56 protein-coding genes, 1 rRNA gene and 1 riboswitch (1 of these 58 running past the window's edge) are annotated in these 57,671 nt (G+C 41.7%); of the genes, 34 read left to right on the top strand and 23 right to left on the bottom strand.

The annotated features are described in order from the left end of the window. Window positions 1–663: the 5' portion of a class I SAM-dependent methyltransferase gene (locus QT711_RS15755; RefSeq protein WP_317945846.1), read on the bottom strand. The gene continues 30 nt to the left of window position 1, outside the view; only the first 663 of its 693 coding nucleotides appear in the window; the start codon lies at window positions 661–663; its stop codon lies off the left edge, out of view. A 181-nt stretch (window positions 664–844) separates the two neighbouring features. Here QT711_RS15755 and QT711_RS15750 point away from each other — a divergent pair, with 181 nt between their 5' ends. The 4 genes from QT711_RS15750 to QT711_RS15735 all read left to right on the top strand — a co-directional run bounded on the left by QT711_RS15750 (window position 845) and on the right by QT711_RS15735 (window position 3,251). After that, the gene (locus QT711_RS15750; RefSeq protein ID WP_317945824.1) at window positions 845–1,537 is read left to right on the top strand and encodes an HAD family hydrolase; all 693 of its coding nucleotides are present in this window, start codon (window positions 845–847) and stop codon (window positions 1,535–1,537) included. A 39-nt stretch (window positions 1,538–1,576) separates the two neighbouring features. After that, window positions 1,577–2,104 carry a dihydrofolate reductase family protein gene (locus QT711_RS15745; protein WP_317945823.1) on the top strand — a complete coding sequence of 176 codons (528 nt, stop codon included), beginning with the start codon at window positions 1,577–1,579 and terminating at the stop codon, window positions 2,102–2,104. A gap of 81 nt (window positions 2,105–2,185) precedes the next feature. Continuing rightward, window positions 2,186–2,707, top strand: coding sequence for a MepB family protein (locus tag QT711_RS15740; protein ID WP_317945821.1), 522 nt, complete (start codon window positions 2,186–2,188; stop codon window positions 2,705–2,707). Window positions 2,708–2,756: 49 nt separating this feature from the next. Next, complete coding sequence (locus tag QT711_RS15735; protein WP_317945819.1) at window positions 2,757–3,251, top strand: NUDIX domain-containing protein; 495 nt, start codon at window positions 2,757–2,759, stop codon at window positions 3,249–3,251. 152 nt (window positions 3,252–3,403) lie between these two features. Here the strand turns inward: QT711_RS15735 and QT711_RS15730 are convergent, their stop codons facing one another. Then, window positions 3,404–7,738: a S8 family serine peptidase gene (locus QT711_RS15730; protein WP_317945845.1), complete on the bottom strand. Its 4,335-nt coding sequence runs from the start codon at window positions 7,736–7,738 to the stop codon at window positions 3,404–3,406. Between the two features lie 562 nt (window positions 7,739–8,300). After that, complete coding sequence (locus QT711_RS15725) at window positions 8,301–8,504, bottom strand: hypothetical protein (RefSeq protein WP_317945817.1); 204 nt, start codon at window positions 8,502–8,504, stop codon at window positions 8,301–8,303. 463 nt (window positions 8,505–8,967) lie between these two features. Between QT711_RS15725 and QT711_RS15720 the strand changes: the two genes are divergently transcribed. Beyond that, a complete protein-coding gene (locus tag QT711_RS15720; protein WP_317945816.1) occupies window positions 8,968–9,765 on the top strand; it encodes a 3D domain-containing protein in 798 nt (265 codons plus the stop codon). A 104-nt stretch (window positions 9,766–9,869) separates the two neighbouring features. Further along, complete coding sequence (locus tag QT711_RS15715; RefSeq protein ID WP_317945815.1) at window positions 9,870–10,706, top strand: STAS domain-containing protein; 837 nt, start codon at window positions 9,870–9,872, stop codon at window positions 10,704–10,706. Window positions 10,707–10,745: 39 nt separating this feature from the next. Here QT711_RS15715 and QT711_RS15710 read toward each other — a convergent pair whose 3' ends face one another. Further along, window positions 10,746–11,987, bottom strand: a complete 1,242-nt coding sequence (locus QT711_RS15710) for a metal-dependent hydrolase family protein (RefSeq protein WP_317945813.1) — start codon at window positions 11,985–11,987, stop codon at window positions 10,746–10,748. A 13-nt stretch (window positions 11,988–12,000) separates the two neighbouring features. After that, complete coding sequence (locus QT711_RS15705; protein ID WP_317945811.1) at window positions 12,001–13,170, bottom strand: hypothetical protein; 1,170 nt, start codon at window positions 13,168–13,170, stop codon at window positions 12,001–12,003. Window positions 13,171–13,567: 397 nt separating this feature from the next. Here QT711_RS15705 and QT711_RS15700 point away from each other — a divergent pair, with 397 nt between their 5' ends. The 5 genes from QT711_RS15700 (at window position 13,568) to QT711_RS15680 (ending at window position 18,804) form a co-directional block, all read left to right on the top strand. Next, the gene (locus QT711_RS15700; protein ID WP_317945809.1) at window positions 13,568–14,401 is read left to right on the top strand and encodes a glycerophosphodiester phosphodiesterase; all 834 of its coding nucleotides are present in this window, start codon (window positions 13,568–13,570) and stop codon (window positions 14,399–14,401) included. A 121-nt stretch (window positions 14,402–14,522) separates the two neighbouring features. Further along, window positions 14,523–15,737 carry a carboxylate--amine ligase gene (locus QT711_RS15695; RefSeq protein WP_317945807.1) on the top strand — a complete coding sequence of 405 codons (1,215 nt, stop codon included), beginning with the start codon at window positions 14,523–14,525 and terminating at the stop codon, window positions 15,735–15,737. Between the two features lie 187 nt (window positions 15,738–15,924). After that, window positions 15,925–16,104 (top strand): Fur-regulated basic protein FbpA, encoded by a 180-nt coding sequence (locus QT711_RS15690; RefSeq protein WP_317945805.1) that lies wholly within the window; start codon window positions 15,925–15,927, stop codon window positions 16,102–16,104. Next, window positions 16,101–17,552, top strand: coding sequence for an amidase family protein (locus QT711_RS15685; protein ID WP_317945804.1), 1,452 nt, complete (start codon window positions 16,101–16,103; stop codon window positions 17,550–17,552). The genes QT711_RS15690 and QT711_RS15685 overlap by 4 nt, the downstream gene beginning before the upstream one ends. Before the next feature lie 70 nt (window positions 17,553–17,622). Further along, window positions 17,623–18,804: a DEAD/DEAH box helicase gene (locus tag QT711_RS15680; protein ID WP_317945802.1), complete on the top strand. Its 1,182-nt coding sequence runs from the start codon at window positions 17,623–17,625 to the stop codon at window positions 18,802–18,804. A gap of 372 nt (window positions 18,805–19,176) precedes the next feature. Here the strand turns inward: QT711_RS15680 and map are convergent, their stop codons facing one another. Both map and QT711_RS15670 read right to left on the bottom strand, forming a co-directional pair. Next, complete coding sequence (map, locus tag QT711_RS15675) at window positions 19,177–19,923, bottom strand: type I methionyl aminopeptidase (protein ID WP_317945800.1); 747 nt, start codon at window positions 19,921–19,923, stop codon at window positions 19,177–19,179. Between the two features lie 96 nt (window positions 19,924–20,019). After that, a complete protein-coding gene (locus QT711_RS15670; RefSeq protein WP_317945798.1) occupies window positions 20,020–20,361 on the bottom strand; it encodes a DUF4870 domain-containing protein in 342 nt (113 codons plus the stop codon). 88 nt (window positions 20,362–20,449) lie between these two features. Then, a riboswitch (TPP riboswitch) is annotated at window positions 20,450–20,550 on the top strand. A gap of 169 nt (window positions 20,551–20,719) precedes the next feature. On the opposite strand from QT711_RS15670, the gene thiT reads away from it, so the two are divergent. Next, the gene (gene thiT / locus QT711_RS15665; RefSeq protein ID WP_317945796.1) at window positions 20,720–21,277 is read left to right on the top strand and encodes an energy-coupled thiamine transporter ThiT; all 558 of its coding nucleotides are present in this window, start codon (window positions 20,720–20,722) and stop codon (window positions 21,275–21,277) included. Window positions 21,278–21,310: 33 nt separating this feature from the next. Here the strand turns inward: thiT and QT711_RS15660 are convergent, their stop codons facing one another. After that, entirely contained in the window at window positions 21,311–22,045 is a 735-nt protein-coding gene (locus tag QT711_RS15660) for a tryptophan-rich sensory protein (RefSeq protein ID WP_317945794.1), read from the bottom strand. Between the two features lie 159 nt (window positions 22,046–22,204). On the opposite strand from QT711_RS15660, the gene QT711_RS15655 reads away from it, so the two are divergent. Then, on the top strand, window positions 22,205–24,007 hold the full coding sequence (locus QT711_RS15655) for a M3 family oligoendopeptidase (RefSeq protein ID WP_317945792.1): 1,803 nt from the start codon (window positions 22,205–22,207) through the stop codon (window positions 24,005–24,007). Between the two features lie 7 nt (window positions 24,008–24,014). Then, window positions 24,015–24,560: a GNAT family N-acetyltransferase gene (locus tag QT711_RS15650; RefSeq protein ID WP_317945790.1), complete on the top strand. Its 546-nt coding sequence runs from the start codon at window positions 24,015–24,017 to the stop codon at window positions 24,558–24,560. A 98-nt stretch (window positions 24,561–24,658) separates the two neighbouring features. Here the strand turns inward: QT711_RS15650 and QT711_RS15645 are convergent, their stop codons facing one another. From QT711_RS15645 to QT711_RS15635, 3 genes are all read right to left on the bottom strand, one after another. Beyond that, window positions 24,659–25,234 carry a beta-class carbonic anhydrase gene (locus QT711_RS15645; protein WP_317945788.1) on the bottom strand — a complete coding sequence of 192 codons (576 nt, stop codon included), beginning with the start codon at window positions 25,232–25,234 and terminating at the stop codon, window positions 24,659–24,661. Window positions 25,235–25,325: 91 nt separating this feature from the next. Next, on the bottom strand, window positions 25,326–25,463 hold the full coding sequence (locus QT711_RS15640) for a hypothetical protein (protein WP_317945786.1): 138 nt from the start codon (window positions 25,461–25,463) through the stop codon (window positions 25,326–25,328). Between the two features lie 105 nt (window positions 25,464–25,568). After that, window positions 25,569–26,801: an aminopeptidase gene (locus tag QT711_RS15635; RefSeq protein WP_317945785.1), complete on the bottom strand. Its 1,233-nt coding sequence runs from the start codon at window positions 26,799–26,801 to the stop codon at window positions 25,569–25,571. A 175-nt stretch (window positions 26,802–26,976) separates the two neighbouring features. On the opposite strand from QT711_RS15635, the gene motA reads away from it, so the two are divergent. After that, window positions 26,977–27,795: a flagellar motor stator protein MotA gene (motA, locus tag QT711_RS15630; protein WP_317945783.1), complete on the top strand. Its 819-nt coding sequence runs from the start codon at window positions 26,977–26,979 to the stop codon at window positions 27,793–27,795. Continuing rightward, the gene (gene motB / locus QT711_RS15625; protein ID WP_317945781.1) at window positions 27,779–28,540 is read left to right on the top strand and encodes a flagellar motor protein MotB; all 762 of its coding nucleotides are present in this window, start codon (window positions 27,779–27,781) and stop codon (window positions 28,538–28,540) included. Before motA ends, motB begins: the two co-directional genes overlap by 17 nt. Window positions 28,541–28,634: 94 nt before the next feature. Here the strand turns inward: motB and QT711_RS15620 are convergent, their stop codons facing one another. Next, window positions 28,635–28,856, bottom strand: a complete 222-nt coding sequence (locus QT711_RS15620; protein ID WP_317945779.1) for a DUF1128 domain-containing protein — start codon at window positions 28,854–28,856, stop codon at window positions 28,635–28,637. Between the two features lie 41 nt (window positions 28,857–28,897). Then, window positions 28,898–30,286, bottom strand: a complete 1,389-nt coding sequence (locus QT711_RS15615) for an alanine/glycine:cation symporter family protein (protein ID WP_317945777.1) — start codon at window positions 30,284–30,286, stop codon at window positions 28,898–28,900. A 244-nt stretch (window positions 30,287–30,530) separates the two neighbouring features. Here QT711_RS15615 and QT711_RS15610 point away from each other — a divergent pair, with 244 nt between their 5' ends. Both QT711_RS15610 and QT711_RS15605 read left to right on the top strand, forming a co-directional pair. After that, window positions 30,531–30,908, top strand: coding sequence for a YtxH domain-containing protein (locus tag QT711_RS15610; protein ID WP_317945776.1), 378 nt, complete (start codon window positions 30,531–30,533; stop codon window positions 30,906–30,908). 23 nt (window positions 30,909–30,931) lie between these two features. Then, window positions 30,932–31,918 (top strand): YihY/virulence factor BrkB family protein, encoded by a 987-nt coding sequence (locus tag QT711_RS15605; RefSeq protein ID WP_317945774.1) that lies wholly within the window; start codon window positions 30,932–30,934, stop codon window positions 31,916–31,918. A 312-nt stretch (window positions 31,919–32,230) separates the two neighbouring features. On the opposite strand, the gene QT711_RS15600 is transcribed toward QT711_RS15605, so the two are convergent. The 6 genes from QT711_RS15600 to QT711_RS15575 all read right to left on the bottom strand — a co-directional run bounded on the left by QT711_RS15600 (window position 32,231) and on the right by QT711_RS15575 (window position 38,775). After that, a complete protein-coding gene (locus QT711_RS15600) occupies window positions 32,231–34,135 on the bottom strand; it encodes a heavy metal translocating P-type ATPase (RefSeq protein ID WP_317945772.1) in 1,905 nt (634 codons plus the stop codon). 369 nt (window positions 34,136–34,504) lie between these two features. Beyond that, a complete protein-coding gene (locus tag QT711_RS15595) occupies window positions 34,505–36,040 on the bottom strand; it encodes a fumarate hydratase (protein ID WP_317945770.1) in 1,536 nt (511 codons plus the stop codon). 20 nt (window positions 36,041–36,060) lie between these two features. Beyond that, window positions 36,061–36,234, bottom strand: a complete 174-nt coding sequence (locus QT711_RS15590; protein ID WP_317945769.1) for an SE1561 family protein — start codon at window positions 36,232–36,234, stop codon at window positions 36,061–36,063. Window positions 36,235–36,559: 325 nt separating this feature from the next. Next, window positions 36,560–36,946 carry an OsmC family protein gene (locus QT711_RS15585; protein WP_317945767.1) on the bottom strand — a complete coding sequence of 129 codons (387 nt, stop codon included), beginning with the start codon at window positions 36,944–36,946 and terminating at the stop codon, window positions 36,560–36,562. Window positions 36,947–37,019: 73 nt separating this feature from the next. Continuing rightward, window positions 37,020–37,823 (bottom strand): polysaccharide deacetylase family protein, encoded by an 804-nt coding sequence (locus QT711_RS15580; protein WP_317945765.1) that lies wholly within the window; start codon window positions 37,821–37,823, stop codon window positions 37,020–37,022. Between the two features lie 52 nt (window positions 37,824–37,875). After that, complete coding sequence (locus tag QT711_RS15575) at window positions 37,876–38,775, bottom strand: TIGR01777 family oxidoreductase (protein ID WP_317945763.1); 900 nt, start codon at window positions 38,773–38,775, stop codon at window positions 37,876–37,878. 89 nt (window positions 38,776–38,864) lie between these two features. Between QT711_RS15575 and recX the strand changes: the two genes are divergently transcribed. Then, window positions 38,865–39,677 (top strand): recombination regulator RecX, encoded by an 813-nt coding sequence (recX, locus tag QT711_RS15570; protein ID WP_317945762.1) that lies wholly within the window; start codon window positions 38,865–38,867, stop codon window positions 39,675–39,677. Continuing rightward, on the top strand, window positions 39,667–39,999 hold the full coding sequence (locus QT711_RS15565; protein ID WP_317945760.1) for a YfhH family protein: 333 nt from the start codon (window positions 39,667–39,669) through the stop codon (window positions 39,997–39,999). Before recX ends, QT711_RS15565 begins: the two co-directional genes overlap by 11 nt. Before the next feature lie 43 nt (window positions 40,000–40,042). Here the strand turns inward: QT711_RS15565 and QT711_RS15560 are convergent, their stop codons facing one another. After that, window positions 40,043–41,026: a metal-dependent hydrolase gene (locus tag QT711_RS15560; protein WP_317945844.1), complete on the bottom strand. Its 984-nt coding sequence runs from the start codon at window positions 41,024–41,026 to the stop codon at window positions 40,043–40,045. A gap of 130 nt (window positions 41,027–41,156) precedes the next feature. Between QT711_RS15560 and mutY the strand changes: the two genes are divergently transcribed. The 9 genes from mutY to nikC all read left to right on the top strand — a co-directional run bounded on the left by mutY (window position 41,157) and on the right by nikC (window position 50,908). Next, a complete protein-coding gene (gene mutY / locus QT711_RS15555; protein WP_317945758.1) occupies window positions 41,157–42,218 on the top strand; it encodes an A/G-specific adenine glycosylase in 1,062 nt (353 codons plus the stop codon). A 52-nt stretch (window positions 42,219–42,270) separates the two neighbouring features. Next, complete coding sequence (locus QT711_RS15550) at window positions 42,271–42,459, top strand: gamma-type small acid-soluble spore protein (protein WP_317945756.1); 189 nt, start codon at window positions 42,271–42,273, stop codon at window positions 42,457–42,459. A gap of 177 nt (window positions 42,460–42,636) precedes the next feature. Continuing rightward, the gene (ntdP, locus tag QT711_RS15545) at window positions 42,637–43,185 is read left to right on the top strand and encodes a nucleoside tri-diphosphate phosphatase (protein ID WP_317945755.1); all 549 of its coding nucleotides are present in this window, start codon (window positions 42,637–42,639) and stop codon (window positions 43,183–43,185) included. Between the two features lie 62 nt (window positions 43,186–43,247). Then, window positions 43,248–44,993 (top strand): ABC transporter ATP-binding protein, encoded by a 1,746-nt coding sequence (locus QT711_RS15540; RefSeq protein WP_317945753.1) that lies wholly within the window; start codon window positions 43,248–43,250, stop codon window positions 44,991–44,993. A 285-nt stretch (window positions 44,994–45,278) separates the two neighbouring features. Beyond that, on the top strand, window positions 45,279–46,301 hold the full coding sequence (locus QT711_RS15535; protein WP_317945751.1) for an ABC transporter ATP-binding protein: 1,023 nt from the start codon (window positions 45,279–45,281) through the stop codon (window positions 46,299–46,301). Beyond that, on the top strand, window positions 46,249–47,286 hold the full coding sequence (locus QT711_RS15530) for an ABC transporter ATP-binding protein (protein WP_317945749.1): 1,038 nt from the start codon (window positions 46,249–46,251) through the stop codon (window positions 47,284–47,286). Before QT711_RS15535 ends, QT711_RS15530 begins: the two co-directional genes overlap by 53 nt. Next, window positions 47,283–48,875, top strand: a complete 1,593-nt coding sequence (locus QT711_RS15525) for an ABC transporter substrate-binding protein (RefSeq protein WP_317945748.1) — start codon at window positions 47,283–47,285, stop codon at window positions 48,873–48,875. The genes QT711_RS15530 and QT711_RS15525 overlap by 4 nt, the downstream gene beginning before the upstream one ends. 113 nt (window positions 48,876–48,988) lie before the next feature. Beyond that, entirely contained in the window at window positions 48,989–49,993 is a 1,005-nt protein-coding gene (locus QT711_RS15520; RefSeq protein ID WP_317945747.1) for an ABC transporter permease, read from the top strand. Window positions 49,994–50,011: 18 nt separating this feature from the next. Beyond that, entirely contained in the window at window positions 50,012–50,908 is an 897-nt protein-coding gene (nikC, locus tag QT711_RS15515; RefSeq protein ID WP_317945745.1) for a nickel transporter permease, read from the top strand. 91 nt (window positions 50,909–50,999) lie between these two features. On the opposite strand, the gene QT711_RS15510 is transcribed toward nikC, so the two are convergent. Both QT711_RS15510 and QT711_RS15505 read right to left on the bottom strand, forming a co-directional pair. Continuing rightward, window positions 51,000–52,082 carry an FUSC family protein gene (locus QT711_RS15510; protein WP_317945744.1) on the bottom strand — a complete coding sequence of 361 codons (1,083 nt, stop codon included), beginning with the start codon at window positions 52,080–52,082 and terminating at the stop codon, window positions 51,000–51,002. An 81-nt stretch (window positions 52,083–52,163) separates the two neighbouring features. Next, entirely contained in the window at window positions 52,164–53,468 is a 1,305-nt protein-coding gene (locus tag QT711_RS15505) for a glutamate-1-semialdehyde 2,1-aminomutase (protein ID WP_317945742.1), read from the bottom strand. A gap of 125 nt (window positions 53,469–53,593) precedes the next feature. Here QT711_RS15505 and bcp point away from each other — a divergent pair, with 125 nt between their 5' ends. The 3 genes from bcp to perR all read left to right on the top strand — a co-directional run bounded on the left by bcp (window position 53,594) and on the right by perR (window position 55,586). After that, window positions 53,594–54,070 (top strand): thioredoxin-dependent thiol peroxidase, encoded by a 477-nt coding sequence (gene bcp, locus QT711_RS15500; RefSeq protein ID WP_317945740.1) that lies wholly within the window; start codon window positions 53,594–53,596, stop codon window positions 54,068–54,070. A 14-nt stretch (window positions 54,071–54,084) separates the two neighbouring features. After that, window positions 54,085–55,029: a D-2-hydroxyacid dehydrogenase gene (locus tag QT711_RS15495; RefSeq protein WP_317945738.1), complete on the top strand. Its 945-nt coding sequence runs from the start codon at window positions 54,085–54,087 to the stop codon at window positions 55,027–55,029. Between the two features lie 113 nt (window positions 55,030–55,142). After that, complete coding sequence (gene perR / locus QT711_RS15490; protein ID WP_317945736.1) at window positions 55,143–55,586, top strand: peroxide-responsive transcriptional repressor PerR; 444 nt, start codon at window positions 55,143–55,145, stop codon at window positions 55,584–55,586. 39 nt (window positions 55,587–55,625) lie between these two features. On the opposite strand, the gene QT711_RS15485 is transcribed toward perR, so the two are convergent. Next, window positions 55,626–55,997 (bottom strand): YgzB family protein, encoded by a 372-nt coding sequence (locus tag QT711_RS15485; protein ID WP_317945734.1) that lies wholly within the window; start codon window positions 55,995–55,997, stop codon window positions 55,626–55,628. A 185-nt stretch (window positions 55,998–56,182) separates the two neighbouring features. Between QT711_RS15485 and QT711_RS15480 the strand changes: the two genes are divergently transcribed. Further along, window positions 56,183–57,046: a nucleotidyltransferase-like protein gene (locus QT711_RS15480; RefSeq protein ID WP_317945732.1), complete on the top strand. Its 864-nt coding sequence runs from the start codon at window positions 56,183–56,185 to the stop codon at window positions 57,044–57,046. Between the two features lie 503 nt (window positions 57,047–57,549). Continuing rightward, window positions 57,550–57,671: ribosomal RNA gene (locus QT711_RS15475) — 16S ribosomal RNA — on the top strand; the annotation flags it as partial.

The raw sequence follows: 57,671 nt of genomic DNA, 5'->3' as shown, positions 1-57,671 counted from the left end.
ACATTCATTGAGTGAAACGAGTGAAGAATAGTTCCATTCATCGTAATCCATTGCGCCACCAGGGAAAATTGCAACGATCTTCAAGCCAGCCTTTTGGCATAGCTTGCTAATTTCTTCTACAGTATAACAACGAAGTGACTGTGTGACAGCGTCTTCGGGGTGATCGTTATGCCACCACGTATCAAGCATGCGTTCATTCTCTTCATCATATCCATATTTTCGAAACGCTTCATCAATCTGCATTTCTTGGCCGTTCACTTTACGCCAATAGGAAGGTTGGTATATATCAATCAATGCACAACCGTCTTCCTTCATCCACCCTGCTATTCTTTTTAGTAAGAAGAGTTGTTCCTCATCAGTTCCTACACCGAAACCGTCCATGTAACTGACAACATCAAATTGCTGCTGCAATTGTATTGTGTAAAAATCCCCGCAATGTATGGTAATGGAATCAGGAGAGCATGATTTAGCATATTCAACGAGTTCAGGCACCAACTCTACAGTTGTCATTTCGGTTCCGTTTTTGGCCATAGCTCGTGCTAATATGCCGCTACCTGCACCGATATCCAACATCGTAGTAAAAGGTTTACCAACTTGTTCGTGAATTTGCGTTACTTGAAGAACTAAGTCGTCTTCCATTCTGAATTCTATTTGCGGATCCATTAGTTTAAATTGCTTCTTATAAAAGGAAAGTACCCAAGATTGTTTTGTCAAATTAATTCCTCCTGTATTTGTTTTATCAAATAAGTGTCGGAATTAGATAGAGTAATGTCAAAGCATCCACCACCTTCTATCTCATTATAGCGTATAATTAGATAATTAAGTAGATGATGGAGGGATTATTATGATAAAGGCAGTGATCTTTGATTTGGACGGTACTTTATTGAATCGTGATGCCTCAGTGATTAGTTTTGGATCGAATCAGTATGATCGATATCGAGATGTTTTTGGTCACATTCCAAAACAGCAATACATGTCGAAGTTCATTGAATACGATTGTCGAGGATATGTATGGAAGGATAAAGTCTATCAGCAACTCGTTAAAGAATATCAAATTCAAGTGCCATGGGAAACATTGCTTCAAGATTACATGGAGAACTTTAAACGCCACTGTGTACCGTTTCCGCATCTTGAGAGTATGTTGGAGACTTTAAAGAATAGGTCTTTGAAGTTAGGTATCATATCAAACGGCAGAGAACCGTTTCAATCCAAAAATATATCAGCTCTTGAAATTGACCATTTGTTTGATACGATTCTTATTTCAGAGTCAGAGGGAATTAAAAAACCTGACCCACTTATTTTTCAACGGGCATTGGAGAGACTGAACGTTCAAGCATCCGAAAGTATGTATGTCGGAGATCATCCGGTAAACGATGTTAAAGCAGCTCGTTCCCTAGGGATGCTCAGTGTTTGGAAAAAGGACAATCATTGGGAAGATGTGAATGCTGATTATTGTATAGATGATTTGAGTGAACTGTCGGCGATAGTTGAGGAACTGACATCTTGTAAAAATAAACAGCTACTGGATTGTGAATGAATGAATTTCATGTAGGCTCAAAATAAAAGGAGGATGAACGTGAGTAAAAAACGTAAAGTAGTATTGTTCATTGCTTCAAGTTTGGATGGATATATTGCTACAAAAGATGAATCTCTTGAGTGGTTATTCAAAGTTGAAGGCGAAGGCGATAACGGTTTTGCAGAGTTTTATGAAACGATTGATACAGTGTTGATGGGCAAAAGAACATATGATTGGGTAATGAATCAAGAGATAACGGAGTTCCCTTACAAAAATAAAGATTGTTATGTGTTTACGAGATCATCTGTTGAAGATACTGAAAATGTTAGGTTTATCAATGAGGATGTAACAGATTTTGTGCAAACATTAAAAGCAGAGGAAGGAAAGAACATTTGGATTGTTGGAGGAGGAGAATTGTTACACGCTTTTGTACAAAGAAAGTTAGTGGATGAATTTATTATCACAGTTGCTCCAACGATAATCGGTAAAGGAATACCGTTGTTCAGGGAAGGCGATTATCAATTGGACCTTACATTAAAAGGAGTAAGAAACTTTAATCAGTTTGTAGAATTACATTATAAACAGTGAAGAATTGTTTGCTTGAGAAATTACATGACGTTGTCTACAATAGGACGAGTTTACGATCTAACCTTTTCAACATAGTTATGAATGCGTGATCTGAGGAGTGATTTTTATTCTGCAATAGCTTATGTAGATAACCTGATTTACAAGTCGAATCACATACGTGTAAAGTCGATTAAAGAAGAAAAGCAGAATGCTAAATACGGTGCTGGTATCTTTCAATTATCTTCTAGAACTGTTCGTTTTCGAGTTGCAAAAATAACTCCAAATAAAGTAGGGCAGTTTGTTGTATGTTGGGAAAAAGATGAGAATAATAAAAACCAACCTTATTCATATGACGAAGCACCTGATTTATTCGTTATTACTACTTTTAGAAATGACAGCGAGTTTGGACAGTTTATTTTTCCGAAAGATGTTCTACTAAAACAGAATATTCTTAGGTCAAGTTCGACGAAAGGGAAGATGGGAATAAGGGTTTATCCTAGTTGGGATAATCCGACAAATAAGCAAGCGATAAAAACTCAAATAGAGCAGTTGCCTTATTTTGTTCATATGAGTAACGCTAATGAATTACCAATGGACAAGATACTAGAACTGTATTCGTTGTAATTATTGCGGAAGCTTGGCGCACACATCGTACATAACCGGGGGGACTTGAATGATACACGTAAATGTTAGAGGGATAATTGAAAGAAATGGTCCTAATGGAACTGAAATTGTTATTCAAAAAAGGGTTAAAGCGAATGAGAAAAATACACCTTATGAGTTGCCGGGGGGAAGGCTGGAGGAATTCGAGTCATTTTTTGAAGGATTAAAAAGAGAAGTGCATGAAGAGACAGGACTTCACATTACAAAGATTTTTGGGGAAGAAACCAAAATTGAAACGCATGATAAAAATTCGAATGTTGAAGCTGTGAGGCCTTTTGCGATTTATCAAACGACAAATGGTCCTGTTGATTCATTAGGTGCTTATTTTCGATGTCAGGCTAATGGGGTTCTAAATGATAAAGGGGATGATACTGAAGATATAAAGTGGATTTCAGTAGATGATTTACGTCAATTAATTGAAGATCAATTAATTGAATTTAGTTGGGTAGATAAGTCGGGCATACTGTATTATTTGAAATGGCATTATACACAGAAGGTACATTGAGTTGATACATACATAGGGTCGAGCTGTCCTTACTTATAGTTGAATAAAAAGCAAAAAGGCTGTCACAGAAAGTCGGTTTTCACGGACTTTCTGGACAGTCTTTATTTGCTTAGCGAGACTTTCTGCTAGCGAGTTTTACGTCACCTTACTCATTAATTAGATTCAACATTAATGAATAGCTTTCCATCTGCTACTTTTCTAGCTTCATTTCCGAAGTTATCGACTACTTTTACTTCAATTCTTGCGCCATCAGCTGTAACGCCTAATGGTGCAGTCCAGTAGCCGACATATTTACCAGGTGCTACTTCGCTTACTGGCAATTCGGTAGCATTTGTCACTTCGTTGCGTCCACCGACATTTGTCAATGGCATATGAATCATGAAGCTTCCTTTTAGTCCTTCATCACTTGTAAATTCGATTTTTACGGACTTACCAGTGACTAAATGAACATCTTCAGCAGGTGTTAGGTTTGAAATTTCTGGTGCGTTGTAGTGCGCTGTAATGGAGACTTTTTGCGTCTTTTTATTACCAGCTGCGTCTTTTGCTACGACTTTGATGTCATTAATCCCTTGTTCAAGGAGAATTCGTTTTGAATACGTGCCGTTGGAAACAGTAGCCTTTTGTCCGTTAACTGTGACGGATTCAAGATTTGCGTCCGATACTTTTCCGGTGACTGTCACTGTTTCGCGATTTGTTTTTTCGCCATTTGCAGGACTGTCGATTGTCAATTCAGGTTTCAGTGTGTCCAGAAGGACTGTAACCGGACTTGAAGTACCTGTGACGCGACCGTCTAATGAAGAAACAGCTGTGAATTCATTTTCACCTTCAGTAAGTGTTGTGTTAAATGAAAACTTGCCGTCATCACCAACGACAACTGAATCGACTTCGGTGCCATTGTTTTGCAAAGTGATTGTAGTTGTTGGAGTTGCCTTGCCGTCAATCGTGATTGCTTGTTTGTTTGTCACTGTTCCGGACTGAGGGGAAGTGATAACTGGTTCGAACACTTCGTAGTTGACGCGTGCTCGAATCATGTAATTCCCTTCATTCGTCGGAGCTGGAGCCCATGCACCGCCGACGTACTGATAACTTCTACCAGCGTTCGGTCCGTTTTCATCTGTCGCTAAGCCTGGTGCGTAAGGGTTTGGCGCTGACTGGACATAGACCATGTAGAAATCGCCGTTAACTGCGATGTTGTGTTCTTCTAAATCTACAACTGTCCACTCGCCATTCCGTTTTGCTTGCGCATCAATTGGACCAGCAAGCTTTTTGCCAGGTGTTCCATCTGCGCCCGTTGCATCCCAAACTTCTACAGTAAATGCAGTACCACCAGGAACTGGCCATTCTGTATCCCAGAAACGGAAAATTCCTTCAGAGACGATTCCGGAATCTTTTCCTTCAGGTAGTGACATTTTCACACCCCAGCCGTTTCCAGCATCGTAAAATGCTCGTGCGTTTTCAGCTGTTCCATCATCGTACCCGATTTCACCGCCAGGATATGTGAAGAAAGGTTCTAATGCAAAGTCGTATGTGGATTGGTCACCGATCGAAACTGCTGCTTCTTGACCGTGGTATCCACGTGCTACGACTTTCAACGTGTAATCTCCTTCGTAAGCAGTAATTGCGTATTGACCAGATGCATCCGTTTCGACAGGCGTAATGTTAGCGTCTTCTACGAGTAGAAGGGTTGCACCTGCAATCGGTTCACCTGTTGATTGATCAGTCACTGTGCCACTTAGTGTAGCTTGCGCTAATTCTTCTAACGTGAAGTTTGCAGTTGTCGTCTCATCTGCATTGATTGTGACGGATTGTTCTGCTGATTGATAACCATATGCTTCAGCTTTCGCTGTAAATGTTCCTGTACCGTGAGTCAGTTTATACTTTCCGTTTGCAGGATTCGTATAGACAGAACGATTTGTTTCTAAAATGCTCACTTGAGCACCTAGCGGTAGAAGTACAGGACCGACATGCCCGTCATTTGTCGGTGGTGTTAATACGTCATCTTTAGGGAGTACTGGCTTAATGGATTTAGGGTCAATCGGTTTTTCAAGCGCATCTTTCCCTTTCTCCACAATAACACCTAGTTTATTATTGTTCTTCATACCACTTAATCCGCTTTGGGAGCCGAAAGTGTTCTTAATCGGCTGGATTGAAACATTCCCAGTTTGAGAAGTGCCGCTTAAAGCGACGTCGTCAATATACCAGCCTTCACGAACAACGCTACCATCTGAAAACGCATTGAAGCCGATGTAAATACGTTGACCACTATAAGCTGACAAATCTACTTCAGCGTCTAACCATCCATTGGAAGCCCCTTGGACCATAAGAAGTTGCGTCCACTCGACCATGTCTGTTGAAATGAACACATGTCCATAATCCCAAGCTCTTCCGGAAGAAGATTGTTCGAAGTTATGCCAGTGTTTGAATTGAAGGTAACTATTTCCTTCAGGCAAGTCGATTGGAGGCATTACGAGTGTTGCATTCATTCGACTATCGTAATTCCCAGCGAGGTTCGTGGCGTATACTTTTTCTCCAGATGCAGCATTGCCAGGTCCAGAAGTCGGAACGCCCCATTGCCAGCTGTTCATGTCTCCGAAAGATACCCAGCCATTTGGTGTTTGTTCGAAGTCTTCAAAGTAACCAGTTGTAATACCAGCTTTTACTTGGACAGTATACTCAGGGCTAGTTACTTCGTTATTACCAAAATCATTGATCGTCCATTTGTAGATAAATTCACTGCCAGAGATTTTATCTCCCGGAACTGTAACGTTGTATTGACCAGCTAGATAATCACCAGAAGAACGAACGGCCTCTAGTGCAGCCCATTGACCGTTTCCATCCAAGTAATGCATCATTACTGAAGATACGCTTACATTATCTGCAACTTGAATGGATAGCTGTAAATCCATACCTTCATACGTTTCAACAGGGGCAGTGTGATCGAATGTTGGTGGTTCGCTATCATTCCCTTGGATTGTCACTTGTCCTTCTAACGTACCAAGTCCTGTCACAATAGAAGAAACTGCTTCATAAGCATCGACAAGTCCGTAACCATAGCCGTGGTTTGGAGAAGTCGGATATTCGTTGTCTGTAAGCGCTGTTGCAGTATTTAGTAATACTTGCTCCATTTCATCAACAGAAATATTCGCGTTCACTTGGCGAAGCATCGCTGCGACTGCCGATACAGCTGGCCCGGCCATCGACGTACCATTCCATCCACCTTCATAGCCGCCACCCGGAACAGAAGAACGAATGTTTACGCCTGGAGCAGAAATATCGGGTTTAATCTCCCCGTAAGGTGATGGACCACGTAATGAGAAGCTACCTACCTTATTATTAATGTCAGTTGCACCCGTAGCAAAAGACTCTGGATAGTTTGCTGGATTTGCAACTGATCCTGGGCCACCTGGGTTGGATAAAGTAGTGTTCCCTGCAGAGAATTCTGGGAAGATTTCCGCTGCACGCCAGTTTCTCACAACGTCACGGTACCATTCATCCAAGCCACGTCCGCCACCCCATGAGTTGTTAACAACGTCAGGTGCTAAATCGACACGTGCATTTCCATTTGCATCAGTTGGAGCGAGGATCCATTGCGCTGCTGCTAATAGATCAGTATCAGTTCCACCATTGGCTGTAAATGCTTTTACTGCAATCCATTTCGCACCAGGAGCTACTCCGACTTGGTTTGAACCATTTGGCTCGCTACCTACCATTGTGCCCGTTACATGCGTTCCGTGCCCATGATCGTCATACGCAGCCGAACGTCCTGCGGTGGCGTCGAACCAGTTGAAGTCATGATTCACTTCACCTGTTGCTGCATTATACCCGCGATATTTTTCTTTAAGTGCAGGGTGATCCCATTGAACCCCTGTATCGATACTTGCGACAACTGTGCCAGAACCATCAATGCCCATACCCCAAACTTGTGGTGCATTGACTCGCTCAACGTTCCATTCTACGTTTGCGATGCCCGAAGTAGGAGTCGTTGCATTTTCAGTTTTCGTTGTGAAAAGTTGACGTGTTTCGTTTGGAAGTATTTTTTCAACTTCTGCGAAAGTTGCAACCTTCTCAGCAATGTCTTTCGTTGCGGTTACTGCCAAACCGTTAACGATATAGTAAGATGTAAGGTCTTTTGCATTTCCTGCTTCAACTTCTGCTTCAAGAAATTGTAAAACATTTTGCTGTGATTCCAATGAAGTAGCTTTCAATTCAGAAACGACAGCAGATCTTGTCAGTAAGACCGATTGTTTGCCAGTTAGTTTTTGTTTGCTTGCTTGTTCTTTTGCTGCAGATGCAATTTTTTCTGAATCTGCTTGTTCTTTGAATTTGACGAGAAACGTAACCATTTCTTCGTCTTTAAAACTTTGAAGGAGTCGATCGCTTACTTTGTTTTGTGCAAGGGCATTTGAGTCTTTCATTGCATGATGTATTTGCTTATTCACTTTTGAAGTGCTAGCAGCAAATCCAGGTGACATCAACGAAAATACCATTAGAAATGTAGCGATAACACTAAATAGCCTTATTCGTCTGCGATTCTTCAATTTTCTTCCTCCCTTTTTTTGTTAGAACCCACCCCTTTGAGATAGAAAAAACACCTTCTCTCCTCTCCTGAAATTTGCGCAGGTTCTCGATGGTGTTTAAAGTAGCTTGTCTAGTTGTCTAGCTTTAATTATACATATATAAAACATTAATAAAAGATTGAATTTGTGTATTATTACAAAATTGATAGTATGTTACTAGGGGTAATGATTTTTAGCAGGAGTTTAGCTGTATGTTCTTGCAGAAGGTGAATTGCTGTGTTGTTCGTTAAATGCTTATGCAATAAGGGTTCTATACGTGTCTTTTATAGCGTGATATCCAGAGTATCCTTTGCGTTTTTTAAGAAATAGTTAAAAACACCCATGTTAGTAAAATGTGGTTGGTTATTTTTATATTAATGTTTTTATGATTAGTAGTATGGAGTGAGTTTTTTGGGAATGCAGTTGGGGAGAAGGGTATACGAAATTTGCCCAATATGAAAAAAGCCGGCATATGCCGGCTTTTAATTGACTGTCAGGGACGCGGGTTTTTGTGGATACGCTCTTTCCGTAAATCTTCCTTCATATTATCCAAATGAATTGTATCGACAGTTTGCATATCTTCATGCATATCAAATAAACTCATTCGATTAGAAGCGATTTTCTCGGGATGTTCCAAATACAACAGTTTATTGTACGTTGAGTCTTTCACATCATTGCGGTTACCATCCGCGCTCATTTGCATGACCTCCCTATTCGTCATAACTAGTATTCACATATGTGTAAAATCTTATGCGAAGATGCCGTGCCATACAGAATCCGACAATATAAAAAGCATGAAGGTGAAATGTCCTTCATGCTTTTTGAAATTTGTCCCAACTTTTGCGTTATGATCGTTTGTTAAGTGGGAGTCTCGATTGATTCTTTTTTGACATGAATTTGCGCACAAATGGATAAACAACAGGTGCCCATTTAATGGCTGTTTTTATCAACTTTCCAATTTTCATTACAAATGCACCTCGGCTCATCGTTTTTACTACTTTGCCCTTTCTTGTGTAATGTAAACCTCAATTGACTCTCTTACACTGACAGATTGCCAATTGTTTTTGAAAGATCTGTCTCTTTTTGTGTAGTTGATGTTTGATTTTGAAAGTTTTTGGACAATACTGTGAGAAATTGTAAGAGAGGAGCAATACTTGTTTATGAAAAGGAAGTTACTAATCGCTACAGCAGTTTTGTTGTTCTCATATAGTATGAGTACACATGCCGCAGTTATTGACATGGATGATTCAGAGAGAAGTATGATGGAAGTGATTTTTGAACAACTATCCCCGATAGAAGAATATGTAGAGAATACTGTTATAAAAGAGGTTCCGTTTGATAAGGAAATGATTGGAACGATGCCTCATCTTTATCCACCGTTGGAACTGCTCAAGCCGGAACCAATCACATATGTTGTGGAGAATGGGGATAATCTGTATCGGATTGCCTTGAATCATGGCATTCCATTAGAAACGTTAATGAGTATGAATGGATTGACGAGTGAATTAATACATCCGGGAGATGAACTTGTCATTTCCGATGAAGGCGTAGAGGATAACCTCAAGGTGCCAGAGAAGAAGGCGGTGACGGTTGCTTCTACTGTTCCTAAACCTGTCCAAAAGCAACCTGTTGCTAAACAAGTTGCTGCGAATCCACCTGCTACTGAAGGGAAAGAAATGACCGTTACTGCGACCGCCTATACTGCATATTGCACGGGATGTTCGGGAACGACAGCCACTGGTATTGATTTACGCTCTAATCCAAATCAGAAAGTAATTGCCGTCGATCCATCCATCATTCCTTTAGGTACGAAAGTGTGGGTTGAGGGCTATGGAGAAGCAATTGCTGGTGATGTAGGTGGTGCAATCAAAGGAAATAAAATTGATGTTTTTATTCCATCGTATGAAAGTGCAATGGAGTGGGGCGTAAAAAAAGTGAAAATTAAAGTCCTGAATTAATAGAGATTGAACGGATATTCCAACATGGGATATCCGTTTTTATCCTTTTTATATGGTACAATACAAAATAACGATGTTTGTGGTAGTACGGAGGAGGGGATTTGGTGTCAGAAAACACACAGAAATTGTTTGATTTTTTACATGCACACATCAATGGAATAACGGATGAGTGGTTAGCCGCGCGCAAGCCGATTAAAGGGTCGATCTATTCAAAAGATGCTGGTGACGAAACTGAAAAGATGCTGCGGGAACAAAACAAATGGACGAATATTACGATTGCAAGCAGCTTGTTGACGAGTCGAGAAACATTTGATGAAAACAAGAAAAGCTGGGCGATTCATGTTGCGCATAGTAGAGTCATCAGTCGGACGCCTATTTACGAAGTGCAGGAAGCGCTGAGTAAAGTCCGCCATATCTTTTGGAATTATGTAAATGAATTTGTCGATCGAGAAGGTGAACAGATCCTTCGCTCAGATATTATGTATTGGAGCAACGCAATCAATCTTGCATTTGATGAATTGATGATTGAGTTTTCAAAGAAATACGATGAGCTCATGCATTCAAGGCTGACTGCGCAGCAAAGTTTGATTGAAGAATTGAATGCCCCGGTTATCAAGTTAACGAACAGAATTGGTGTCTTACCAATTATTGGTGACGTGGATACGACCCGGGTACAATCAATTCTGGATTATGTACCTCGTAAATGTGTTGAATTGGATGTCGAGCACTTATATATTGATTTGTCAGGTGTTACATTAATTGATACGATGGTTGCAAACCACATTTATCAATTGACGCAAATTGTAGACTTGCTTGGAATTGAATCGACATTGACAGGAATTCGTCCTGAAATTGCTCAAACGAGTGTACAGTTAGGATTGGATTTTACCGCTATTCAAACGTACAGTTCTTTGCAACAAGCTTTGCAAATCCAAGTTTAAAAAATGGCCACTAAGGAACCTCTCCTTAATGGCCATTTTTTATAATAAACTTTTTTCTACTTTGCCGTCCTTCATGACAAGTTGAATCAAATCGTTATTACTTAATGAGTGGATATTTTCAAGTGGATTGCCTTTTACAACAATGATGTCAGCTAATTTACCTGTTTCAAGTGTTCCGACTTGCTGTTCCCAACCTAAGCACTCTGCAGCGCTTTTTGTCGAAGTGATAATCGCATCCATTGGTGTCATGCCTGCATCGACCATTAAGCCAAGTTCCCGTAGGTTTGTTCCGTGTTTCATCACACCAGCATCGGTACCCATCGCAATTTTCACACCCGCATTATACGCTTTTCTAAAGCTTTCTACATGATGCTGAATAACTTCTTTAGACTTTTGAACAGCTGTATCTGGCATGCCGGTTTGTGCTGCTGTTTCTAACACCGCAACGGGTGCAAGTAATGTAGGGACAAGGAATGTTCCGTTTTCCAACATCAATTCAATCGCTTCATCGTCAATGAAAATTCCATGTTCGATGGAATGCACGCCAGCTCGGACCGCATTTTTAATGCCTTCCGCACCTTGTGCATGCGCCATTACTTTCACGCCTTTTCTAAACTGGCCCTCTTCTACGATGACTTTTAATTCCTCCAAAGAGAATTGCGTGAATTCTGGATGATCTGTTGCGCTTAACACACCGCCTGTTGCATGGACTTTAATGACTTCTGCACCTGCACGGAGCATTTCACGTGTCTTTTTCCGCACTTCTTCCACTCCGTCGCAAAGACCGTGTGGCATTCCTGGATAATTGGAAGGTAAAATATCTAACGTATTCCCGGAAACTGTGTAGCCGTCTCCATGTCCACCGGTAATGGTGAGTGCGTTAATGCTTAGTTGTAATCGCGGTCCAGGAATCAAACCGTCATCAACTGCTTTTTTCACGCCTAAATCCGTACCGAGTGCATCACGAACAGAGGTTACGCCTGCATCTAAAGTTGCTTTCAAGTACTGTGCAGCTTTGTAATACATGTACGAGAAAGGGGTCGCTAACCGTTCTGCAATCGGTGAAAATTCCATCATCATATGAACGTGTGTGTCGATGAACCCTGGAAGAATTGCTCCTCCTTGCGCATCAATGATAACCTCTTCACCCGTCGCTTGAAACGACGCCTCTTCACCAACGTATCGAATTGTATTGCCCTCAATAACCACTATGTGATGTTGTTTAGGCTCACCCCCATTGCCGTCAATGAGTAATCCGTTTCGAATAATTGTTTGTTTCATTCATATCCCTCCATTATAGCGTTTGAATCAATAGCCCTGCAATGACAACAGAGGCAACAGTCACCGTTGTAAACCCACCAATTAACATCGGAGCTAGTAATTCATTAAAAATGATTTTTTCTTCTTCTTCGTTCCGAGCGATGCTCCGGCTTACTTCTTCGCAAAGGATATAATCCCCTGGAAAACCGAATAGTGCAGTTAACGCAACAGGAATTCCTTTGTATGGATGCCATTTCATCAGTTTTGACATGACATATCCTCCGATGACCATACCGACAGTTCCAATAACAAGGATAAGCAAAATGCTTGGTAAATTACTAAGTACTTGAGAAGGTGTGACGCCGCCCATTGTTCCGATGACGACGAATACGATCCCAATCATTGTAATGGTGAATGAATTCGCTTTTTCCAACATTTTTGGTTCTAACAAACCTACTTTTAATCCAATAATCCCAATTGCGAGACACCACAAACTATAGTGAATGGGTGTTACAGTGCCAAGTGCAACGCCAATGGAAGCTCCTAGAAATACATAAAACAGTTTAAGTGTCGTGGTTGATTTGAATTTTTTCTTTGTAGAGTCTTTTTTCTCTGCATCTTGTTCGTCTGCATCTGTCTGACTAGGAGTAAAGCTTCCGTTATCCATACCTTTTTGCATGACAAGTGCGTATTTGCGCATAAAATTCAACGCTAACGGCATGCCCATTACGCCTTGAAAGGCAACGATGAGTGCAGGAATTACAATTAAACTTGTCATTCCAAGTTCAGTCAATTTATCGGAAGTGATGATCAAAGCGATAATTCCACCGCTGATTGGACCAACACCTGCTACAGCAGTTGGATAATCGAAGATGAGAGGAACAATGAGTAAAATGAGCACTCCTGCAAAAATGACGCCACCTAACGCAATCATTACGGCTTTTAATTGGCTTTTTAACAACGAAAATGGAATCATTGTCCCCATGTGTAAAATAGCTGGCCCGATGAGAATTGCTCCTAAAGCGGGGAAATGCGATTTATCGAGAATATCATTTGGGAAAATTCCAGTCCAGACGAGAACTAGGAAGCCGACCATTGCTGTAAGAAGCATTGGGATCCTTGCTTTGGATAGGATAGAAAGCCATTCCCCAAGTGCGATGAGTGCGAATAATAATGTCGTAGCAATGATAGGGTTGCTTAACATATGATAACCTCCTAATTCTATAAAAACAAATAATTTTCAGATAAAAAGCGGTGGAAAGGTGCTCTTTCACTAGCTTCCTCTGAATTGATATACAATATATCACGCGTAAAAATGATTTGTAAATAGTATTTTGATGATTTGTATAATGTTTTTTCGTGAAAGCGCATACAACTTTATTTCATAGAATGTTGATATAATCATCTTTTCGATAAGCTAGTTACTGTTGAGTAGTTTAAAAAATATAATAAAATACTATTTATTAAGGAATATGCGGAAATATCTTTATGACAAATTGCATATAGATAAGTAGAGGGTATTCAAGACTATGTTTCTGTGTTAAAATAATTTATAGATAATTCGGATTTTATACAGAAATTGGGGAATTGAGGGGATGTATATGAGGAAATATGCTGTCTTGGTTATCGTAATAGTCGGTTCATGCCTTTTGTTTCTCACGGGTTATAATCAGCAAGATAAAAAGGTCCATATGCCAGATATGCTGAGCTTTGCACATCGAGGCGCTTCGAGTGTCGCGCCAGAAAATACACGTGCCGCTTTTGCGAAAGGTGTCGAACTTCAGGCAGACTTTTTAGAGTGTGATGTTCATTTATCGAAAGATGGTGAACTGGTTATCATGCATGATGATCGGGTTGATCGCACGACAAATGCAAGCGGTTACATAAGTGATTTTACATTGGCTGAATTACGTCAATTAGATGTTGGGAGTACATATAGTAAAGAGTTTGCTGGCGAGTCAATTATGACGCTAGATGAATTGTTAGAGGAGTTTTACCATCAAGTCGGTTTATTAATTGAATTGAAAAATCCGCAGGCATATCCAGGTATAGAAGAGAAAGTCGCCACGTTACTGTTGGGATATGAAGATGTCAGCTCGATTATACTTCAATCTTTTGATGTTGAATCGATGAGAAAAATGCATGAGCTGTTGCCGGACTTGCAAGTGGGTGTACTGATTCGTCCGACGGATTCATTTTTGTCTGCAAAAAGTATTGAGGACCTTACCTCATTTGCAACATTTATCAATTTTAATGTTTCATTTATAAACAAAAGAATGGTTGATAAAATCCATGCCCAAGGTGGAAAAGTGCTCGTATGGTCCAAAAAGGACAAAAGGCTTTTAGCTAAAGCCCATAAATATGGTGTGGATGGCGTCATTACGGATTTCTCTAATTGGCCAACCAATGACCCGATTTATCTTGTGCAAGAGTGATATGCGCACTAGGGTGTTTGGGCATTCATTGCGCTGCTGAAATTGAACAATACATCAGGTTTATTGACATCGAAAAACAGGAACTCTACACTAAGTATGAGAAAAGGTTTTGGAGGAAATCATGGAAAATCACCCATTCATCCCGATTATCGTCGGAACAGATATTAATGCATACAACATGGCTATATCTTTTCATGAAGCATATGGCATCAACCCGATACTTGTTGGAAAAGAACCGCTTTCGTTTACAACATTGAGCACAATCCCTGGAGCGATTGAACTGAATGCAAAGTTAGGCGAGCGTGATGTGTTTGCAAGTTTCCTGAAAGAAGTGGCTAAGAAGTATAAAACCCCTGATAAGCAGTTGCTGTTAGTCGGTACGAACGACTTGTATGTACGGTTGATCATTGAAAACCGTGAAGCGTTACAAGATGATTTTGTGTTCAATTATATTGATGAGCCGTTAATGAACAACTTGCTCGTGAAAAAGAATTTTTATGAATTATGTGCAGAACACGGAATTGATACACCGGCAACGTACTTTTATTCTTGCTTGTCTACGGAACCGTTCGCTGATGAAGTGAGGTTTCCCGTCATTATTAAGCCGAGTAATGGAGTTCAGTATTACAAACACCCATTTGAAGGCATGCAAAAGGTGTACAAAGTCAATTCATATGAAGAAATCAATTCTGTTATCGAGACGATTAAGAGAAGTGGTTACACGGATGACTTAATCATTCAAGACTTCATTCCTGGTGACGATACATACATGTGGGATTCAGTATTTTACGTGAATAGTAAAGGGAATACCGAGTTAATTACTTTTGGTCAAGTCGTTTTGCAGGAGCATACCGTGACGGCAATCGGTAATTATACAGCTGTCATTACGCGCTACAACGAAGAGATGATGTTAAAGCTCAAAGGGTTTTTAGAAGCGTTAAATTATGTGGGGTATGCGAACTTTGATTTGAAATATGATCATCGTGACGGGAAGTTTAAAGTATTTGAAGTGAACATCCGTCAAGGTCGCTCAAGTTATTACATTACATCTTGCGGACACAATATGGCGAAGAATTTTGTTGACGATCTTATCTATAAAGTGGAAAAGCCATTGACTTTGCTTGACGAGAAGTTCCTCTTTACGGTTGTTCCGAAAATCGTCTTAAAGAAATTCGTAGGAAATGAAAAAATCCGTCAAGAAATCAAGCAATTGTTACGGGCAGGTAAGTATGCAAATCCACTCTTTTATAAGAGGGACGAGCATTTGAAACGTAAACTATACCTCTTCATGCGGCAAGTGAATTATTATCGAAAATATAAAAATAATAATTGGTGAGGATAGGGAAGTTCGTCACTGACTATAGATGGGAATTCGTTGATTGTTAACGAGTTCTCATCTTTTTTATGTTCGGGAACTGAGTTGCAAAATAGGCGGTTTTTCAACAATTACTTCCTCGTATGAAAGTGTTTATGGAGCTTCGTAAAGTGGAATAGATAGGGGGAAGATATAGGAGGAAAACAACATGAGAAAAGTAGAGTATCCTCAATTGGATGACAAACGAAATAAGATTATTGAACAACTTGTCAATGACGGCATCTATAAAATCCATGGCAAACAATTATATGAGCTTTCCTATTATGAATTAATGAAACAGTTTACAACATATACGACAGGACGAATGCATCTGGGGGGATTCGATTGAACGATTATTTGAAAGCACTTCAAAAAGAATGGCTAGAAGAAGCGACGATACGAGACATGCAACACAAAATGGATGCTGGCGAACTTTGTGCTGAAGATTTGGTCATGATGTATCTCGCGGCAATCGCAGAAAAAGACCCAAATATCCATGCAGTTCTTGAAGTGAATCCGCATGCGCTCCAAATTGCGAAAGGTTTGGATGAAGAACGTCGAAATGGGAAAGTGCGCTCACTGTTGCACGGTATTCCTGTGCTTTTAAAAGATAATATGGATACAGCGGATTGCATGCACACGAGTTGTGGTTCAATTGCCTTGCAACACCATTATGCACAGCAGGATGCGTTCCTCGTTCAAAAGTTACGTGAAGCAGGAGCTGTCATTCTTGGAAAAAGTAATATGACTGAGTGGGCAAATTTCATGTCTGATAAGATGAAAAACGGTTGGAGCTCACGTGGAGGACAGGTGAATAACCCATACGGTTTATTTGATGTTGGCGGTTCAAGCTCGGGAGCGGCGGCAGCTGTGGCAGCAAATTTGACCGCTGTTTCTATCGGCACGGAGACGACAGGATCGATCATCAATCCTGCTGTTCAGAATTCCTTAGTGGGTATAAAGCCGACTGTTGGAGCGATTAGTAGAACAGGGATTATACCTTTATCCATTACACAAGATACGCCCGGACCACTTGCGAGAACAGTGGAAGACGCAACAATCACTTTCAGCTTGATGATTGGGCAAGATGAGGCCGATTCGGTTACCAAAAGTGCAACTCGGTTTGTAGGAATTGATTGGTTAGCGCGATTGGATAAAGATGCTCTAATCGGGAAAAGGATTGGGGTCGCACGTTCAATCTTTACTCGAGAGATTTCGAGTGAACGGGAAGCGCAATTTCGTGAAGCGTTAAGGGCAATCCAGAAGCTCGGTGCAGAAATAGTGGACGATATAGAGCTCGGTACGATGGAAGATGATTTAGGGTATAATGTCTTGCTGTACGAATTCAAAGCTGCTCTTAATGAATACTTGGGCACTTCATCACCGACAAATCCAATCCGTCATCTAGGTGATCTTATCGAGTTCAATAAAGAGCACCCAGAAGAAACGCTCAAGTATGGACAAGTGTTATTGGAAAAAGTGGAACGGACAAGTGGAACACTAACGGAACCGGAGTATATTGAAGCATTATTACGAAATAGGCACTTAGCTGGCGAGGTGGCGCTCAATCGTGCTTTTAAGGAGCAACGAATTGACGCGCTCGTTTTCCCGCAAGATCATGGGTGCAGTTTCAGTGCAGCAGCGGGATATCCGGCAATTACAGTGCCGGCTGATTTTACAATTGACGGTGAACCGTTTGGAATCACATTTTGTGGAAAAGCCTTTTCAGAACCAGCATTAATCGGCTATGCATACGCTTTTGAACAAGCAACTCTTGCAAGACGTAAGCCTTATTGATGAAAATAGTTGAAATGAAATAGAAACCAGTCCATTATTAAATAAGGAATAATGGAAAGTAGGGATGTATATGTCCTTCTTGGATAAAATGGACGATGTACTAAAAGATAAATGGCAATTTGATAGCGAAACACCAATTCAAGCACAAATGATACCTGAAATGCTTTCTGGCAAAGATGTTGTTGCGGAATCTCCTACAGGAACAGGAAAAACGTTAGCGTATGTCCTACCGATTTTACAACGAGTAGATGGGAAGAAACAGCAAACGCAAGCACTAATCATGGCGCCATCTCAAGAGTTATCCATGCAAATTGTGAATGTCATACGCGAGTGGGTGGAAGGGACTGACATTACAGTTACCCAGCTGATTGGTGGAGCGAATATGCAACGTCAGATCGAAAAGTTAAAGAAAAAACCGACAATCGTTGTCGGTACACCTGGCCGCTTAGTGGAACTTGTCAAAGCGAAACGCCTAAAATTGCACGATATTCGCTATATCGTACTAGATGAAGGTGATCAACTACTAGCACGAGAGTACCGTGTCATTGTGAAAAATTTAATCGACGGGGCACATGAAGATCGTCAAGTTGTCGTTGTTTCTGCAACGATTACGGACGAAATCGAACGAGTTGCCCAACAGATGATGGACAACCCGATCCGTTTAAAAGTATCACTTGAAGATATGCCATCTTCAGGCAAAGTGGTGCATTCATTCGTAAAGACAGAAGCGAGAGATAAGACAGACCTTCTCCGCGGCTTGTCGCATTTGCCAGCTATTCGAGCGCTCGCATTCATGAACAATGTCGACCAACTACGTATGAAGGAAATGAAATTGCAGTACAATAACGCGCCAATTGCTGTTTTGTATTCGTCCATGACAAAATTTGAACGCCAGCAAACGTTGGAGGACTTCCGGAAAGGAGAAATCCGAATCCTAATCGCCACTGATCTCGCGGCTAGAGGATTGGATATCCAAGGATTGACACACGTCATCCATGTGGATGTGCCGCATACGACAGAACAATATGTACACAGATCAGGTAGAACGGGAAGAGCGGGAGAAGATGGCGAAGTACTCACCTTATTATCCTATCATGAAGAACGGACTTATAAGAAATTGGCAAAGCCATTCAAACCTGTACAAAAAGTGTGGTTTAAAGGTAAATTGACCGAAGGAAATTCAAAGACAGTCAGTGGCCAAAAAGATTCGAATAAGAAAGATGCAAAGAAGAGCCAACCAAAAAAGAAATAAGAAAAAAAGGCTGGGACATACCATAAAAAAACTGCATGATGGCTAATTCGCCGTCATGCAGTTTTTTTATATTTTTCCAATGTTTCTTTTCAAATTCTTGAGTGAGTCGGAGCGGAAAAAGGCCGACTCCTGCGGGATTGTAGCGCGAATGTTGAGACCCCGCAGGAAAAGCCGTCACGTAGAACGGCTTTTGCGAGCATAAGCGAAGCGTTGGGAGCAAGGATGCCTTAATTTCTGCAAAGTACGCAGAAATACGGCAAATCGAACTCTTTGTTGTTCGATTGGCTCAAGCGCGCCCCGCGGAAAGCGTGCCTTTTGGTGCGCAGAGGAACGGTCTATTTAGAGATTTGTCCCAGCCTCTTTTGTAATTCTTTACAGTTGTGTCAAGATAATGGGTTTGTCTTTTGTTACGATAATCGTATGTTCAATTTGGGCGACAAGGGATTTATCCGGTGTGACAAATGTCCATCCATCGCCTAATTCAACTATGTTTTCCGCTTTTTCGGATACGAATGGTTCTACCGCCAATACCATACCATCGACCATTAATGTTTTATCCCAAGCGTCATAATAGTTGAGGATGTGCTGTGGTTCTTCGTGCAATGAAGTACCGATGCCGTGGCCCGTCAAATTCCGGATGACGGCGAATCCGTGTTCTTTCGCTTCGCGTTCGACTGCTTTCCCGATCTGGTTCAATTTTGAGCCGGCTTTCACTTTTGTCATTGCACGATCAAATGCCAATTTGGCAACGTCACAAAGTTTTTGCTTTTTCTCGTCAGGTGTACCGACGACGAATGAAATGCCTGTGTCCGCAAAGAATCCTTCATATGAACCAGACACATCAATATTGACAAGATCTCCGTCTTGTAGAACGGTTGATCCTGGAATGCCGTGTGCTACCTCATGGTTGACACTAATACATGTATAGCCAGGGAAATCATATTGGTCGATTGGGGCAGAAACGGCACCACGCTCAGCAAATAGACGTCCACCGAGTTCGTCAAGTTCTTTTGTTGAAATTCCAGGGACGGCCGCTTCTTTCATCGCTTCGCGAATTTCAGCGACCATTCGTCCGATTTTTTTCAACGCTTCAATTTCTTCATTTGTTTTAACAATCATTATTTACAGGTCCCTTCTCAAAACGTACTTTTCCATTTTACTATATCATAATTCCATTCGTGAAGAGGGGTGCGGGCTTGCTGAAAATACTATCGGTCATTTTAGCACTTTAACCCCTTGGTACACATTCCAGATAACAACAACTAAAAATAATAAGCCATAGATGAGCATGAATAAGAATGGGGCTAGCCCCCAGAAATCAAATTGTCCATTCATCATCGTCGTTAATCGAGACTCATAGGAAACCATTGAAAAAGTAAACAATATAAAACCTGCAATGAGCAATACAACAGGTGCGAGATGTGAAATGAGCGATCGTTTTGCATGACCTTTCACTTCCGCATCGTCCGTAATGAAGAAGACAATTGCGGGCAGTAGAAGAGGGGAAAAGAAAATACTGAAATAGCATAAGGCGGATAAGATTTTGTTATTCGACATGTGTACCTCCTGATAAATAGAAGAAGTTTTTAAAATCATCTTGCTTATATGTACTGTACCATATACAATGGTAACGACAATTGAATTACACGACCACAAGGGGTGCCGACTTGGCTGAGATTGGACGGATGTCCTGACCCTTCGAACCTGTAAGTTCATACTTGCGTAGGGATGTGGATGGAAACTGACATATACGATACGATGTCTCGGTTCTATCCGGGATGTCGTTTTTTGTTACATAAGTTTAGTGAGTGATGAGCTTTATGTAAAGTATAATACAGAATCTGGTCATACGTCTTTGTTGACACGTTGACTTTTCTTCCGTATCCCTCCGAAAACAAAAGAGGAGGAATTCGAATTGGATCGTAGTCGTTTGCAGTTTTTATTGGAAGTAGCAATATTAGGGGCAATGTCATTTGTTTTGGATAACTTAACAGTATTTAAAATGCCTCAAGGTGGTTCCGTCACCTTATCGATGCTGCCAATTATCTTAATGGCATTCCGTTGGGGCCTTAGTGGAGGTTTATTAACGGGATTGATTTCCGGTTTACTCCAAGCAGTCATCGGCGGTTACATTATTCACCCTGTACAAGGTGCGTTGGATTATTTCATCGCGTATACGGTTGTCGGTTTGGCGGCAGTAACACTTAGATGGCTTCTGAAAAGTAAAGCGGAAGGTAAAAAAGGTTCCATGGCAACGGCCATTATTGTAGGAAGCGTTTTAGGTGGATCATTGCGCTTTTTAGCACATTTTATCGGTGGAATGGTGTTCTTCGCGGAATATGCAGGTGACCAACCGGCTTGGCTGTACTCTTTAGGATACAATGCTTCTTATATGATTCCTTCCATAGTGTTATGTGCAATTGTAGCAGTGTTGTTATTCACATCCGCCCCACGGTTGATTCAAAGAAATTAAAATAGAGCAAGTGCATGTAGTGTGCACTTTGCTCTATTTTTTTTGTACACCTTTGCCTGAAAAAAGAAACATGCATGTAATGATGACTGCAGTCAAAAAGAGTGCAGCAGAAGTAATGAACAACTCTTCAATCCCGTTTCGAATCGCAATGCCAATGAATGTCCAAACAAAAACAAGATTCATCACATAATCCCGGTGATGGTACATAAAATGTAAAGCGAACGCAGTGGAAATCGTTAAGTAAAAGACTGTCCATAAAGGATCGCTTAGACCGAAACCTTCCCATTCATGATACATGAGTGTGTAACTGATGTTAGAAATGGAGGAGATGAATACCCAGCCCGTAAGGATACTAAAAGGTACTCTTCCATACAAACGATTTTCTTTCTTCGGAAACGTAAAATAATAGGTAAGTACGACACCGAGAAGAGCGAGTTCAGTTATAACTGCCCAGTTGAACAAGCTGTAATGCCATAGGAACAGCCAAATTGTATTTAACGCACAGCTCACTACGAACAGGAAAGTGATTCGATTTTTATGTTTGTTGCTCATTTGCTCGGTGATCTTATTGAAATTTACTATCCACATGAACAACAAAATGAAGATGACAATCCATATAATAAAAACATAATTTGCAGGATTAAAGAGCACAGGCAAACGGTTAACAATTTCAACGGTTGTTTGATGATTGAGGGTGAAAAAACTAGCGGCTATATTCGTAACGATGACCGTCAGAAGTGAAAGAGCCATCAAGATCATTCTAGACATAATAAAATCCTCCCATGAACAGTATACATAGGAAAAGCCCTACATGCGAATGAAAGTATGAAGTTTCCGTCACAAATCAAATATTTCGTATACCGAAAATTCGTGCTATAATTAATACAGGTTTTTATAGCAATTTTCCAAACAACGAGGGGGATGAACATGACGACAAAACTGTACAGTGAAGTATGGGATTTAGATGTGTTTTTTAAAGGGGGAAGCCATTCACCTGAGCTAAACGAACATTTGGAAAAGGTGAAAACGCAAATTGTCGCACTTGAAAACCGTATTGAGGCATTTTCTGTACCAACGAAAGTAGAAGATGCAAAAGAAGTACATGACTTACTAGAAAGCATAACAGCGACAGCGCTTAATCTTAGAGAAGCATCTGCAGTGATTGGCTGTTTTGTTGCAGCAAATACAAAAGACAAGCAAGCGTTATTGCTTCAATCAGATGTGAGTACAATCCAAGCTCGGTTTTCGACTGTTCGACTAAAGGTTGAACAAACGATCGCAAAAACGGAAGAAGATGTATGGGGAGCGTTGTTGGAAACGAAAGAGCTCTCCCAATTTACTTTTGTTTTAAATGAATGGCGGGAAAATGTTCAACTTCAACTTTCTGAAGCTGAAGAGAGCCTTATTACATCATTGAGTGTAGATGGTTACCAAGCATGGGGACAGCTATATAACCAACTTGTTGGTGATATGGAAATTGAAATGACTGTTGATGGTATGACGAAGAAATTATCTGTAGGACAGGCTAACAACTTGGCGTCTCATCCAGATGCTGCTGTCCGGAAAGAAGTATTCGAGAAACTTGAAGCTGCATGGAAAGAAAAAGAAGACTTCTTTGCTTCAGCTCTTAATCACCTCGCAGGATTTCGTTTAGCCGTATACAACAAGCGTGGATGGGATTCTGTCCTACAAGAACCGCTCATGCGCAATCGAATGAGCCAAGAAACGCTTGACGCGATGTGGGGAGCGATTCAAGCGAATAAACAACCATTCATCGATTACTTAACTACAAAAGCGAAAATGATTGGCGCTGAAAAGATGAATTGGTATGATTTAAATGCTCCGATCACTTCTCAAACGACAAAAATGTCCTACCAGGAAGGTGCTGCCTTCATATTAGCGCATTTCGGAAAGTTTGGACCTGAACTCGAAGCATTTTCTAGACAAGCGTTTGAAGAAGGATGGATTGAGGCGGAAGACCGTCCAAACAAACGACCAGGCGGCTTTTGTACCGGTATGCCAGCTTCACAGCAATCAAGGATCTTCATGACATACAGTGGTTCCATGTCTAACGTCGCAACACTTGCACATGAACTCGGTCATGCATTTCACTCCTATGCATTGCGCCCAGTCCATTATTTGAATCGTCAATATGCAATGGGCGTTGCTGAAACGGCTTCGACTTTTGCAGAAATGATTGTGGCGGATGCCGCGCTTAAATCTGCGCAAACAGAAGATGAAAAACTTGCGTTATTGGAGGATAAAATTAAAAGAAGTGCTACATTCTTTATGAATATACATGCGCGCTTTTTATTTGAGACAAGATTTTATGAGGAACGAAAAGAAGGAGTCGTATCGGCTGCACGGCTGAATGAGCTGACTGAAGAAGCTCAAAAGGAAGCGTACGGTGATGCGCTTGACGTGGTCCACCCTCATTTCTGGGCTTCCAAACTGCACTTTTATATTACCGGAACACCGTTTTACAATTTCCCATACACGTTCGGTTATTTGTTCTCTTTGAGCATTTATGCGAAAGCGTTAACTGAAGGGGAAGGATTTGAGAAGAAGTATATCGATCTACTTCGAGATACAGCTGTCATGTCCGTTGAGGATCTTGCGATGAAACATTTAGGAGAAGACATTACGAAAGAAGACTTCTGGGCGAAGGGAGTCGCGTTATGTGTAAAAGATGTAGAGGAGTTTTTGAAAATAGCTTCCAAAGAAAGGTGAAGAAGCGTTGATTTTGCTTGAAGGGCACACTTGTTATTTGCGAATATTAACAGAAGAAGATGCGAGGGCTTTTACTGATCTCCTCATAGCGAACAAAGCGTATTGGACAGTATTTGAGCCGCGACACGAAGCGAGTTATTATACTGTTTCAGTTCAGAGGGATAAAATTAGGGAATCCCTTTATCAAATGAGGGATCGTCGGGAATATAACTTCGGTATTTTCGACGCGGAGACGAGTAGGCTAATTGGTCATATCTCGCTATACAGCATTAAGAGACTTCCCTTTTCGAGCGGTTTTATCGGGTATTCGATTGACGAACGGGAGACAGGAAGAGGAATTGCGACGGAAGCGGTCCGGATCATTACCCGTTTTGCTTTTGAAACAGTGTCCTTACATCGTGTGGAAGCTTTTGTTTCTCCTCGAAACATAGGGTCGGTTAAAGTACTGGAAAATGCCGAATTTGTCCGTGAAGGCCTTCTACGGCAATTACTCTACATCAATGGTGTATGGGAAGATCATTATATGTATGCGATGATAGCGGAAGATTTTTGAAAGGGTAAGGCCGCTTGGCGGAAATACTTTGCATTAATAAAAAACCGATTCTTCAATTAGAGGAATCGGTTTTTGTCTATTTCCCGGGAAATTTGTAGTCAATTGTCTTCGTTTGCTTCATACCCGTTTACAATTGTCTCCAATTGACCTGTAGCAGGATGAACAACAAGACCGTGAACTGGAACTTTCTTGTCCATTAACGGGTGATTGCGCACTTGGTTTACGCTGCTTTTTACGCTTTCTGTTACATCGTTAAAACCGCGTAACCAATCTTCTAAATCAACGCCAGAGTGTTTTAATGTAGAGAAAATGTTTGGATCTACACCACGCTCAATCATATTGCCAAACGTCTTTTCTGTATCGATGGAGCTCATGCCACAGTCATGATGGCCAATAATATATACTTCATCTGCTCGTAATTCATACACAGCAATTAAGATGCTACGCATAATTCCGCCAAACGGGTGAGCAACAATTGCTCCGGCACTTTTAATAATCTTCGCATCGCCATTACGCAAGTTCATCGCTTTAGGCAATAACTCCGTCAATCTTGTATCCATACAAGTTAAAATAACAATTCGTTTGTCGGGGAATTTCGTCGTTGCATATTTCTCATATTCTTTTTCTTCAACAAATGTTTTATTGAATTCAATGATTTCGGATAATATTGTCATAGGAAGTCCCTCCATCTATTTGTAATGAGATAAGTTTACAATATAAATAAAAGAGCTGCCAAGTGGCAACTCTTTTGGTGGAGCTGGTATTTTATTTTACTTCCGGCTTTGGATCGATTCTTTCTGCATCCGAAGAATCAAGCGCCTTGCCAAGATAGTGCATTGTAAATAAAGCAGCGAGGCCAAGGACAATTGAATATCCTATGACTGTAGTGAACATTAAGCCCATTATAAGACTCCTCTCTACAATAAATGATTATTATACAACCATTATACTATAGTTTTGTAAAATTAAAAGGCTTGTTCAATATGTTTTCATAAATTGTGACTGAAATCAGAATGCCCAGTTCCCGTTGCGGAAGACCGGTTCTACTGTTCCGTCTTCTAAGATTCCATCAATATCCATTTCAGCTGAACCAATCATGAAGTCGACATGCGTAATACTCTGATTGAGACCATGTTCTTCAAGTTCGTTGGAAGACATCGTTTTTCCACCTTCTAAACAGAAGGAGTATGCGCTTCCGATTGCAAGGTGATTAGACGCATTTTCATCAAACAATGTGTTGTAAAATAGTAGACCTGATTCTGAAATCGGTGAGGCGTGAGGGACGAGGGCAACTTCTCCAAGTCGTTTTGCACCTTCGTCCGTGTCAATAAGACGTTGAAGTACTTCTGCACCTTGACCGGCTGAAACATCCGTAATTTTGCCATCCGTAAATGTTAACGTGAAATCGTCAATGATATTGCCACCGTAACTTAACGGTTTCGTGTTTTTAACATAGCCGTTTACACCTGACATATGTGGGACCGTGAACACTTCTTCAGTCGGCATGTTCGCCATGAAAGGATTTCCGTCCACATTCACGCTACCGCCGCCACACCAAATATGCCCTTTAGGCAACTCAATTGTGAGATCTGTTCCAGGTGCTTTGTAATGAAGCTTACGATACGCTTTTTTATTCAAATGATCAGCTTTGTCATTCAGTGTTGCGTCAAGATCTTTCCAAGCGTTGACCGGATCAGCGACATCTGCACGGACCGCTTTGAAAATAGCTTCCCAAAGTGCTGGGACTTGCTCTTCACGCGGCAATTCAGGGAACATCTTCGCAGCCCAATCAGGAGAAGGAGCAGCAATGACTGACCAGCTGAATCGGTCTGCTTGAAGCATTTTCCGATAGTTGCTCAGAGCTTGTCCTGACGCTTTTTGAGCATCCGCAATGCGAGATGGATCAATGTCTTTTAACAAATCAGGACTTTGGGAAACGATACTGACAAACGCAGCGCCTCCTTCTGCTAACCGCTCACGCTCCATTACTTTCCATTCCGGGAAGTCTGAAAACGAATCCGCAGGGGCTTTTTCATAGCGCATTTTTGTCAACACGTCATCCGCCCAATCAACGATTACCTGACGTGCACCCGCATCATATGCTTTGTCTGATATTTTTCTCACAAGCGCTTGCGCATCAATGGAAGCACTAACGTAAAGTACTTGATCCTTTTGTATGTTTGCGCCAACCTCAACTACTAAACTTGCGTAATTTTCTAACTTTTGTTCGAATGAGTACAAAGTGGAAACCTCCTTAACATGTATATATTCATAGTACTAAAGTGCATGCGTTCAAGCAAAATAAATCATTCATCATTCAGACAAATAATCCATATTAATTATCCGTTCTATCTAAAGAATGGTAAGAAAATGTCGAAATAAGAAGAAGTAGATTGGAACACATGGAGGTACTTGTATGGATTTATCAACCGTTGTTGGTCTTGTTATTGGTATCGTTGCGCTGTTTGTTGGGATGATGTTAAAAGGTGTAACCCCTGATACCCTTTTTAATATGGCAGCATTACTCATCATTGTATTAGGAACGATTGCATCCGTCGTCATTGCCTTTCCAATGAGGGAAATCAAACGCGTTCCCAAGTTATTTGGTGTGATTTTTAAAGAACAACAGTTAACATCAGACGCAGAGTTAATTAAAATCTTTTCAGGTTGGGCAGATGTCGCAAGACGGGAAGGTTTACTGTCCTTGGAAGCAAAGACGGACGATATTGCAGACCCTTTTTTAAAGAATGGCCTTGGGTTAGCGATTGACGGTCAAAATGCCGATTACATTCGGGATGTGCTTACGGAAGAAGTTGACGCAATGGAAGAACGTCACACAGCAGGGGCTCAAATCTTCACACAGGCAGGCACTTATGCCCCGACACTCGGGGTATTAGGAGCGGTTGTTGGGCTAATCGCCGCATTAAAAGATATGAACAATATTGACGCATTAGGACATGCCATCTCAGCGGCATTCGTTGCGACATTATTGGGGATTTTTACAGGGTATGTACTCTGGCACCCTTTTGCCAACAAGTTACAGCGAAAGTCAAAAGAAGAAGTACGCCAAAAAATGATGATGATTGAAGGTATCTTATCTGTACTAGAAGGTGAAGCACCACGTGTTATTGAACAAAAGCTTGCATCTTACTTGTCTCTTGAAGAACGTCGAAAGCTCGGTGCTGAAAAAGTGACGAGTGAGAAGGGGGCGGGCCAGGTTGTCGAGGAAGCGTAAGAAAAAAAATCATGACTCTGGCCATGTGAATGAGTCCTGGCTCCTACCATATGCAGATCTTCTTACGTTATTGTTAGCCATGTTCATCGTATTGTTTGCATCCAGTTCGTTGGATGAAGCGAAGTTCAGCCAAATCTCTTCCGTGTTCAATCAAATCTTTGATGGTGGAACAGGGGTGATGGATAGTTCATCACCAACTGCTGTTCCGGTTCCAAAAGATTCGGCAGGGGAAGAAAACGAGAACTCTTCTTATTTGGAAGATCAACAATCATTGGAAGCAACACAACAAAAACTTGAAGAGTATATTGCGGTACATGAGTTGGAGAATCAGTTCGAGACGAAGTTAACAGAGGAAGGCTTACTTATTACAATTCGTGATAACATATTATTTGAAACAGGCAAAGCAACGATAAAACCGGAGTATGCCAATACCGCAAAGGATATAGCACAGCTGCTGATTTTTGATAAGCCGAGACAGATTGTCGTAGCGGGTCATACCGATAATGTCCCCATCAATAGTAGTGAGTTCCCTTCAAACTGGGAATTGAGTATGATGCGGGCAATTAATTTCTTAAAAACAATCGTGTCAACGGATCAGTTGGATCCGCATCTGTTCAGTGTAAAGGGCTACGGGGAAAATAAACCAATTGCTTCAAATGAAACAGCTGAAGGCCGTAGTAAAAATCGACGTGTGGAAGTGCTTATCCAACCTCTTGTGTTAAAGGATGGAACGTCAGTTGAATAGTACAAAACGTGAAGCGTGTGTCAATCGCTTCACGTTTTTTGTCTGTACAATAAAAGCCGACGGAGGGGTTGTATCCTTTCCGTCGGCTTTAAAACTATTTACGTAATGAGCCAAGTTCCGCAGCAATGGCTTGCATTTCATTCGGAGTAATCGTCTCGCGCTTCATGACCATTTCGTACATGTACACTAAGTCTTCGTACTGTTCTGTGTTGAAATGTTCCGCTTTCATTGCGTCCACGTTGACCATACGCAGTTTTTCCTTGATCTTTTCAATCATATACAAAACATTTTCTTCGGTAGGTTTTGATAAATCCATAGTTTCGTCCGCCCTTCATTAGCATCGGACTAATCATCACATTATTTAGACGAGCTGTCAACAGCTGCTGATTGTGCAAGCTTTGCTGCTTCTTTCTCTTCTTCGATTTTCTTTTTGAAACGCTTCGTCTCCATCACTATGACACCAGACAACCCTAGAAGACCGATTAAGTTCGGAATGGCCATGAGACCATTAAGAACATCCGCCAATAACCAGACGATATCAAGTGAAACAAGTGGACCGACGATGATAAATGCTACGAAAAAGATTCGGTATGCGAGTACTGCTTGTTTCTTAGGGAACAAGTATTGGAAACACTTTTCTCCATAATAACTCCACCCTAAAATTGTTGATGTTGCAAAGAATACCAATCCGATTGCGACGATGATTGGACCTGCTCCACCTAGGAATGAGCCGAATGCTTCAGCGGTCAATGCCCCTGCATCAATGTCTTTATTCTTCCATTGACCTGACATGACAATCGTTACGCCTGTAATTGAACAGATAATAAGTGTATCAAACAATACTTGAGTCATTGAAATGAGTGCTTGTCGACCTGGCATGTCAGTTTTTGCAGCAGCAGCGGCGATTGGAGCAGATCCCATACCTGCTTCATTGGAGAATAGTCCACGTGCTACACCAAATCGGATTACTGCACCAATTGCACCACCCGCCGCAGCTTCGCCTGAGAACGCATCACTGAAAATCAAACCGAATGCTTCAGGTACGAGATGGATGTTCATAATCATGATGATTGCACCAGCAATGAAATAGAATAGCGCCATAATTGGAACGAAAAATGCTGTAACCCTTCCGATGGATTTAATACCACCGAGAATAACGAGAGCTCCGAATATAACGAGTGCTATGCCCGTTATTAAGTGCGGTACATTGAAAGTACTATTCATAACATCTGCAACTGCTTTTGATTGAGTTCCATTTCCAATTCCAAATGCAGCTAAAGCACCGAATATTGCGAAAATTACACCTAACCACTTTTGCTTTAATCCATACTCAAGGTAATACATCGGACCACCAGCCATTTGGCCGTTCGCATCCTTTGTACGATACTTTACTGCAAGAATGGCCTCACCATATTTAGTCGCCATTCCAAAAAAGCCTGCAAGCCACATCCAGAAAATTGCCCCAGGACCTCCTAAAAATACGGCAGTTGCAACCCCGACGATGTTACCGACGCCGACAGTGGCAGCCATCGCGGTCATCAAAGCCTGGAATTGAGAGATATCTCCGTCCTCTTTTTTACTGTGCTTACGAGAAAAAACCTGCTTTAACGAATACGGTAGTAAACGTAGTTGAATGAATCCTAATCTGAAAGTTAAAAATATACCGGTTCCTACAAGTAGGATTAGTAGGGGTGGCCCCCAAATAAGTCCGCTCGCTTTGTCTAGAAAATTGTACACTGCATCCATTGTCAATACCCCCTCGTTTCATTATGTCAATACAGTTACAGCGAGATAAGTTATTTTATATCGACTCCTCTCATTGAATCAAGTAGAAAAACTACTTAGAATACTTAATAGTTGTTATTGATAATATTCCGAAATTTTAGAGCGATAGTCAAGCACTTTTTTTGAAATACAGTAAGATTGTTTGTTTTTCCTCTCTACGGGTATAATGTTATATGCATATAAGTCAATATTGGAGGGGTTTGTAGTGGGTAATAGTAAATTTGGTAAATTTATTTTGATTGGGGCATTAACTGGAGCGGCTGTTAGTTTGTTCGATAAAAGTACGCGTAGGCAAGTCATGAATACTTCCAATCACATGGCGAACCAAGTAAAATTCTACGCGAGTAACCCGGATGTATTAAAAGAAAAATTTCAGCAAACTAAAGAAAAATATATGTCCTTATATGATCAGTTTTCTGGAGACGCAGCATACATTAAAACACAAGTAGACGAGTTGAAGACGCTGACACCACAAGTGAAAGAACTGGTAGTAGGAACGAAGGAAGCGTTTGTCGATTCAAAGGAAGAGTATAAAGAGCTCATAACAGAAACGAAAGAAACTGGAGATGTAAAAAAGTCGTAAGCTTTGAAAGGAGTGAGCCAGATGTGAGCCAGAAAGAACAAGTGACTCATCAACAGGAAAGCTTACACCCTAAGAGCAAAAAAAGTGGGATTCTAAAGGATTCGGAAATCATGAAGTTCATCGATGATGTAAAAGAAGGTGAAATGGAGCGATTTGATGTTACGACCACAAAAGGCTTTTGGAAAGAATTAATTATTCGGATTAAAAATGTCGATATAACTGGTTTAGGCTCTCAACTAGCGTTCTTTTTCCTGTTATCGCTTTTTCCGCTATTAATCTTTATGATGACGCTGTTGCCATTTTTGAATATTGATGAATCCCAAATATTTCTCTTCATTCGTGATTACGCTCCTGATAGTGTTTATAGTCTAATTCATGACACACTTGAAGACATATTGAGAAACCGGAACGGTGGTTTGTTATCAGTTGGTGCATTAGCAACCATTTGGTCTGCTTCCAAAGGGATGAATGCGATTACAAAAGCGTTAAATCAGTCCTATTATGTGGAAGAGTCAAGGTCATTCATTGTAGCGAGAGCAATGTCTGTTGTATTTACAGTTGCACTCATCGGTGTGCTAGTTGTTGCTCTCCTACTACCTGTATTTGGACAACAAATCGGATCCCTTGCATTTTCTTACTTTGGCATGGAAGAGGACTTCATGACCATTTGGGAGAATCTACGTTGGATTTTACCACCAATTTTATTGTTTACCGTTTTTCTAGCATTGTATTGGATTGTACCAAATAAAAAGATTCATATAACAAGTGCGATGCCAGGTGCTTTATTTGCCACGGCAGGGTGGATTATCACTTCACTAGCATTCTCTTATTATGTAGGGAACTTCGCTAGCTATTCGAATACGTATGGCAGTATTGGAGGCATCATCGTACTTATGATGTGGTTGTATTTTTCGGCCATTATCTTAATGCTAGGTGGGCAGTTAAACGCGGTGATGACGGAACGAAAACAGGCAAAGCTGGCAAAACAAAAGAGCAATGCAGTCGTTTGACTGGCATTGCTCTCAGCCTGTTGACAAACGCTCGCATCCGTTGTTGCTTGTCTCACTCGTCCGCTCATGAACTTAAGTTCTATTCGCGTCTTCGCTCGACTTCGCGCGGGCCTGCACGACGCAGGTCATGCAGGCGTTGGGACAGGACGTCCCGAACTTAGACTGCCTTCCACCTGACAAGCGTTTTCAATCAGGCTGAAGAACTTTCTATGTATAACAAATTTCATTAAAAAAGTGTAGACAAAGTAAAAATCGACTTTGTCTACACTCTGGGGGCAATGCAGTCTTATGACGGGCATTGCTCTTTTCTGTTTAGTTGATGCGATTTAACAAGCGTAAACCGTTTAAGATGACGAGAATTGTACTTCCTTCATGACCGATTACCCCTAACGGTAAGTCGACAACTTGCATGAAGTTGGACATGATTAAAATAGCGATGACGGAAACAGAAAAGAATACGTTTTGTTTTACAACGCGTTGCATTTTTTTAGAAACTTTTACCGCATAAGAGATTTTCGTCAAATCATTTTGCATGAGGATGACATCTGCTGTTTCGAGTGCAACATCTGTCCCTTCCCCCATGGCAATCCCTGATGTAGCTGTTGCTAAAGCAGGCGCATCGTTAATGCCGTCCCCGACCATCCCGACATTACCGTATTCTTTTAGTAGCCCTTTCATCTGTTCGACTTTCATCTCTGGCAGACAGTTTGCGACGTAACGGTCAAGGCCAGCTTCCTTAGCGATGGCATGAGCTGTTTTTTCATTATCTCCTGTCAACATGATTGACTGGATACCTAACTGCCTTAAGTCTTGAATTGCTTGAACTGCTTCAGGTCGGAGTGTATCTTTCAATGCGACAGCCGCAAGAATCCCTTGTGAATCCTTGATGAAAACGACGGTCTTTCCATCTTCATAGAGTTCGTGAATGATACCTTGGTGGAAGTCTTTCGTTTCTTGGGCACCGACAAAACGAGGATTTCCTACTAGGATCTCTTGCTCGTCTACAACCGCACGAATGCCAAAGCCAGGGACATCTTCAATATGTTCAATTCCTCTTGTCGTAAGGCCATGCTCTTGCGCGTAGTTTACAATAGCGAGAGCGAGCGGATGATTGGATTGGGCTTCAATGCTCGCTAGAAGTGATAATGCTTGTGTACGATCTGCTTTGCTTCGTACGAAAAAGTCCGTAACAACAGGCTTCCCGGTTGTAAGTGTCCCTGTTTTGTCAAATGCGATTGCTTGCAATGACCCTAAGTGCTCTAAATGGACACCACCTTTAAACAATATCCCTCTCTTTGCTCCGTTGGAAACAGCTGCCAATGTCGCTGGCATAATCGAAGCAACGAGTGCGCAAGGAGAAGCGACAACTAATAGAACGATTGCTCTGTACAATGTCGTCGTCCAATCCCAACCAAACAGGAAGTGGGGGAGGAACATCATAACAAGGACAGTTAAAATAACAATCTTTACATACGTACCTTCGAATTTCTCGATGAATTGCTGTGATGGCGATTTTTCACTTTGTGCGTTTTGAACGAGTGTAATTATTTTTTGAAATAATGTATCTGAACTTGGTTTTGTCATTTCCATGTGAATGACGCCACTAATGTTCATGGTTCCTGCGAACAACTCATCGTTCTTTTCCTTCGTAACCGGAACAGACTCTCCGTTAATGGCGGACATATCAATGGAAGTCGTTCCTTGGAGAATGATACCGTCCACCGGAATGCGCTCGCCAGGTCGAACAACTATCGCAGCACCGACGGAAAGGGAAGAAGTGGGGACGCTTTTTGTTGATCCATCACCTTGTAGTAGCCAAGCCTCTTCCGGTTGCATGTTCATTAACGCCGAGATTTCTTTATGGCTTTTGTTCAATGTATAGGTTTCTAACGCACCGCTCACTGCGAATATGAAGATTAATATTGCGCCTTCAGCCCAATAACCGATAATTGCTGAACCGATAGCAGCAAAGACCATTAGCATTTCTACGTTCAATTGCTTATCTGCAATTGTTTCTTCAATGCCTTCTTTCGCTTTAGCAAATCCACCGATTAGAAAGGCAATTATATAAAGCGCGATGGATAAAGATTCGTTACCATCTTTGCCGATCAACCAAGCTGAGACTATTAATAGTCCTGAAAGAAGTGCAGCAATCAATTCGATGTGCGCCGTCCAGTGACGAGGCGTTTGTTGCGCTTCTGTTGTTTCTGTTGTCATTTAAACCCCTCCTAATTGAGAATGACTATCGTTTGCAAGTGACGAACTTACATGTATTATCTTTAAAACAATTGATATAATTGGATATAGAGAGTTGTTCGATAATCATTTCTTGTTTATAATTATTATAAATAAGAGTATAGCATACTCCTAATGAAAAATGATAGTGGGTTGTTTGAAAAGTTTTTTGAGCGAAATTGATTTGTGCAAAGAGGAGAGCTGCATGTCTAAAGCATGTTGCTCCACGCGGAAAGAGGGGAGTCGTGTGCCCAAAGCAAGTCGCTCCACACAGTACGAACCTCGCCGCTTACTTCTACAGTCGCAAAAAAGCCCTGCAGTATGTACATGCTGCAGGGCTTTCCAAGCTATTTAGCTAAATACTTTCTCTTTAAATGTTGCGAGTTTTTCTAACGATGATTTGTCTACGTCGGCGTGAAGGCTGTTTCCGTGTGAGTCCATTGTGACGACCGCAGTAAAGTCTTCGACGCGTAAATGCCACATTGCTTCAGGAATGCCGAATTGAAGTAAGTCGACGCCTTCTACTTCTTTGATGCAGTCTGCATAATATTGGGCTGCCCCACCGATTGCGTTTAAGTAGACACCGCCGTGTTCTTGTAAGGCTGCGAGCGTTTTAGGACCCATGCCGCCTTTTCCGATGACTGCGCGAATGCCGAATTTTTTCATAATATCGCCTTGGTAAGGTTCTTCCCGAATGGAAGTGGTAGGTCCGGCTGCTTTGATTTCATACGATCCGTCTTCGTTTTTCAATACGACCGGACCGCAGTGGTAGATGATATGTCCATCTAAGTCGACAGGTGCATCGTTTTCCGTAAGGTGCTTATGAATTGCATCGCGTCCTGTATACATTCTTCCGCTAATTTTGACGACATCTCCAACTTGTAATTCACGGATTTGCTCTTCTGTAATAGGAGCAGTTAGTTCGACGACACGTGATGATTGTGTGTCATTCGTTTCCGTCGTAGCAGCAAAAGCTAGTTTGTCACCCTCATTGTAATGCCATTTTGTCACATCACCTGTCGTTGCATCAATATCGACGGCCATACGGCGGTATGCCCAACAATTATAAGCTACGGAGACATAGAAACTTGCAGGGATACGGTGCATGACGCCGATTTTACAACCTAATAATGTTGCTTCACCGCCGAAGCCCATTGTTCCGATACCGAGTTGGTTTGCAGTATCCAAGATGTAACTTTCCAGTGCTGCAAGATCAGGATGCGGATTCACGTCATCCACTTCGCGGAAAAGTTGTTCTTTTGCTAAATCATAACCAGAAGCGCGATCGCCTCCGATTCCGACGCCGATGAAGCCGGCAGAACAGCCTTGTCCTTGCGCTTGGTAAACGGAGTGGAGAATGCATTTACGAATTCCGTCTAAATCACGTCCAGCCCGGCCAAGTCCTTCGAGTTCAGTTGGTAAGCTGTACTGGATGTTTTTGTTTTCACAGCCGCCACCTTTTAAGATGAGCTTCACTTCAATATAATCTTTTTCCCATTGCTCGAATTTCACAACAGGGAGACCGAGGCCTAAATTTGTCCCGCTATTTTCGCCAGTAAGCGAATCAACTGCATTTGGACGCAATTTACCGTCCTTCGTCGCTTGTACCATAGCACGCGTAATGGCGTCTTTTATCTCCAACTGGTTAACGCCGATTGGTGTTTTGATTTTGAAAGTTGGTAAACCCGTATCTTGGCAAATCGGTGATAGTTTGTCGTCAGCCATGTTGATGTTGTTCGCGATTGTATCAAGACTCATTGCTGCCCGTGTACCGGCATTCTCTTTTTCCCTTGCAGCCTTTACAGCTCTACGGACATCTTTCGGTAAATTCGTAGATGTATCGCAAATGAGATCATACATACTTTTTTCGAGTTGCTCTATGTACATTCTTATTTCCCCCTAAGGAATCATTGGTCTGTTTTTAGTTTATTCATTTGTTGTTCCAATTCGTCAATTAAACTGATGAGCTGATCAATCTCTTGTAAATCAGTGTTTTCTGGCTCAATCGCTTCAAGCTTTTCCAAAAATAAATGAAGACGGTTTTTTAACTCATCTACTTGTCCACTTTGTCTTTGTTCCAACACATACACCTCTTTTCATCATTGTAATCGTATATGAAATGGCAATAGAATTCAATGTAACGCGAATCAGTTTAACTATATAGAAAATTCTACTTAACAAAATGTTTACAATACATAATCAAAGTGGTATACTACTAATAATCTAATTCGTAAAGGAGGCTGTAGAGTAGAGACGAATCGAATCCGATGTCAAAGGAGGGGATCCGTTACCGTTTGACGGCTACTGCCGATAGACGCCTACGAATTTTATGCAAATTGAAAGTGAGAGTTCTATTCATACGTAAGGCCCAGCCATCATCTTTTACAGATATGGACCGGGCCTTTTTTAGTTTACAAATTCATAGGTCTTGACGACTTCGATACAGTTTTTAACGGATTGATACATTGAACAGTTGTTGTCTGTTACTTGCATAATCTTATCCATCTTCTCATTCGTCATCTCGATGCCTTCAATCAGGAAATGCAAATGGACTCTTTCAACCCGACTCGCTTCTTCCTCATTGCGATATACATCTTTAACTTCAATCGTAATGGAAGTCGCAGGCATTCTTTTGCGTTCAAGTACTTTCCGCATGACGCCTCCCGTACAAACGGCAATTGAAGAAATGAGTAGTTGATACGGCCTGAAGCCAAACTCCTCATTGCCGGAGATTTGTAACGTACCGAAAGATGTTTCTGTTTGGAATCCGTTCTCTGTCATTTCAAATTTCATGTTTTTAACCTCCTCATTCTTCTATTATAAAAGGACGGTTCTGAAATAAGGAGATTTTTGCTTCATATAGTAACTAGCGCAAAATCGAATCGACATTTTCGTATTCCATGACAAGATCATCCAATGTACGGAACTCGTAACCGGCTTTTTTTGCATCGCGAATAAAATCCGGTAATGCTTCCGCGTTATCAGGTGATACTGTATGCATTAAGATGACAGCACCTGGGTGCAGTTGCTTCATCAGTTCATTATATGCATAATCGCGTCCACGAGGTTTATCGGCATGCCAATCAATGAAAGCGACAGACCAGAAAATGTGTCGATACCCTAATTCATTTCCTTTCGCCAATAATGCATCATTGAAAATGCCTTCAGGTGGCCGTGCGTAAATGGTCCGTTCTACACCTGCTGTTTTCAACAACAACTCGTCAAATTTTTTCCATTCTTTCTCCATGCCGTCTTCTGTCAAGTTTGCCATATTCGGATGATCATATGAGTGGTTGCCGATGTCGTGACCTTCCTCGACCATCCGTTTGACAAGCGGTGCAGCGCTCTTTAAATAATGACCCGTAAGGAAGAAAGTTGCAGGTGCATCTTCCTTTTTCAGTGTATCTAAAATGGATTCTGTATAACCGTTTTCGTAGCCATTGTCGAACGTCAAATAGGCAATTTTTTCATCTGGTTTTCCTTTATAGATTGCACCGTGTCTGTCGAGCAACGATTCCAATGCAGCTCCAGCATTAGGAGGAACGCCATTTGCAGATTTTTTGAAACCCCAATGGAATTCTTCGGCACTTGCAGCGAATGGATTGAACAAGATGCCGACAATAATGATGAATGCAGCCATGAGAATACCAGGTCCATGTTCTTCCACCATGATTACACAACTCCTTTTTCCGTAGGATGTGCGCAACGATGGAAAGTATACCTTATTTAAGCAAATCGTTCAGTGCGTCCGCTAAAACAGGAAAATCAAAATCGAACCCTGCTGTTACAATCTTTTCAGACGAAACATATTGGCCTTCCAGCACTAGTGCACTCTTTTGACCAAGCGCGCTCTTCATAAGAAAGGCAGGAGCAGGTAACCAATGTGGCCGATGAAGAACATTGCCGATTGTCTTGCCGAAATCATTCATGCGCAATGGGAAAGGTGCGGTAATATTAAATACGCCTTGGGCACTTGCATGCTCTAACAAAAAAACAGCTGCGTTCGCTACATCTTGGACATGCACCCATGAAACCCATTGTCGACCGGAACCGACTTTTCCACCGACGAATAGCTTATAGGGCATACTCATGAGCGGTAGTGCGCCTTCATCTTTTCCGAGAACGACGCCAAACCGCATGATTGCTGTTCGTATACCTTGCGCTTGCAATGTAGCTGCTTTTTGCTCCCAGTCATGGACGGTCTTACCAAGAAAGTCATCAGCGACGTCGCGCGATGCTTCACTGTAGATAGTCGTTTCAGAAGCTGGATATATGCCGATTGCACTTGCATTTAAAAAGATAGTAGGTTTACTTTGCAATGCCGAAATAATGCGGATCAGTTCGTCCGTCGCAACCATCCGACTGTCGTAGATTTGCTGTTGGTGGTCTGGAGTCCAGCGCCCATCGTTAATGGATACGCCTGCTAAGTTTATGAATGCATCTGCTGAAAGAATCTCTTCTTCGGGTTTGGATCCGTCCGTTAACCATTGCACATATTCGATGTTTTTTTCGTTCGGTCGTTTAGAACGAGTCAGAATCACAATGTCATGACCTTTCTCCTTTAGTAACGATGTGATTTTTTGTCCAATGAAACCTGTACCGCCTGCAATGACAACTTTCAACTTGAACACCTCCGTTAGTCTTGTAACCTCGCAAGCTGACCTTCCGGAATAGAACATGTATACTGATAGGAAAGGGAGGTCGAGCCGGTTTGCCTATACTTACGAAAATAACACAACAAAAACGTGATAGCGAACGTTATAATCTATTCATAGATGAAAAATATGCGTTCAGTGTCCATGAATCCATCTTAGTAAAGTTTGGTCTCACAAAAGGGATGCAGTTGGATGATTGGGCAATGGACGAAATTACATATGAAGATGAAATCGAAAAGGCGTTTAACAAAGCGTTGCATTTCCTATCCTTTAGAATGCGGACAGAATTCGAAGTGAAGAAAAAATTGCTGGATCTTGAATTTGGCGAAGCGGTCATCCTAGAAGCGATTGTGAAGTTAAGAAGACTAGGCTTTCTTGATGATGCAGCATTCTCTGAAGCATTTGTGCGAACGCAAAAAAATGCATCGAGTAAAGGACCGAAGGCGATTAAGCAAGAGTTGCACAAAAAGGGAGTCACGAAGGAGCTACAAGAAGAAGTGCTTCAAGCGTATCCGGAAGAGGAGCAATTTTCGATTGCACAAAAGCTTGCTAAAAAAGCAGCAACGTCTAACCGGACGATTCCCCCAGCACAATTGAAACAGAAAATCCAAAATGCTTTAGCGCGAAAAGGTTTTTCATTTGGTCTTATTAGTGATGTGTTGGAGTCCATTGACTTTGAACGTGAAGAAGATGAATGGGATGCTATTTGTACGTCAGTTGGTGAAAAGGCTTGGCGACGTTATGCAGCAAAGTATTCAGGTTATGATTTAAGGAATCGAGTGAAGCAATCGATGTATCAAAAGGGCATCCCCCTTGAGAAAATTGAGCGATTCATTGAAATGAAGGAGAATGAGGAAAATGGAAACTGAAAAGAAATATAGTGAAATGAATGAGCACGAATTACGGTCAGAAATCGGACGCCTGATGGAGAAAGCGCGCAAAGCGGAACAGATGGGAATGATCAATGAATTTGCCGTTTACCAACGTAAAGCGTTAATGGCGAAGTCGTACATGATCGACCCTGCAACAATCGTTCCGGGTGAAATTTACCGAATTGACGGCGATGAGGGTGTGTTTTTCCATGTCGATTATCTAAAAGGGCGTTTTGCTTGGGGGTATCGTCTCGGTGGTGAGCGGGCAACGGAAGCCTTGCCGATTGCGATGCTCGAATCTGTGAAAAGTGGTAAGTGATAAGAGCTTGTCCCTTACTCGACCGGGGACAAGCTCTTGGTTATTAAGAGTTCGGGATGAAATTTAACTTCTTCCGTAATTTATCTTCGGAGAAAATCCATCCTGTATAGGAGTTGACAACTTCCATGTCTTCATTAATATGGGCGACTGCTACAAAAGGGTAATAATCTTTGCTTCGGTAGCGGAGGTCAATTAGTCGAACTTCATATAAGTCGTTAACATGAGCGACTGACCATCGATAAATCGGTGAAAAAGAAACGAACGCCTCGATGTTTTTATCTTGCATGGCTGCATCGATGTAAGGGGACTTCGGCATTTTTTCCCGTTCAAATCGATCGTAGATATTGACGGACCGTCCATATGCGCGTCCAACAAAATGACAATCCTTATTTGTCGCGGCCACTCTCCATTGAAAGAAGTTCATGGTAGGTGCAATGAAAATGTGGTCGGCATCTGGCACCGTATTCATAACTGCTTTCTTCACGGCTGCTTTAACAGCAAAGCGGAGTAGGTAGTAAACGAATACGACGCAATATAATACGATGAATGTTGGAACAGGTTCTGTACCGAATAGCCAGAAGGCAAGGGCGATGACATGTAATGCAAAGATAATGGGATCGAATGTATTAATGACCCCAATCGCTACCCATTTATTCGAAAAAGGTCGTAACGCTTGTGTGCCATACGCATTAAAGATATCAACGAAGACGTGCAAGAACACAGCTAGAAATGTCCATGCCCAGACGTGGAAAAAGGCTGAAGCAGGGAACATGAACGATAGTAAAATTGACAGAACGAGTGGCCATAATAGAACCGCGGGTATTGAATGCGTAATGCCTCGATGATTACGTATATAGACTGCGTTATTTCTCAATTTAAGGACAGTATCGACGTCTGGTATTAAAGAGCCGGATACAACGCCGATAAACACGGCAGTCATCGTTACAGAATCTGTGGCAACGACTGGGTCCGCCATTGCGAGTCCGCATATCGCGCCGCCCATGACAATATGTGTGCCTGTATCCAAGTGATCACTCCTTGTGTGAATATGCATCGGTTCTTTCATTAGTATATACCCTTTTATCGTTGAACAAAAAACATTCAGTTTTTACAATTTCATTTCATTAACGAAAAGCATATGCAGTGCGGAGGTCTTCATGCAATTAATTGAACAAAAAAGAGAATTTCAATCAGCATTGATCCAATGGTATTTGAGGGAAAAGCGCGATTTACCGTGGAGACGAACGACAAATCCTTATTATATTTGGGTGTCCGAAGTGATGTTACAGCAGACCCGTGTCGATACCGTCATTCCGTATTATGAACGTTTCATCAAAAAGTTTCCCACGCTTGCTCATTTGGCGGAAGCGGATGAAGCAGACGTATTGAAAATGTGGGAAGGTCTTGGCTATTATTCGCGTGTAAGGAATTTGCAAGCGGGTGTGAAGGAAGTCGTAACGCAGTACAATAGTCAAATTCCAAAAACCCGTAAAGAAATTTCACAGTTAAAAGGTGTTGGACCATACACGGCTGGTGCTGTGTTAAGTATTGCTTATGGAATACCAGAGCATGCGGTGGATGGAAATGTCATGCGTGTCATGTCGCGTTTACTGCTCATTGATGAAGATATTGCTATCCCGCGGAATAAAAAGATTTTTGAAGAAGTTGTCATGCACCTAATTGATAAAGAAGATCCATCTTCATTTAACCAGGCAGTTATGGAGTTAGGTGCAACGATTTGTACGCCAAATCCGAAATGCCTGCTTTGTCCGGTCCGTGAATTTTGTGGTGCTTTCCATGAGGGACGGCAGCAGGAGCTACCGATAAAATCTAAAAAAGTGAAAATGAAAACCATACCCGTCCTGATGGTGGTCATTCGAAACTTAGATGGCAAATGGTTGTTAAGACAAAGACCTGCGACAGGTTTGTTGGCGAATATGTGGGAATTTCCGTTGGTTGAAAATTATCCATCCCAAGCAATTGAACAGCTCATGCAGCAACAATACAAAATGCAAGTCGAGCAGCCTACGCCGTTACTGCATTTTAAGCATATCTTTTCCCATTTGACGTGGGACATAACGAGTCATCTCGTTGTCACTGATGATGTTGCACCTGAAGGATTCCAGTTTTTTTCGACAGAAGAAGTCGAAGCACTACCGAAAGCAGTTCCTGTCATTAAAATATGGCAAGCAGTTAACGAAAAAGAAAAAAATTCCTAAGGATAATAAATCGGCCGTTGGACATCATATTGGTTACGGAGGTGAATATCCATTGACAAAGAAAAATCGTAACCAAAACCAAACACAAAACCAAGGTCAGTTTAACCAACAAAACATGCAAGAAGAGTTTGGGATGGAAACAGATGTGAATCATGTAAAGCAACAAAACATGAAAGCAGAGCAAAACAAGCGTAACGCTTCTGGTGCTCGTGCGAACAGTTACGAAGATCAGTCGAAGTAATGGATAATTATCACCGGCCGGCAGCTTAAAACGCTGCCGGTTTTTTGATTGGTTATACATAATTTGGGGTAACATTATGTAAGGATTGACAGGAAGGGCTTTCGTTTTCTATTTGTTTGTTCGGTTGGTATACTATAGAAATAGTAATGGGGTCGAACATAAAGGTGGTTTTCGAAAATGACAATACCTAAAGAAGGGGAAACGATACAAGTACACAGTTATAAGCATGATGGGAACATCCATAGGGTTTGGCAGGAAACGACGGTTTTAAAGGGCACGCGTAATATTGTCATTGGTGCGAATGAACGCACGCTTGTCACCGAAGCAGACGGGCGGACGTGGCTGACGAGAGAGCCTTCCATCTGTTATTTCCATGCTGAACATTGGTTCAACATCATTTGTATGCTGCGGGAAGACGGCGTATATTATTACGTCAATATGAGTTCACCGTTTGTCTATGACCATCATTCATTGAAGTATATCGATTATGATTTGGATGTAAAAGTGTTTCCGGATATGAGTTATTTAATACTGGATGAAGATGAGTATGCTGAGCATAAGCGGAAGATGAATTATCCAGAAGTGATCGATCAGATTTTACGTCGCAACCTCGATAAGTTACTGTTGTGGATTAAACAACGGAAAGGTCCGTTTGCGCCTGACTTCATTGAAGTATGGACATCGCGTTATCAGTTTTATAAACAAGTGAAGAAAAGCAACCAATAACAGCCTGTCTGCATAAACGCAGGGAGGCTTTTATTCATTGGATGAGCTGTAGGAGGATGTACATGGGTGACAGTATGAAAAGGTATATGAAGTTTGTAAAGCCATATAACTGGCTAATCGTGTTAACGGTTCTTATAGGTGTCGTCAAATTTGCAATCCCGTTATTTATTCCCTACCTTATAAAAATTGTCATTGACGATATCATTAATGGACCGGACTTATCGGATGTGGAAAAGACGCGTCAATTATTTTATTGGTTAGGCGGGACGGCGTTATTGTTTTTCATCATTCGACCGCCCGTTGAATATTACCGCCAATATTTTGCGCAATATGTAAGCAATAAAATCCTTTTTGACATTCGGGAAAACTTGTTTCATCATCTGCAAAGGCTTGGTCTACGCTATTATTCCAATACACGAGCGGGTGAAGTCATCTCGCGCGTCATTAATGATGTGGAGCAGACGAAGAACTTTGTTGTGATCGGTTTAATGAATGTTTGGTTAGACGTAGCGACTATTCTGATTGCTATAGCGATTATGCTATCGATGGATGTCCCGCTAACACTTGTGACGTTGCTGGCGTTTCCGTTTTACGCGTATAGTGTGAAGCATTTCTTTGGGAAATTGCGCGATTTGACGAGAAAACGATCGCAAGCTCTTGCGAATGTGCAAAGTTACTTACACGAGCGGATTTCTGGCATTAGCGTCATTAAAAGCTTTGCATTGGAAGACAAAGAACAACGGCGATTTGACGAAACGAATGGTGAATTCCTGGACAAGGCAATAGACCATACACGTTGGAATGCGAAAGCGTTTGCCGTCGTGAATACAATTACAGATGTCGCGCCTTTACTTGTCATCGCCTATGCAGGGTATCAAGTAATTAATGGTGATTTGTCTGTTGGGGTAATGGTTGCGTTCATTGCTTATATTGATCGTCTCTATAATCCGCTCCGACGATTGGTGAATGCGTCTACAACACTTACACAGTCTTTTGCGTCGATGGATCGGGTATTTGAATTAATGGAAGAACCGTATGATATTCGAGATAAAACAGGGGCAAATAAATTGCCGGAGATCAGTGGAGAAATTTCGTTTGATAATGTGAGCTTTACGTATGAAGAAAAAGATGAGCATGTGTTGAAAAACGTTTCATTCAATGTCAAGCCAGGAGAAACGGTTGCGCTTGTCGGGATGAGTGGTGGTGGCAAGTCGACGATCGTCAGCCTCATTCCCCGTTTTTACGATGTCACATCAGGCGCGATCCGAATTGACGGGCATGATGTTCGCGATGTGCAACTGAAAACGTTGCGCGATCAGATTGGGCTAGTGCTACAAGATAGCATCTTATTTAGTGATTCCGTTAAAAGCAATATACGAATGGGCAATCCGGATGCGACGGAAGAAGACGTGATTGCTGCAGCTAAAGCGGCGAACGCGCATGACTTTATCGAATCATTGCCGGACGGGTATGATACAAAAGTTGGCGAACGAGGTGTGAAATTATCGGGAGGTCAAAAACAACGTATCGCCATTGCACGCGTATTTTTAAAAAATCCACCTTTGCTCATTTTGGATGAAGCGACGTCTGCACTGGATTTAGAAAGTGAAGCACTTATTCAAGATTCACTCGAACGACTTGCCAGTGATCGGACGACATTCATCGTTGCCCATCGTCTGTCAACCATTACCCATGCGGATAAGATTCTCGTCATTGATCATGGTACGCTAAAGGAAATGGGCACACATCAATCGTTAATGGAGAAGAAAGGCATTTACTACGATTTGTATCAGGTGCAAGGGATTTGAAGATATAGTGAGCGGCATGTGCTAATCGCTGCCGTTCATGAGAAATAGTAGAACCGTATGAAACCGCGAGTATTTGGTTTTATACGGTTTTTTATTGATGGAAAGGGATTTGTAAACGGTGGTTGTAAAAGAATGAGAAATCAACATACGTACTCGGAGGGATGTATATGCCTCGCTGTTTTTGGTCGTAGCTGGAAAACTAGTATTGAATTTTATTGAATTGAAAGTATAATAGGTATAATCAGATGTTTCCGTTAAATATGCCATAGAAAAAGGTGATGCTTAATGAGTGGACCGAATCGTGTGTTAGAGGTGAACGATTTACAAACGACATTTTTTACAGATTCAGGAGAGATTCCAGCAGTGGATCACATCCATTTTCATCTGCAAGACGGAGAGATTTTAGGAATTGTAGGTGAGTCGGGATGTGGAAAAAGTGTCACGTCATTATCTGTCATGGGGCTCGTTCCCTCGCCTCCTGGAAAAATTGTCGGTGGTGAAGTTTTGTATAAAAATCGCGATTTGACCCTTTTGTCTGAGAAAGAGATGCGACAAATACGAGGCAATGAGATCGCGATGATTTTTCAAGAACCGATGACATCTTTAAATCCACTGTTTACAATCGGTAACCAAATGATTGAAGCCATTCGGATACATGAAAAGAGCTGGTCCAAAAAGCAAACCAAAGCGCGGGCAATTGAAATGCTGAAACTAGTCGGTTTACCAAGAGCGGAAGAGTTATTAAGTGATTATCCCCATCAATTATCAGGTGGCATGCGACAACGCGTTATGATTGCAATGGCATTGGTGTGCGATCCGAAAATACTAATTGCGGATGAACCGACTACTGCGCTTGATGTAACAATCCAAGCGCAGATCTTAAAGCTAATGAAGTCTTTGAATGAACGACTTGGGACTGCCATCTTGTTAATCACACATGACTTAGGCGTTGTAGCAGATGTATGTGAGCGGGTTATCGTCATGTATGCAGGGCAAGTCATTGAAGAAGCACCGACGAAACAATTGTTTGAAGATCCTCAACATCCATATACAAAAGGACTTATCCAGTCTGTACCGGATATGCGGTTTAAAAAAGAACGACTCTATTCGATTCCAGGGAATGTCCCTAAACCAGGTTCGATTACGAAAGGATGCCGGTTTGCAGCTCGATGTGCGTTTGCATTCGAACGTTGTCAAGTAGAGGATCCTGAACTGATTCAAACTTCCGAACAGCATCAAACACGTTGTTTTTTATATGCAACAGAGGGGGTGGAGCGAGTTGGAGACAACGCCTTTGTTGAACGTTAAAAACTTAAAGAAACACTTTCCTGTTAAGAAAGGGATGTTCGGCAAGACAGTTGGTTATGTGAAAGCGGTCGATGATATCACATTTCATGTAAATGAAGGGGAAACACTTGGAATTGTTGGAGAGAGTGGCTGTGGAAAGTCGACAACTGGCCGTGTACTCATGCGGCTATTGGAACCAACGAGTGGCGTAATAGAATTTAACGGGAAGACACTTACATCGCTAAGTGACGAAGAGATGAGAAAAGTACGTCGGGATATTCAGATGGTGTTTCAAGATCCGTATGCCTCGTTGAATCCACGGCATACAATTGGAAAGATCTTAGAGGAACCGTTACTTGTTCATACTGATTTGGATACGAAGGAAAGAAAGCAGAAGGTCCATCGTTTTTTGGAAATCGTCGGTTTGCATCCATTTCATGCAAAACGTTATCCTCATCAATTTAGTGGAGGACAGCGACAGCGTATTGGGATTGCACGGGCTCTTATGACGAATCCAAAGTTAATTATTGCAGATGAGCCCGTATCCGCCTTAGATGTGTCGATTCAAGCGCAAGTACTGAATCTTATGCAAGATCTTCAAAAAGAATTTAACCTTACGTACATCTTCATTGCGCATGATTTAGGTGTCGTCCGGCATATTAGTGATCGTGTAGGTGTTATGTATTTAGGGAGAATCGTGGAACTCGCGACGAGTGAAAGTCTGTATGAAAAACCGCTGCACCCCTATACTCAAGCGTTATTATCAGCTGTGCCGATACCTGATCCGAACTATTCAAAAGAACAACTCATCATAGAAGGAGATATCCCGAATCCGGCGGAACCACCAACTGGATGTGCATTCCACACACGTTGTCCATATAAGATGGAGATTTGCACAAAGGTAGCTCCACAGCTCCAAGAACAACTCGATGGTCATTCTGTCGCTTGCCATCTTTATGAGCAGCAAGTCGACAATGATATAAAACAATTGGAGGGGTCTCTATGAGGAAAACGAGAATGTGGTCTGTTGCGTTCGTATTATTACTAGTACTGTCTACTGTACTTGTTGCTTGTAACGAAGGCGGATCGCAAAGTAGCGGAAGTCAAGAGGATACATTAGTGTTTGGCCGTGGTGGGGATTCAACTTCCCTGGATCCGTCGCGTGTAACTGAAGGAGAAACCTTTAAGGTGACGGTCAATATTTTTGAAACGTTATTGAACTTTGGAGAAGACGATACAACAATCCAGCCAGGTTTGGCGAAAGAATGGAAGACAGATGATGGATTGACGTATACATTCACATTGGAAGAAGGCGTGAAATTTCATGACGGCACAGATTTCAATGCAGATGCCGTTGTGAAAAACTTTGAACGATGGGCGAATGGAGATGCGGATAAATTCCCATATTATAATTCCATGTTTGGTGGTTTTAAAGGGGATGAAGGTCATGTCATCGAGTCGGTGACGGCCGATGGAGATTATAAGGTCGTCATCACGTTGAAGAGACCGCAAGCACCATTTTTGAAAAACATTGCAATGAGTATGTTTGCCATTGCAAGTCCAGATGCGTTTGAAAAGGGTGACGATCAATTCGAAAGAAATCCAGTTGGAACAGGGCCATTTAAATTTGTTGAGTGGAGACCGAACGAAACGATTACAATTGAGAAATTTGATGGGTATTGGCAAGAAGGTTTACCGAAGTTAAATAAAGTCATTTTCAAATCAATTCCTGATAACTCGACACGTCTTAATGCATTAATGACAGGTGAAATTGATCTTGCGGACGGCATTAACCCGGCAGATGGTGAGAAGATTGAACAAAATGAAGAACTGCAATTGATTGAAAGACCGTCCATGAATGTCGGTTATCTAGGGTTAACAGTTACGCGACCACCGTTTGATAAGAAGGAAGTACGCCAAGCGATGAACTATGCAATTGATAAAGAAACAATTATTAATTCATTCTTCGAGGGGCGTGCAAACATCGCGAAAAACCCGATGCCACCTTCTATTTCGGGTTATAACGAAGACATAGAACCGTACGAATACAATCCAGAAAAGGCGAAAGAATTACTTGCGCAAGCAGGTTATCCAGACGGGTTTGAAATGGAACTTTGGGCAATGCCAGTTCCACGCCCGTATATGCCAGATGGCGCTAAAGTTGCTGAAGTCATTCAAAGTAACTTGGCGGATATTGGTGTGAAAGCAAAAATTGTTTCTTACGAATGGCCAACGTATCTTGATAAGGCGAGTAAAGGAGAAGCGGATGCTTTCATGCTAGGTTGGACTGGGGATAACGGAGATGCTGATAACTTCCTCTATGTCCTTCTTGATGAAGACAATATCGGCAGCAATAACTACACGTACTTTAAAAATACGGATATGCATGATTTGCTCATTGAAGCGCAAACAGAAGTAGATGAAAACAAGCGGATTGAACTTTATAAGAGTGCACAAGAAATTATCCATGAAGAAGCACCGTGGGTTCCAATTGCTCACTCTACACCTTTGCTAGCAGCAGCTAAAGGATTGAAAGGGTTCAAACCACACCCGACAGGATCAGACATCTTATCAAAGGTAGAGCTGACGAAGTAAGATTTTATAAAAGTACAAGGGGAGGTCATTGATTTCCCCTTGTTTTAAATAATTCCTATTGGCAAGAAACACGAGCAGGCATCGAATAAACGAGACTCTGTGAGGTGAAAAGCATGCTGAGTTACATAGGAAGAAGGTTGTTGCAACTCATACCCGTATTGCTTGGTATGGTATTTATCGTATTTATGATGATCCGTGCAATTCCTGGAAATCCTGCACAAGTAATATTAGGCCAACAAGCGACACCTGAGGCGGTTGCGGCTATGAATGCAAAACTAGGATTGGACCAGCCTTGGTATATTCAATTCTTCAAATATCTGGGTGGTATTTTGCAGGGGGATCTTGGCGAGTCGATGCGAACGCGTTTGCCCGTAGCCGATGAAATATGGCCCCATCTTGCGGCAACGATTGAACTCGCTTTTTTTGCAATGCTTATTGCTATTATTGTTGGTATTAATGCTGGAGTCATTTCAGCTTGGTTCCAAAATTCTTGGTTCGATTACATTGCAATGGTGTTAGCGCTTGTCGGTGTTTCCATGCCAATTTTTTGGCTTGGGTTACTTGGTCAATGGGCGTTTGCAATTGAGTTTAGTTGGCTTCCGACGACCGGTCGCGAACAAGTGCGCGATCCAGTCAATGCAATCACTCATCTGTATATTGTGGATACAATCATTCAAGGACGGTTCGACCAGTTGTTACAAGTCCTTCGTCACCTCATCTTACCAGGGATGGCGTTAGCGACAATCCCGATGGCAATCATTGCGAGAATGACACGTTCAAGCATGTTGGAAGTGATGCGTTCCGATTATATTCGAACGGCAAGAGCGAAAGGGCAGAAAATGTTTTGGGTTGTTTACAAACATGCGTTTAAAAATGCATTGATCCCTGTGTTGACAATTATCGGATTGCAAACAGGGTTGTTACTCGGTGGAGCGATTTTGACGGAAACAATTTTTGCATGGCCTGGTATCGGTCGTTATATATACGATGCAATCAATTTTAGGGACTATCCTGTCATACAATCTGGCATATTAGTAGTCGCTTTCATTTTTGTCATGATTAATCTAATCGTCGATCTCCTTTATAGTTTGATTGATTCGAGGATTAAATATGATTAAAGAAAGGGGACGGTAAACATGTCAGAGTTTATGCCTAAAGTAGATGGGATTGCAAATGCTGAATTAGAAAAAACAGTAGGACCTTGGGGAGAAGCATGGCGTAACTTCAGAAAAAGTAAAACGGCAGTTATTGGAATGGTCATTATACTCTTTTTTATAGCTCTAGCTCTATTCGGGCCGATTTTTGCCAAAGAAGGTATCAATGAGCAAATGGCAGCTGACCGTCTACAACCCCCTTCAGCAGAATATTGGCTCGGCACAGACGATTTTGGAAGAGATATTTTGTCGCGTATTATCCATGGAGCGCGAATTTCTATGTCAGTAGGCTTTTTGTCGGTCATTCTTTCGGTCATTGTCGGTAGCTTTTTAGGAATCATTGCGGGGTATTACGGTCGGTGGATTGATACGATTATTTCGAGGATATTTGATATTATGCTTGCATTTCCATCCATCCTTCTTGCCATTGCCATCGTTTCGGTGTTAGGACCTGGCTTGGAAAATGCCTTGATTGCTATCGCGATTATTAATATACCGAACTTTGGACGGTTGATTCGCTCGAAAGTATTAAGTATTAAGGAAGATGAATACATTATGGCCGCCAAAGGGATAGGTATGAAGGATGCAAGAATCCTGTTTTCGCATATCCTTCCGAACTCGATGGCCCCTGTCATTGTACAAGGGACACTTGCGGTTGCAACAGCTATTTTGGAAGCGGCAGCATTAGGGTTTTTAGGGTTGGGTGCACAAGCCCCTCAACCTGAATGGGGAAAAATGTTGGCAGATTCCAAATCCTATTTGCAATCCGCCCCATGGACAATGATCTTCCCTGGACTTTCAATTATGCTGACCGTTTTAGGCTTCAACCTGATGGGTGATGGTTTGCGAGATGCATTGGATCCCAAAATGAAAAATTAATGTCATTGGACAGCAAATTTATAAGAAAAACCGCGTGAAGCCCATACTCATTGGACTTCACGCGGTTTTTCAGTTGAATGCGTTCGATTCATTAATAAATCTCATCCTGCAATTCCGTACTCACTTCGTGTCCGTGACGACGTTGGCTTGAAATAATGAGCCGGTCTAAATGCTCCAGCTGCTCTTCGTAGTTCAATATGGAAGAAAGGACATGGAGCAAGTGATAGGCGGAAAATTCCTCTTCCTCTTTCGTAATCGCGATTTCCTTTGCGAAAATGTCCATCACTTCTTGTCGTTGAATGAATTCTCCACTCATCTTGTCAATCATTTTATCCGACTTCAGTTTTCCAACGAACTTCAGATGGATTTGCTCGTGATAAGTAAGTAAAGCATCAAGGCGTTCTTGTATCATCATTCTGAAATGCTCTGGTAAACTGCTCAGTTCATTTTCAAATTTATGGAGTCGGGATAGCACTTCATGACTGCTTTTGGAAGTTGCAATCATTTGTCTGTAAATGACCAGTTTCCTCGCTTTTGCCACCGTGTTTTTCTTAAAGTAACTACGCTCTTCTTTGAATAATGAGTACAACAGGTCGACTTGTGTCAAACGCTCACTCAATTTATCTAAAGATTTCTTTGTGGCAATATGTTCAGATGCCTGTCTGCCAGCTAACCGAATCCACCTGATGATTTCATCTTGTGCTTGGTGGATGGCCTGGAACAATTTTGTTTCATATTTAGGTGGCACAAATAGCAAGTTGACGATGAAGGCTGAAAGGACACCTATCACAATGGTTACTAACCGAAGCAGGGCGAAGGAGAGGAATTCATCTCCTTTAATTTCCATAATGGCAATCATAGTTACAAGTGCCAGAGAAATCGACTTTTCTAACCCTAACTTCAACATTATCAAAATGATAATAACAGCTGCTAGACCGACAGTTACAATTTGATGGCCGAACACTAACACGAATGTGACAGCTGTGATGGCACCGATCAGATTCCCTTGAATTTGTTCAATAATTGTTAAATACGAACGATATAAGGTTGGTTGGATTGCAAAGATGGCGGCAATGCCAGCAAACACGGCATTTGGTAACTGCAGCATTTCTGCTACAAACAATGCGACAACAATCGCTATACCCGTTTTAAAGATGCGGGCACCAAGTTTCATAGGATTTTCCTTTCCACAAACGGTTTTTCAATATACACAAACATGCTTTTTCCGCTACTGTACCGTATCTCGGCGAGCTGGTCAACTGTTCAAGAGCTGTGCAAGTTCTTGAAATGAACGGTCGACTGCCTCTAATGTATGAATGACGTCTTCCTCTTTATGCGCAATTGTTAAGAACCACGCTTCGTATTTGGAAGGGGCAAGGTTTATGCCTTTCTCTAACATCAACTTGAAGAACTTCCCGAAAATCTCTCCATCGCTCTCCTCGGCTTGCTCATAGTTCTCAACTTTGCAGTCCGTGAAGTAGAGTGTAAGGGCTCCGCCAAGTCGATTGACAGTCATCGTAATGCCGTTTTTCTTCGCAGATTCTAAAATGCCTTCTTCTAGCATGGCGCCAAGACGGTCCATCTCTTCATAGATACCCGGTTGTTGCAACACTTCTAAACAAGCGATTCCAGAAAGCATCGATGCAGGATTTCCTGCCATTGTTCCAGCTTGGTATGCCGGTCCTAATGGCGCGACAGTTTCCATAATTTCTTTTCTGCCACCGTAAGCGCCAATTGGAAGTCCACCGCCGATGATTTTGCCAAACGCTGTTAAGTCAGGTGTTGTTCCGAGAAGCGTTTGAGCTGCTCCATAATGGAAACGGAATGCCGTGATGACTTCATCGTAAATGATGAGTGCACCCTTCTCTTTCGCAAGGTCATGCACAAGTGGTAAAAAGCCTTCGTTCGGTTCAACGATTCCAAAGTTCCCCACAATCGGTTCGACTAATATACAAGCTAATTCGTCACCCCATTTGTCCATCGCTTCTTTATAGGCTGCTGGATCATTGAATGGAATCGTGATCACTTCTTGTGCAATGGATGCAGGAACGCCTGCAGAATCAGGTGTCCCTAACGTAGCAGGGCCTGAACCGGCTGCGACAAGCACTAAATCGGAATGTCCGTGGTAGCAACCTGCAAATTTCATGATTTTCGTTCTTCCTGTATATGCTCGAGCTACGCGGATTGTCGTCATGACTGCTTCTGTTCCTGAATTAACGAAACGGACTTTATCCATGGATGGGATTGCTTCTTTCAACATCTTCGCAAACTTCACTTCATGAGCAGTAGGTGTACCATACAAAACGCCTGTAGTTGCCGCTTTTGTAATTGCTTCTGCAATATGGGGATGTGCATGGCCTGTAATGATGGGTCCATATGCACCGAGGTAGTCGATATATTTATTCCCATCGACATCCCAAAAATAAGCACCTTCTGCACGTTCCATTACAGTTGGAGCTCCGCCACCGACGGCTTTATATCCACGTGAAGGGCTATTGACGCCTCCTACGATATGTTCACATGCTTCTTTGTAGATTTCTTCTGACTTTGTTCTAATCATTTTAATTCCTCCGTTCAAATGAGTACCGTCTCTATTCTAAACAAAAAAGTGCTCGTACGCCAAAGAAATTGAAACTCCCACCGTAGTTCGGTAAGATGAAGGAAACGATTGTGGGAGGAAACTGCATGGAGAAACTAGAAGGATTACACGCACCTCAATTTTCATTGCCAAATGAAAAAGGGGAAACCGTTTCATTAAGCGATTACCAAGGGAAGAAATACGTCATTCTTTATTTCTATCCGAAAGATGCAACGCCGGGTTGTACGACACAAGCTTGTGATTTTAGAGATGCTTTTCAAAACTTTACCGAATTAAATGCGGTCATTTTAGGTGTCAGTCCAGACAATGAGAAGTCCCATCAACGGTTCATTGAAAAACAAGGATTGCCATTCTCGTTACTCGTCGATGAAGACCATGAAGTAGCTGAAGCCTATGGTGTTTGGAAGATGAAGAAAATGTTTGGCAAGGAGTACATGGGAATTGAGCGATCAACATTCTTAATTGATCCGACAGGGACGGTTGTGAAAGAATGGCGTAAAGTGAAAGTGGATGGGCATATTCAAGATGCTTTGGCGACGTTGGAACAATTGACAAAAGGGTAATGGGGGAATGGCATATGAACGTTTTATTCACATTTAAGATTAAGGATCATCAATTAGAAGCTTTGACAAATGATTTTCCTGACATTCAATTTTCCTTTACGAAAGATTTGGCAAATGAACCGATTGCCCAGTATGAAGTCATTGTTACATATGGAGAGGACATTACATCTGAAGTGCTTGACAGAGCGACAGCACTTAAGTGGCTAATGGTTGCATCGGCAGGTGTGGAAAAAATGCCGCTTGCTGAAATTGCTGAGCGCGGAATTGTGATGAGTAACGTTCGTGGGATTCATAAAACACCGATGGCGGAATCCGTATTAGCGCACATATTATCAGAAGGTCGTGCATTGCCCGTGCTACATGCACAACAAAAACGGAAAGAGTGGAACATGAAAGTCCGACAAACGGAATTGCGTAGTTCTACCGCACTGATTTTAGGACCAGGAGCAATCGGTTCTGAGATCGGAAGGTTGTTGCAAGCGTTCGGCGTAGAAACAATCGGTTGTAACCGCTCGGGGGCAAGTGCTGATTTCATGGATAAGACGGTTCAATTCAATGAGCTGTTGAGCGTCCTTCCGCATGCAGACTTTGTAATTTCAGTCTTGCCAAGCACGAGCGCAACGAGAGGTTTATTGAATGAAAGTCATTTCGCTGCAATGAAAAACACGGCAATGTTCATGAATTTCGGTCGTGGTGACCTTGTTAAAGAGTCCATACTAGTAGATGCATTGTCAAATGGTGAAATTCGCCACGCAGTGTTGGATGTATTTGAACAAGAACCGTTGCCAGCAGAAAGTAAGCTGTGGGCATTAGACAATGTCACGATTTCACCACATGTATCCAGTCACTCTGGTAAATATGTAGAGCGGGCATTGGAGTTCTTCACCCGGAACTTAGTAAAATGGCAACAAGGAGATAGGGAATTACTCAACATCATTGAACCAAAAAGAGGCTACTAGTACGAGAGAGTGCGACTGCTCATCAGCTTCTTGATTGACAACTACGCCACTTCTTCAGTAAACTAATTATAATGATTATAAAGAAGTAATCCTTATGGAATGGAGTGTTGGCGATGTCTGAGGTCTATCTTAAAGACGCGCTTGTCACATTAAAGGAAAGCGGAGTACGTATTACACCGCAAAGACATGCAATTTTAGAGTACCTGATTTCTTCTGAAATGCATCCAACCGCTGATGAAATATATAGAGCACTCGAGAATGATTTTCCGAACATGAGTGTTGCCACTGTCTACAATAATTTACGTGTTTTCCGCAATGCGGGATTAGTAAAAGAGCTCACATACGGAGATGCCTCAAGCCGATTCGATTTTGTCACCCACGATCACTACCATATCATTTGTGATGGATGCGGCAAAATCGTTGACTTTCATCACCCGGGGCTTGAAGAAGTGGAACATTTGGCTTCTCATGTGACAGGATTCCAAGTCAACTCGCATCGACTCGAAGTATATGGAACGTGTCCTGAATGTGCATCAAGTGCTATGGAAGTAAAATAAGAAAACCGGTTCCGCATTTAATCGGGAACCGGTTTTTTCTTATTTCTTATCTGTTTGCTCGTTTTGACGATTAGGTCGGTTGTATGATTCATCAAATTCTTTGCCTTCTAAAGATGGATCTAGTGTAAGCGGCTCTCTACAATGACCGCACATATCGACTCTGCCTAGCATCTTTGTCGCTTTCCCGCAATTTGGGCATACGATTTGAACGGCTTTTGTCGATAAAGTCCCAATCCATGCATAAACGACGGTGCTCCCTAAAATAGCAAGTAGTCCAAGAACCATAAAAATCAGCATAATGATTTCGTTGCTTCGGAAGAATATGCCGAGATACATAATGACAACGCCGATGAAAATAAGGGATAGCGCAAAAGAACGGATGCGGTTAATTTTATTTTTATAAGGTTTCACGAATAATCCTCCTTCGTAAATAGTGATGGTCGTAGGTACGATTGCCTTCCACAGTGCGAAAAGGACCGTGTATAGGCTCCTCAACTAATATAGCATAAAAAAACAAGTCACATCCTATTTTTGAAATATACCTAGAAGGATTTTCATGAAAGACCGTCGAAAAGAATACTATGGAGGTGTTTACTATGGAACAAGTGCTTAGACCGATCTATCAGGAACGTGCAAGTTCTCCTGAAACGCTTGGCGTTATTCTCGTAGAAAAGAGAGGCGCGGGCGATCCGATTACTGATACGTTCGATGAAATTATGTTAATCATTACATCTAATGAAGAAACACCTATATATACGAAGCATTATACAGATGGTACAGGAAAAGCTGCGATGCACGTCATCAGTGAAAAGCAGTTGAGAAGATGGTTGCTTTTAGGGACAAGAAGAAAAGTCGTAGATTGGTTGTTTTACGGAAAGATTTTCTTTGATCGCAATGAATTTGTAGAAGGTCTCAAAAAAGAGTTGAAAGAGTATCCTTTCTATGGCCGTAAAATTAAAATGGGACTTGAACTTTCTCGTTTAGTGCGTGTCTATATGGAAGGAAAGATGTTTTTTGAGCAACAAAATTACATGGATGCTTATCAACATGCCATTCAATCATTGCATCACCTTGCGCGGTTAACGGTTATTGAGAAAGGTTTTTCTCCAGAGGTGACTGTCTGGTCCCAAGTGAAGCGAATTGATCCTGCGATTTATAAATTATATGAAGAGTTGATCATGAGCGACGAACCGATTCAAAAAAGACTGGAACTATTATTCCTAGCAAGTGAGTTCTTCATCCATAACCGAACGTTGGATGGTGCTAGGCATATTATGGACGTCATGTCTGAAATGGATAGATGGACCATTCAGCAGCTACACGAACATGAGGAACTACAAATGTATTCCACTAATCTCGAAGTGCTAATTGAGTTTCTAATTGATAAGGGATTTATTCAAATCGTGCAAAGTGATTCTAAAAACGAGTATGTGTTTCACCGAGAATATACGGTGAAGTAGTGATTGTATAGGGGGTTAGGCGATTTATTCGCCTTTTTTTTATTTTTGGTGTTGACTTCTAAATGAACTCCATGCTACTATAGTAAACGTCGCTTGGGAAGTTACTTACTTAGCAAGTGGGCGAAAAAGTTTTTTAGAAAAGTTGTTGACATCGAATGATGCGACATGCTATTATATAAAAGTTGCTTCTGAACGAAGTGACCAAACATGAACCTTGAAAACTGAACAGCAAAACGTCAACAAATAAAGTTCTGAAGCCGACTTGTCGGTGGACGAACAACTCGAATCTTCGGATTCAAAATTGACATCTTAAATGATGCCAGCAAAGAAACTAGAGCTTATTCAAGTTTCTCTTGTGTTTTCTATTATAGAAGACATTTTGGCGGTCGAGACGTAGTGCAGTGCTAGGAAGCGAAGGAGAGAAGGAAGGAGCGTACTTTAGTACGTGACTGACGGATCGACTGAAGCTGACAACGCAATGCGCTGCGTATCGACTAGCCAAATTTATGGAGAGTTTGATCCTGGCTCAGGACGAACGCTGGCGGCGTGCCTAATACATGCAAGTCGAGCGGATTGAAGGGAGCTTGCTCCCTGATATTAGCGGCGGACGGGTGAGTAACACGTG

Origin of the sequence: Sporosarcina saromensis, assembly GCF_033253735.1 — a bacterium.
Classification (GTDB): domain Bacteria; phylum Bacillota; class Bacilli; order Bacillales_A; family Planococcaceae; genus Sporosarcina; species Sporosarcina saromensis.
This window is presented reverse-complemented; position numbering and strand designations above follow the sequence as displayed.

Coding starts and splice junctions, on each gene's coding strand:
- QT711_RS15750 (WP_317945824.1), top strand. CDS start 845: ATGATAAAGGCAGTGATCTTTGATTTGGACGGTACTTTATTGAATCGT.
- QT711_RS15585 (WP_317945767.1), bottom strand. CDS start 36,946: ATGAAATTTGAAATGACAGAGAACGGATTCCAAACAGAAACATCTTTC.
- QT711_RS15640 (WP_317945786.1), bottom strand. CDS start 25,463: ATGGGCTTAATGTTCACTACAGTCATAGGATATTCAATTGTCCTTGGC.
- QT711_RS15480 (WP_317945732.1), top strand. CDS start 56,183: ATGGAACAAGTGCTTAGACCGATCTATCAGGAACGTGCAAGTTCTCCT.
- QT711_RS15535 (WP_317945751.1), top strand. CDS start 45,279: ATGAGTGGACCGAATCGTGTGTTAGAGGTGAACGATTTACAAACGACA.
- QT711_RS15510 (WP_317945744.1), bottom strand. CDS start 52,082: ATGAAACTTGGTGCCCGCATCTTTAAAACGGGTATAGCGATTGTTGTC.
- QT711_RS15520 (WP_317945747.1), top strand. CDS start 48,989: ATGCTGAGTTACATAGGAAGAAGGTTGTTGCAACTCATACCCGTATTG.
- QT711_RS15725 (WP_317945817.1), bottom strand. CDS start 8,504: ATGAGCGCGGATGGTAACCGCAATGATGTGAAAGACTCAACGTACAAT.
- QT711_RS15565 (WP_317945760.1), top strand. CDS start 39,667: ATGGAAACTGAAAAGAAATATAGTGAAATGAATGAGCACGAATTACGG.
- QT711_RS15620 (WP_317945779.1), bottom strand. CDS start 28,856: ATGGATTTATCAAAACCTACCGAAGAAAATGTTTTGTATATGATTGAA.
- QT711_RS15705 (WP_317945811.1), bottom strand. CDS start 13,170: ATGTTAAGCAACCCTATCATTGCTACGACATTATTATTCGCACTCATC.
- QT711_RS15645 (WP_317945788.1), bottom strand. CDS start 25,234: ATGACAATATTATCCGAAATCATTGAATTCAATAAAACATTTGTTGAA.
- QT711_RS15740 (WP_317945821.1), top strand. CDS start 2,186: ATGCGTGATCTGAGGAGTGATTTTTATTCTGCAATAGCTTATGTAGAT.
- perR (WP_317945736.1), top strand. CDS start 55,143: ATGTCTGAGGTCTATCTTAAAGACGCGCTTGTCACATTAAAGGAAAGC.
- QT711_RS15600 (WP_317945772.1), bottom strand. CDS start 34,135: ATGACAACAGAAACAACAGAAGCGCAACAAACGCCTCGTCACTGGACG.
- motA (WP_317945783.1), top strand. CDS start 26,977: ATGGATTTATCAACCGTTGTTGGTCTTGTTATTGGTATCGTTGCGCTG.
- QT711_RS15700 (WP_317945809.1), top strand. CDS start 13,568: ATGAGGAAATATGCTGTCTTGGTTATCGTAATAGTCGGTTCATGCCTT.
- ntdP (WP_317945755.1), top strand. CDS start 42,637: ATGACAATACCTAAAGAAGGGGAAACGATACAAGTACACAGTTATAAG.
- QT711_RS15525 (WP_317945748.1), top strand. CDS start 47,283: ATGAGGAAAACGAGAATGTGGTCTGTTGCGTTCGTATTATTACTAGTA.
- QT711_RS15580 (WP_317945765.1), bottom strand. CDS start 37,823: ATGGTGGAAGAACATGGACCTGGTATTCTCATGGCTGCATTCATCATT.
- QT711_RS15495 (WP_317945738.1), top strand. CDS start 54,085: ATGAACGTTTTATTCACATTTAAGATTAAGGATCATCAATTAGAAGCT.
- QT711_RS15720 (WP_317945816.1), top strand. CDS start 8,968: ATGAAAAGGAAGTTACTAATCGCTACAGCAGTTTTGTTGTTCTCATAT.
- QT711_RS15660 (WP_317945794.1), bottom strand. CDS start 22,045: ATGTCTAGAATGATCTTGATGGCTCTTTCACTTCTGACGGTCATCGTT.
- map (WP_317945800.1), bottom strand. CDS start 19,923: ATGATTGTTAAAACAAATGAAGAAATTGAAGCGTTGAAAAAAATCGGA.
- QT711_RS15735 (WP_317945819.1), top strand. CDS start 2,757: ATGATACACGTAAATGTTAGAGGGATAATTGAAAGAAATGGTCCTAAT.
- QT711_RS15540 (WP_317945753.1), top strand. CDS start 43,248: ATGGGTGACAGTATGAAAAGGTATATGAAGTTTGTAAAGCCATATAAC.
- QT711_RS15690 (WP_317945805.1), top strand. CDS start 15,925: ATGAGAAAAGTAGAGTATCCTCAATTGGATGACAAACGAAATAAGATT.
- bcp (WP_317945740.1), top strand. CDS start 53,594: ATGGAGAAACTAGAAGGATTACACGCACCTCAATTTTCATTGCCAAAT.
- QT711_RS15695 (WP_317945807.1), top strand. CDS start 14,523: ATGGAAAATCACCCATTCATCCCGATTATCGTCGGAACAGATATTAAT.
- QT711_RS15670 (WP_317945798.1), bottom strand. CDS start 20,361: ATGTCGAATAACAAAATCTTATCCGCCTTATGCTATTTCAGTATTTTC.
- mutY (WP_317945758.1), top strand. CDS start 41,157: ATGCAATTAATTGAACAAAAAAGAGAATTTCAATCAGCATTGATCCAA.
- QT711_RS15680 (WP_317945802.1), top strand. CDS start 17,623: ATGTCCTTCTTGGATAAAATGGACGATGTACTAAAAGATAAATGGCAA.
- nikC (WP_317945745.1), top strand. CDS start 50,012: ATGTCAGAGTTTATGCCTAAAGTAGATGGGATTGCAAATGCTGAATTA.
- QT711_RS15655 (WP_317945792.1), top strand. CDS start 22,205: ATGACGACAAAACTGTACAGTGAAGTATGGGATTTAGATGTGTTTTTT.
- QT711_RS15730 (WP_317945845.1), bottom strand. CDS start 7,738: ATGGTATTTTCGTTGATGTCACCTGGATTTGCTGCTAGCACTTCAAAA.
- QT711_RS15710 (WP_317945813.1), bottom strand. CDS start 11,987: ATGAAACAAACAATTATTCGAAACGGATTACTCATTGACGGCAATGGG.
- QT711_RS15505 (WP_317945742.1), bottom strand. CDS start 53,468: ATGATTAGAACAAAGTCAGAAGAAATCTACAAAGAAGCATGTGAACAT.
- QT711_RS15595 (WP_317945770.1), bottom strand. CDS start 36,040: ATGTACATAGAGCAACTCGAAAAAAGTATGTATGATCTCATTTGCGAT.
- QT711_RS15615 (WP_317945777.1), bottom strand. CDS start 30,286: ATGGATGCAGTGTACAATTTTCTAGACAAAGCGAGCGGACTTATTTGG.
- QT711_RS15530 (WP_317945749.1), top strand. CDS start 46,249: ATGCAACAGAGGGGGTGGAGCGAGTTGGAGACAACGCCTTTGTTGAAC.